The organism is Paraglaciecola sp. QJM3NY_14, from assembly GCF_056173245.1.
Genome location: NZ_CM149664.1, coordinates 4,267,688 through 4,325,358 on the forward strand (window position 1 = coordinate 4,267,688; position 57,671 = coordinate 4,325,358).

A 57,671-nucleotide genomic window follows, 5' to 3' on the forward strand; every position below is an offset into this window, starting at 1 on the left:
ATAAAACCCCGTGTCACTCATTTTGAGCGGTTTGAAGATATGCTGTTCGAAGTATTCTCCCAAGGTTTGCCCCGACAAGCGTTCCACTAATGCACCTATAATGTCGGTACCTATGCTGTAATTCCACTTCGTTCCGGGTTGATGATTAAGCGGTAACTTTGCGACCTCTTTCAGCAGGTCTTCACGCTTTGTTTCACCGGAAAAAAGTGCCGACTGTTGGTATAACTTATCCACTGGGCTTTGACTAAAGCCATAGCTGAAACCAGCAGAATGGGTGAACAGCTGCTTGATGGTCATCACCTTGTTGGTATCTTCAAGGATCATATTCTCACCATCCATTCCAGCGAACACCTTCAGGTTTGCCAACTCTGGTAAGTACTTACTGACCGGATCGTTCATCTGAAATTTACCTTGCTCCCACAAGGTCAATGCGGCAACAGCGGTAATAGGTTTTGTCATGGAGTAGATACGAAAAATCGTGTCTTCTGTCATAGGCGTTTTAGCCTCACGATCCCTAAAACCCACACCTTCAAGGTGAACCACTTTGCCTTTTCGCGCGACCAAGGTGAGTGTGCCAGCAAGCTTTTGCTCGTCCACAAACGCTTGCATCACGGGCTCGATACGTTCTAAACGCGCTTCTGACATACCGACTTTCTCAGGGTTAGTAGTGCGGATGTCGGCAAATGCATTGGTTGCCAGTAAAGTACTGGCAACGCAGGCGAGTAAAAATTGTTTGGTTTTTTTCATGTATGACCTGTTTTTATATAGTGCGTCGATTGAGAACTATAGGATATATCATACTAATGTGACAAATCATCAGAGATACCAATGAAACACCATCACCACGACAAATGTATTACGCTGACATAAGTTTATCAGCAACGAGCGTATTTCTTGGTTATGTATGGCCTAGCTGCTTTTGACCCACATGCCATCATCATTTTTGTGAAAAGACTGCTTCACAGCTGACCAAGCCACCTTATGGGAGACTTCTTCACGACCTTGCTTGCCACGTCTATCATCTGGGTCTTTGTATTCGTCCCAGGCATTATTGAAAGCAGCGAGATAAATATCTTGGGCATGAGGGGGCAACACATTTTGTACACTTTCGGGGAGGTCTCTATGTGAATCGTATGGCATGGGATGATCCTTCTTTTCGTCACAATTGAAAACGTGAATAAAGCAAAAAGGATTCCGATAATTTGGTCATTTACAATGGTGAGTCGCAACGCCTGCCAATAGTGATTATGCAAGATGTGACGTTAAGATATCACAAGAAACCCTGCTAACATTCTCTCCTAAAACTTAAGTAAATAGCACAACAGAGTAGCAAAATTTACAAAGGATTATTTACCACGAACAGCATTGATGACCTTGCTTGCTAGCGTGACCACAAGTAACACTAAACCACCAGCAATAATGCCCACGACGCCGTCTGCTACTACAGGTAAAATACCTGCCAGCGCACCGCCGTTCTCAGTAACTGGATACAACACATCCCCAACAATGTGATGAATGAAAGGCACGCTATGTACCACAATGCCCCCTCCTACAAGAAACATGGCTGCAGTACCAATAATAGCTAAGCTTTTCATCAACATAGGTGCAATAATTAGCAAGCTTCGGCCGATGAAACGCTGAATTGTATTAAACGAGCCGGACACCGATTTTCTCAGCATGTATAAACCCGCATCGTCAAGTTTTACGATCCCTGCAACCAAACCGTAAACCCCAATCGTTATAGCAATCGCAAGTGCCGAGACCACTGCGATTTGCGTTGTGAGCGGTTGGTCTTGTACCGTACCTAAGACAATCACTACAATTTCTGCAGATAGGATAAAATCCGTTCGGATGGCCCCTTTAATCTTGTCTTTTTCAAGAGCGACCAAATCGACTTTAGGATCGGCAATCGCATTCAATTGGGCCTGATGCTCTGCTTCCCGTTCTTCTTCACTGTGCAGCCATTTGTGAGCAACTTTTTCGAACCCTTCAAAACATAAATACAAACCACCAATCACCAGCAACACAACAATAAGCCAAGGAAGAAACGCGCTTATCAGTAAGGCTGAGGGTACCAAAATTAACTTATTTAAGAACGAGCCCTTCGCCACAGCCCATACAACCGGAAGCTCACGTTCAGCTTTAACTCCGGATACTTGCTCGGCATTTAAGGCTAAGTCGTCGCCTAACACACCGGCTGTTTTCTTGGCAGCCACTTTTGATAACACGGCTACATCATCAAGAATGGTAGCAATGTCATCAATCAATGCGAGTAGGTTTGCAGCGGCCATGCTTGGCTCCTAAATATAAATCGAAAAAAAGTTCAGTGTAAATTTACTGCGCTAATCACCTATATGCAGCGGTTTAGCGTTATCCACTTGGGGCGTCAACATAGCACTGAGGGGAATTAACTGTACATCGTCTTGGGCTAACGTTGGTAGCCTTTTTTTCAGGTAGGCAATCGTCTGCATATGAGGGTGACCAATCGCCAGAGAGCGCCCGTATTTACGCGCTCTTTTGACCAATATATTAAACTGGCGCTCTATTTTTGCTTCGGATAAGTCGTTATCCAAGAATACATGTCGCCGCAGTGCTGGCACCTTCGTTTGCTTGGCAATAGCTTCTGCTTGGGTCAATGCCGTTGTGCGACTGTCGACAAAAATGAGCCCGTGACGATGTAAGTAGCTCATGGTGGTGCGCATCGGGGTTTCTAACTGTGTTAAACGACTCCCCATATGATTATTCAATCCCAGTGCATTGGGCACACTGGCAAACGCATCATTTAAGGTTTGCACAATCCGCTTATCACTCATACTGGCCAACAACACGTTTGACTCTTGCTTGATACCCGCCATCGACTCCATCGGCATGTGCAGTAGGAATTCTCGGTGCTGCTCGTGCGCCATCAGGGCGTATTTTTGGCTTAGATGCTTGTGAGGCAAAATCGAAATAGCAACGTTAATGGGTAACCCCAAGGCTGCTGCATCTCGATGACTGTTGTTGCCAACGTCATCAATGATAATAGCGATCTGCGCGCTTAGCGCCGCCGAAGTCGGGAGCAAAGTCAGCAAGAGCGATATGCACCAGAGGTGGAATGAAAAGTTCAACATATGACCAGAGCGCCCATTAAAGCTTAATCCATTGCGTGGGGTTAACAGGGTCGCCCTTGTAGCGAATTTCAAAATATAAATTAGGGGAGGTTTGCCCGCCACTTTGACCAACAAGCGCAATGGGCTCACCAGCGGCCACGGTATCACCGGCCTGATGCAGTAAAGCTTGATTGTGGCCATACAAGCTCATGTAGCCATTACCGTGATCGAGTACAGTGACCAAACCAAAGCCCCGCAACCAATCAGCGTACAGAACTTTACCATGGTGGATCGCGATAACATTACTGCCTGCATTTCCCTCAACAATAATGCCTTTCCAGCGTATCTGCCCCTCACGTTTTGTACCAAATAATTTGCGCACTCGGCCATCTGCTGGTTTCAACAATTTGCCTTTTAGTTTGGCTAAACCGTCGAAGCTGGTCGGTTTTTGGGCTGCCAAGCGCTCCGCTTCAGCGATGGCTTTTCGTAGATTTTGCTCATTTGCTTGCAGTTCTTCAATTTTGGCCGCATCGCTTTCAATGGCAGACTGTAATTTGCTTAACGTCTGCTTACGGCTCTTTTGCCCTTGATTTAGCGTGGCTTGTTGCGCTTGCTGGCGATCGAGCAGATTTTGTAGGCTGTCTTGCTTTTCAATCAAGGTTAGATTGACCTGTGTCAGCTCTTTACCCAGTAGCAAAAACTCGTCAATTAATTCACGACGCGCCTCATTCAGGTATTGATAATAGGTGATGGTGCGCTCGAACTTGCCTGGGTTTTCTTGATTAAGTAGCATCTTGGCGTAGTCATGGTTGCCTGTCATAAACGCGCTACGAATTTGTCTGGCTAGCACATCTTGTTGCTGGGCTAATTTTTGCTGAATATCACTTTGGCGTTTTTTAAGCCTTTTTTGCTCTTGCTGATTGTCCTTAAGCTCTTGCTCAGTGGCATTGAGTGCCGTCGCCGCTTTGGCGATCTTCAGTTCAATTTGCTTTAAATCAGATTGTAAACTTTTCGCTTTTGCTAACTGCTGGGCAACGTGTTGCTGCTTTTGCTTTATCTGTTTTTGCAGTGCTTGTAGTTCATCTTTGGACTGACCGTTGGCATAAATGGGTAACAAGCAAACAAACAAAAAGCACCATAAGCATGGTGCTTTTGTCTGTTTCAACCATAACAACAATGGTAGCAAAGGAATTACTTAACCAGAGTAACTATAGGCTTGCCGGTCATTTCTGCGGGTTGTTCCATCCCCATCAAATGCAACATGGTGGGTGCAACATCACTTAAGGTGCCGCCTGAACGGGCTGTGGTTTCCTGCCCTACATGCCAAAACGGTACGAGCTCACTGGTATGCGCCGTGTGCGCTTGGCCAGTGGTTTCATCTGCCATTTTCTCGGCATTACCATGGTCAGCTGTGATTAAGCAGTCACCACCGACTTTTTTGATGGCTTCAACTACTCGCCCAATGCAGGTATCAACGGCTTCACATGCTTTAACCGCAGCGTCGAAGTTACCTGTGTGCCCCACCATATCACCGTTAGGGTAATTACAAATGATTGCATCAAACTTGCCAGATTCAACAGCTTCAACCAGTTTGTCAGTCAGTTCAGTTGAGTTCATTTCAGGTTGTAAGTCATATGTCGCGACTTTTGGTGACGGGATCAATATACGCTCTTCACCTTCGTATAAATCCTCTTTGCCCCCACTGTAGAAAAACGTTACATGGGCAAACTTTTCAGTTTCAGAAATACGTAACTGGGTCTTGCCGTGATTAGCCAACCATTCACCCATTACATTTACCAAAGCAACCGGCGGATATGCTGCTGGTGCGTCAATACTTTCGGCATACTGAGTGAGCATCACAAATGCACTTAAATCGATGTGCTCGCCTTTCTCGAAATCGCTGAAATCTTTTTCCACAAATGGACGGCTAATTTCACGGGCGCGATCCGCTCTGAAGTTCATGAAGACTAACGCATCACCATCTTCAATTGGCGCAGCATCACCAATAACAGTAGGTTGCATAAACTCATCGTTTTCATCGCGGCTGTAAGAATTTTCTAACCCTTCAATAGCGCTGGCTACGTTGAACGCGCCTTCACCTTTAGCGATAACCTTGTATGCTTTTTCGACGCGATCCCAACGTGAATCACGATCCATAGCGTAGTAACGGCCAACCAGAGTGGCGGTTTTACCCACGCCCAATTCTTCGAATACTTTGTCGGCAGCTTCAAGTGGTGCTTTGGCGCTGCGCGGAGGGGTGTCGCGGCCATCTAAGAAGGCATGCAAGAAAATTTTCTTCGCGCCGCGCTTGGCAGCCAGTTTAATCATGGCGAAAATATGGTCTTGGTGACTGTGAACGCCACCCGGCGAAAGAAGCCCCATGATGTGCACGGCTTTGTCTTGCTTGATGGCTTTGTCGACGTTACTCACCAAAACCTCGTTTTCGAAAAAATCCCCGTCTTCAATGGCTTTCGTTACGCGCGTAAAATCTTGATATACCACGCGACCTGCGCCTAAATTAACGTGACCCACTTCCGAGTTCCCCATTTGCCCACCTGGCAAACCTACATCCATACCGGAGGCGGATATCAAGGTATTGGTAGTTTCTTTGGTAAAGCGGTCAAGCACGGGAGTCTTGGCATGGGCGATAGCGTTATTGGTGGTGTCTTCTCTGTGACCCCAGCCATCCATAATAATAAGGGCTACCGTTTTTTTGCTTTGGCTCATGTTTGTCTCCGCTAAATAAGATTGTAAAAGTTAACTTGGGGGCAGATAGATAGAATACAAAGTGCAAGTAAGCACTTTACCACCGCAGGCGCCATATTATCCTGTGTGTGGTGGCGCGTCACGGCCAATTAATGGAAAAATCGTAGGTTTACAAAAGCTTATTTTATAAGTTATGCCAAGGATGCGCCCTGCCACTGGTTTTAGGCGATAATTTCTATATACTTTGCTCTCATTTTTTTACCCTGACTGCATCTATGAGGCGCAATAATTATGGAACAAGTGATTGAATTTGCTACAAATCACTACATTTTAGCGGGTTTATTCGTCGCTTTGTTAGTAGCTTTACTTTACTCCACAGTGGCGAGTTCATTTTCAAAACTAAAAGAGCTAAGCACCCATGAAGCCACTCTTCTAATGAATAAAGATGATGCTATGGTGCTGGATATTCGCCCTGTCGCTGAATTTAAAAAGGGCCACATCTTAGGCGCGAAACAGATCAAACCTGAGCAGGTAACCAAAGGCGATTTTACCGGCCTTGAAAAACAAAAAGACAAACCCATTATTGTTGTGTGTGCAATGGGAATGACATGTAAACGTACCGCAAACCAAATGCTGAAGGAAGGTTTTGAGCAGGTATCCGTTCTTAAAGGTGGGATGAACGCCTGGCAAGGCGCGAGTCTTCCAATTAGCAAATAAACAAAAGGTATTTTTAACATGAGTAAAGTCGAAATTTACACCAAAGGACATTGTCCTTACTGTCACCGCGCTAAAGCCCTGTTGGAGCAAAAAGGCGTGACGTATACCGAATTTAAAGTGGATGTTCAACCTGAGCTTCGCCCAGAGATGATCACCCGCGCTAATGGTGGTTCAACCGTGCCACAGATATTTATCGGTGAGCATCATGTAGGTGGTTGTGACGAAATGTTCGCACTAGAATCACAAAATAAATTAGATACATTACTTTCTGCATAAGCAGAAAATTTAAGGAAGCATAATGGCTGAAGAAAACCAAACAACCCCAGCTGACGCAGCACAAGCCGCTCAGGGACCTCAATTCGCAATTCAACGCATTTACACTAAGGACATTTCTTTTGAAACGCCTAATTCACCGGCGATTTTTCAAAAAGAATGGAAACCTGAAGTTCAACTAGATTTGGACACCCGTAGTGCGCTGATCGAAGAAAATGTCTACGAGATCGTTTTGGCTGTCACTGTAACGGCTATGTTAGGTGAAGAAACAGCCTTTTTGTGTGAAGTACAGCAGGCGGGTATCTTCGCGATTGGCGAAATGCCTGAGCAAAATAAAGCGCACATGTTGGGCTCTTTCTGCCCGAACACGCTTTTCCCTTATGCACGCGAAACGATTTCTAATTTAGTCAATCGTGGTACTTTCCCTCCTCTTAACCTTGCGCCGGTAAACTTTGACGCTATTTTTGCAGCATACATGCAAAAACGTGCGGCTCAGCAGGCACAAGAACAAGCACCTACGCAGCTAGACGCGTAAGTACTTAGCCAATGAAACAAACAGTTTCAGTGTTAGGGGCGGGGTCGTATGGCACCGCCCTTGCTTTTTGTCTGGCCAGAAATGGCGTTGCCACTACATTGTGGGGGCGAGACCCAAAGCAAATGCAAGATATGGCTACAGCCAGATGCAATCAAAAATACCTGCCCGGTGCTACATTTCCCGATCCATTAGTGATTGAAGCTGACTTGCTCAAAGCGGTTAACCTTAACAATGATTTGCTTATCGTGACGCCAAGTCATGGTTTTTCGGCATTGCTGCGCCAAATTAAACCCATGCTCACACCAGCACATAGAATCATTTGGGCTACCAAAGGGCTCGACCCAGAAAACGGTCGATTGTTGCAAGATGTGGCCCGAGAAATACTCGGCGACGCTATTCCCCTTGCGGTTGTCTCAGGCCCTACATTTGCCAAAGAAATGGTCGCAGGTCTACCCACTGCCATTTCTGTGTCTTCTACCGATGAACAGTTGGCTACTGATTTTGCCAACATGCTACACTGCTCTCGTTCTTTCCGCGTTTACAAAAACAATGATTTTGTGGGTGTTCAACTCGGCGGTGCAGTGAAAAACGTGATTGCCATCGGCGCTGGATTAGCTGATGGATTAGGCTTTGGCTCCAATGCCAGAACCGCGTTGATTACCCGAGGTTTGGCAGAGTTAACCCGCTTAGGCATCACCTTAGGCGCACAACCAGAAACTTTCATGGGTATGGCTGGTTTAGGCGATCTGGTATTGACTTGCACGGATAATCAATCACGTAATCGACGCTTCGGGCTGGCCTTAGGCGCAGGCAAAAGCATAGACGATGCGATTGCAGAAATTGGCCAAGTGGTTGAAGGTTACCGCAACACCAAGGAGGTGCACCAGTTGGCTGCAAGGCACCAGGTTGAAATGCCCATTTGCGAGCAAATATACCAAGTGCTGTACCAAGGTAAACCCGCAAAAGAAGCGGCTCTCGCCTTGTTAGGCCGGGAGCAAACTTCCGAGTAAGTTGTAGGCTTGAGTTGCTTGCAATTGCGTTAATCACATAACGTTAAGCGACTGAATTAGAAATACCAAAAAAGCCGAGGGAAGCATATGCTTCCCTCGGCTTTTTAACTCAGCGCTATTTTCTAGTTTCTATATTCTTTTTTCTATATTAGCTCATTTGCTCTGTAGCAAACTCAGTTTGCTGCACTTCCTCTTGTTTGCCCGCCAGTGCATCTTTATCACGTACATTCTTTTGTACTGTCACAGCAGCAAACAAACTCAGCACATACGCCATGGCGTAAAAACCTTTTTCACTTAATGCTAATTCTGCGTTGTATAAGCCGATTGCTAATAACGCGATAGCAAAACCAGATGATGCCCATGATAACGTTTGATACATGCTTGAGGTTTTAATGCCTTCGGCTTTATCACGGATTGTTTTTTGCAGGGATACCATTGAGAACAAACCGTAGAGCATGATGATCAAATAGTAACCTTTTTCATTCAGCGCCATTTGTGCATTGAACAAGCCGATGCCGTAGGCAACCGTGCCAATCAGTAATGCTGCTAATGATGCCAATGTATATGATTTCGTCGGTGCTTGAATTGTCATGTGTTTGTCCTTCTTTGATTAGTTGTTTGCACCCCTGCGTCTTGCTGGGGTGAGACGAATATGCCTTTTAGTTCAGACTAAATAAACCCTATTGATGCTTGTTGAGCATAGCTACACCGAAAGTTTATTATTACGATACTTTAGTGCTTTTATTTTTCATTTCTCTTAACTTCATTTGCCGAACAGTCTGAACCCAGCTTTGTCTTATATTGATGAATTCGCTGCACTGGCCACAAATTTCGAACCAGACATAATTTCTACTGCTTGTCCGTCACTGCCTAAAATAACGCTCTGACTGGCCAAATCGTATTTAGCTAAATACTGGGCAATGGATGTAAAGGTCGTGGTGGACACTTTGCCAGTATGATCTTTCGTGGTCACATCATCTTGCAGCATTGCACCAAACATCAACTTAAAACGGCTGGTATGCACACGCTGGGGCGTAAAATATGCTTGGGTATTGGCTTTTAATTTATCTATATCTGTCGTTTGATAAATCGCGGCATTGAGCATGTCTAGCGTATGCTCGGTGCAATTTTGCAGTTGCCTGTTCATGGGGTTAGCAATCACCGAGTAGTTTTCGTTATGCAACTGCGCATTTTTACCTGTGCTAATGATGTCAATTAAACGCGTTTGCATATCAGGCGTGGGTATAATCACTCCTGCGCTTAGCTGAGCAGCGCCCCAAAAAAAATCAACTGGGTAATCGGTGACTAACTGGCTTTTGTCTAACTCGCCGCTTTTTTGATACAGATTATAAATCGCGTAACCCTTGACCAGTTCACCGTCATCTAGGGTGATATCTGAATATACAGCCACCGCCGTATGAGTGAAGCGTATCCCTTTGGGCAGATCTTTTTGCGGGCGGCCCACTCTAGCAATAATAAATGCTCTTGCTCCTTGGCTGGCCGCGTACTTCTCCACATTTTTAGCAAAGCGAACGATCTGCTCTGGCTCATGCGTTGCCACTTTATTCGCTTGGCTGCCCGCTGTCGCAGTGAAAGAAAAGGTGAATGTAAGGATTAACGCTGTTAGCCATTGTTTAGAAGACATAGTCATCATTATTGACCTTGCGTGTTGTTGTTTTGAATAACGATGACCTGGTTTGGCGCAGGGTCAGCGGTGACAGTTGCATCACTTATGACTAATGGCTCAAGCTGCGTATTTTTATCAGCATGGCTGTGGCTGCTATGACTACTTTTGATGCTATCAGCGGCTTCGACAATAACGCTGCCGGTAATCAAACTCACCCCACCAGCAACGATCAGTGGTGCTGCCACGGCAACACTGGCCACTTTGGCAGTGGATGCGACGCCTTCTGTTACCGCTAATGCTGAATGCTTGCTCGCTTGAGCACTATGCTGTACTGAGCCCGCAGCGTTGGCCTTGCCAGCGCCAATAACAGTGGTGCCAAATATAAATGTCGCGGTAAGTAGCGTATTGATAAGTTTCATCGGTCATCCTTTTTCATTGTTATCAGTAGATATTGTTTGTTGCCTATTGGCGCTGCCAAGAGACGAGACACAGATTAAGCACCAGTATTACCTGTGTAAACAATGACCGTTTATGTATACTCAGTCGCAACCAAAAGTATATTAATACGCTACTTAAAGGGATTTATGAGTCAGATTAGCCAAATCAGCAACACCTTAAAGCAGTTGCTACGTCAGCATCAGATAACGTACAAATACATTGCCGAAAAACTCGACATGAGCGAAGCAAACGTAAAACGCATCTTCTCAACGAACAGCTTTGCATTGGACCGCTTAGAGCAAATTTGTGAGATTTTGCAGATGAGCCTTTCTGACTTATTCATCATCGCCCAAAAGCAAACCCAGCAACTGACTCAGCTCACCGAAGAACAAGAAAATGAATTATTGGCTGACACTAAATTGTTACTGGTTGCCGTGTGCGTGCGCGATGCCTGGACTTTTGATGAAATCGTTGGGCATTACGCTATCGACACTCATGAATGTGTGCAGTTACTGGCTAAGCTAGATCGCATTAAAATTATCGATTTACTGCCTAACAATCACTATAAGTCTCTGATTGCACAAGATTTTAGATGGATACCCGGCGGGCCATTAGAGCGATTTATGGAGCGTGAGGTCATGGTGAAATTTATGGCGCCTAAGAAAGAAGAGCCATGGACTTTTCGATTTTACCTGCGTGGGCGTTACTCACAGACATCAGTGGATATTATCCAGCGAAAACTTAATCAACTAACCAAAGAGGCTGCGGTACTAAACCAAGAAGATGCCAGTTTGCCATTGAGTAAACGCCAGCACTTTGGCTTACTAATGGCCATGCGCCCGTGGGAGCCTTCGTTGTTTGAAAACCTGCGTCGAGAAAACCTACCTCGTGAAAGCCCACTTAATAAAAGCTAAGGTTCAAAGACACCTATGTAACTCCCACACGACAAAAATGAAATCACTAGCAGTATTGGTCATCCAGCTACAGCTGCTAGCGATTTACCTCAAATGACTATTTCGGCGGGGGTTATTGTTCGTCGCGCAAGAACACCAGCTTATTGCCTGCGCTTTGCTCTTCGCTAAAGCGATACCCTGCCGTGTCAAAATCTCTAAGCTTGGCAACGTCACTGACTTTATTTTGAATGATATAACGTGCCATCAGGCCCCGGGCTTTTTTAGCGTAGAAGCTGATAATTTTATATTGGCCGTTCTTAAAATCTTTAAATACCGGCTCGATAATTTCGCCGTCTAATGCTTTTGGTTTAACCGCAGTGAAATACTCGCTAGAGGCCAAATTGACCAACACGTTATCACCCTGCTCTGCCAATGCCTGATTGAGCTTTTCGGTGATGATGTTCCCCCAAAATTGATACAAGTTAGTGCCTCGCTCAGTGTCTAGCTTGGTGCCCATCTCTAAGCGATAAGCTTGCATCAAATCCAGTGGTTTCAATAAACCATACAACCCCGACAAGATACGCATATGTTTTTGTGCATATGAAAAGTCTTGCTCACTAAAACTGGCGGCATCTAAACCACCGTACACGTCGCCATTGAAGGCTAATACCGCTTGCTTGGCATTCTCATCGGTGAAAGGCGTGTGCCAAGCTGCGAAGCGGTCTGCATTTAGGCCGGCGAGTTTATCGCTTATTTTCATCAGTGAGCCAATTTGCGCTGGGCTCAACTTACGGCTGCGATCAATCAGCTGCTGACTGTGCTCTAGCAACTCAGGCTGGCTCGACGAAGGTGCATTGCTGTGCTTCTCAAAATCGAGATTTTTGGCTGGTGATACAACAAGTAGCATGTAAATTCCTTACTCTTAATCAGATGGCATTATGATACCAACAGCTACGCTAGGCACAACCGATTAAAATAGATGAGTTTGATTATTAATTTCTATTAACAGTGAAGCTCTTGCCCGCAAGGATCAACCCATCTTAATAATGAGTTTGTAAATGGTGGATTTATTCACAGCAGCAGGGGCAATTCAATTTAAGTCGCAAAGCCGGTTCCGCCTAAGAATATACTAATGCAGTTGCAAGGTTTGTAATGCACTGACTAAGTATCGATATTCTTGCTCATTGCGCGCGCACACTATAATTTTTCTAAGGTTGCTGCAGGTAATCGATGCTTCACTGACACGTTTTACGGCCAGCTCGCATAACTGCGCTAGGGTCGCGTCATCAATTTCACTCTCAGCGCCTAATACATTGAATGCCACACTTCGAATGTTTGAGGTATCCGCAAACTCAAGTACCTGGTGATACGCAGTATCAATAAGCGATGCTTTTTTCTGGGGAGCGGCTGAATCCCAGTTGGCTTTTAGCAACAACATATCATCGGCTACCCACTGCGCATCAGCGGGTCGAGTGATCTTGATGACAGCTCTTTGTCCGAGCTCAGGTTGTCCAAGCTCAGGTTGCCCAAGCTCACCTTGCTCAAGCTCACCTTGCTTAAGCTCATCTTGGTCGTGATGAGATTGGTAGAGAAAATCTCCCTGTGAATGTTGGCATCGCACTAAGGCATCTACAGGCAGTTGGTTTATGTCTTCTTGTAATAGGGTTATTTTTGCTGACATTGAAGGTGTTTTACTCGCGTATGCAGGCCAAGGGTTATATTCTATGCTACCTGTTTGTTTTCACCTGATCTTGGTTATTCTTCACATACCGTCATAAAGATTTAATTCGCCGGCAGTATTGATAGTGACGCGATCACGCCCCACTATTAACTTAGGAAATTTGAGAACATATACATTTGTTGATTAAAATGTTGTAATTTTACAACATAATGAATTCGAGGTTAGCATGTCCAATCAATTACAAGCACTACGCGATATCACCACTGTTGTTGCCGATACTGGCGACATAGAAGCGATCAAAAAGTATCAACCCGTTGATGCGACGACCAACCCTTCATTGTTGCTTAAAGCGGCTGAGATGGAGCAATATCGCTCGCATCTTGAAAATGCGGTTGCTTGGGCAAAAGAGCAATCTGATGACGCTGACCAACAGATCATTGATGCTGGTGACAAGCTAGCGGTGACCATAGGGACTGATATTGTGAATATCGTTCCTGGTCGTATTTCTACAGAAGTAGATGCCCGTTTGTCGTTTGACACGCAAGCCAGCATCGAAAAAGCGCACAAGCTTATCGCTTTGTATAAAGAAGCAGGCATAGATAAAAGCCGCATCTTAATCAAATTAGCGTCAACATGGGAAGGTATTAAAGCCGCAGAACACCTTGAAAAAGAAGGTATCAATTGTAACTTAACCTTGTTGTTTAGTTTCGCTCAAGCCCAAGCCTGTGCTGAAGCCGGTGCTTACCTAATTTCACCCTTCGTTGGCCGTATACTTGATTGGTATAAAGCCAAAACCGGTAAAACAGAATATGCAGCCAGTGAAGATCCTGGTGTGCAATCAGTGACTAAGATCTACAATTACTACAAAGAGCACGGCTATAAAACCGTCGTTATGGGCGCAAGCTTCCGTAATATCGGTGAAATTACCGAACTTGCTGGCTGTGACCGCTTGACCATCAGCCCGGGTTTGTTGGAAGAGTTATCTAACAGCGATGCCCCGCTTGAAGTGAAGCTGAAAGACACGGGAGCAACAACGGCCCCTGGTACGCCACTTGATGAAGCTGCATTTCGCTGGGAAATGAACCAAGATGCCATGGCAACTGAGAAGTTGTCTGAAGGTATTCGTAACTTTGCGGCAGACCAAGTGAAACTTGAAACGCTACTTAAAAGCTACGTGTAATAGAAACAGCATCAAAAGAGCGTCTGTTTAGGCGCTTTTTTTTACTTTATAAAATCAAATTAACACCCAAAGGAGTCCTGCATGACTGCGCTGACTGACACCCCTACTTGGCAAACGCTTGCCTCATTAGCTGAAGATGTTAAACAGCAACACATGCGCGACTGGTTCGCCAGCGATACCTCTCGTGCCAGTAAATACCAGCAAACGGCTTGCGGGATTGAACTAGACTTTTCTAAAAACCTGATCACTGATGATGTACTAAAAGCCTTGTTCGCTTTAGCCGATGAAAGCCAAGTCTCGCAGAAACGCGACGCGATGTTTAAAGGCGACATCATTAACCACACTGAAAAACGTGCGGTTTTACATACGGCATTACGTAACTTCTCAGGTGAGCCCGTTTATGTTGATGGTCAAGACGTCATGCCTGAAGTACTTGCTTGCCAAGACAAAATCAAAGATTTTGTTGCCAGTATTCACAGCGGCGAGCGTAAAGGTTACACAGGCAAAGCCCTAAAACAGATCGTAAGCATAGGGATTGGTGGTTCATTCTTAGGTCCTAAAATTATGTCTGAAGCGCTTAAACCTTATTGGTTTGATGGCGTTAAAGTGCATTTTGTGGCTAACGTAGATGGCTGCCATATTCAAGATGTACTCGCGAACCTAGATCACGAAGAAACCTTGGTCGTGATGTCGTCTAAGTCTTTCACCACCCAAGAAACCTTGCAAAATACCCTAACGGCTAAAGACTGGTTCTTAAACGCTGGGGGCACCCAGCAAGATATCGCCAAACACTTTATCGCTGTGTCTTCTAATATCAAGGCTGCCACAGACTTTGGTATGGCTGAAGACAACATATTCCCTATGTGGGACTGGGTTGGCGGGCGCTACTCTTTATGGTCTGCTATCGGTTTACCGATTGCCCTAACATTAGGTTATGACAATTACCGTCAATTGCTTCAAGGCGCCTTTGAAATGGATGAGCATTTCAAAACGGCTCCTGCAGAGCAAAACTTACCCATGCTGACTGCATTGTTAGGTGTGTGGTATATCAATTTCTTTGGTGCCCAAAGTCACGTTCTTTTACCTTATTACCACTATTTACGTGGTTTCCCTGCGTACGTTCAACAGTTAGACATGGAAAGTAATGGTAAGAATATCAGCGGCGACACCACAGCCGTAGATTACGCCACTGGTCCAATTATTTGGGGCAGCGAAGGGACGAATGGCCAACACTCATTCCACCAGCTTATTCATCAAGGTACCTTGTTGATCCCCGCGGACTTTATGTTGCCATTGAATGTGCCGAACCAAGACAACACCCATCACGCTATGCTGGCGTCAAACTGCTTTGGTCAAACCCAAGCATTGATGCAGGGTAAAACGTTTGATGAGTGTTATGCAGACCTTGAAGGTAAGGGCCTTGATGAGGCCGAGCGAGTTAAATTAGCCACTCATAAAACTATGCCAGGCAACAAACCAAGCAATACTTTGTTGTTTGAACAGATGGATCCGAAAACCTTGGGTTCTCTTGTGGCCATGTACGAGCACAAGGTATTTGTGCAAGGGGCAATATGGGGTGTTAACTCGTTCGACCAATGGGGCGTTGAATTAGGCAAAGAACTTGGCAACCAAGTGTTAGATAAAATTGTTAACACGGATGCAGCCCTCAGTTTTGATAGCTCAACGAACGCCTTGATTGCACGCTTTAGGCAAGCCAATAGCTAATGCGTATTTGCAAATACCACTAAAAAAGAGACCCTAGGGTCTCTTTTTTTTGCTGTTTTTTTTACTACCGATGTTAGGTGCTTATGTAGACCCGCTATCTAGAATAAAGCGCGTATTAGCGAATTTATTCAGTAACCTATGCATGCCATACACAGCTAGAAGCGTTAATACCACCGACACGGTGACAGAGGTAAAACGATAAAGGGCATTGTATACCAGGTCTTGTTGAGGCGATAAATACTGGCCGAACAATATTCCCATGGTCGTCATCGCGCCAAAGCCTGCACCCGAGCCGCCGCCTTCTAACATATGATAGCGAGCAAACAGCATCACACTGATCCACAGGGCGATACTCACAAACCACAAGATCCCACTATGGTCGAGCAAAATAAACTGCCAAGCCAAACCAATGTTACAGCCCACCAATGTGCCTATCGCGCGATTTACCGCTGCGCGTCCTGCCCCATGCCAATTTAACGGAAACAGAATCAACACAGATGACACCTGAGCCGATAGCGAGCCTTGTAAATCCAGCACTTGAAACACGATGTAGGATAACGTCGCCACGGTAGTGGCTAAAATAACCTCATGTCGGCGGTTGCTGTCAGGTTTGTTTATCACTGGGGGCTTTGGTCTGGCCTCTACATCAGGGATCAGTAAATGCATTAACATGGCGACGAATACAGTGAGCACTGTGGCGGCCACATTCGACATCACCAAATCGCTTACCGATGCACTGCTGTAACTGGCGAAGTGTAGCTGCATTGATAAGCCCACCATGCCCACGGCGCCAAACAAAAAATTTGCCCCGTTAGACATACAGCGAAACATAAAAGCGAAGATCATCACCACCGTAATCGTCATGGGAATAGGTTGATCGCCAAACATACCTTGCACCACAAATACAAAGGTAGTGACCAAGACGGCATTTGCCAGAAACTGGCGAATAATGTGACTGTTTAAAATCGGTACTAAACCCAGAAGCAGCATGGGATACACCGTAAAAAACGTACCGTAATTCCAGCCCATTATTTTGCTGATGGTAAAGCCAAGTGTCGCGCCAAAAGCCACGCGCAAACATTGGCGCACCTCGTTGGCCGTCAACGCTCGGTGCGCAGGCCTACTGACGCTCCCTTTACGAATAAACGGTAATCTCAGTAACGATTTGGACATCAGTTCAACCTAGTATATGTAGTGAATGATGCTGATCACGTGGGCTTGCACTGCTCCTAACCAACTGGCTAAGCCACCCACAGGATGAAGCTGTACGGTCGCCCGAGCCCCAGAGGGCAATGACTTCAGCAGCTCAGGCGCTTCAAGTAACGTAATATGCGTGCGCATGTATTGGGCGTCACGTACCCAACGATCTGAGTTTTCAGGATTAGCCAATGAGCCATCAGCGCTTATCTGACCGTCTTTTACCCCGGCATCAATAGCTGATACTTGGCCGTCAAAAACACGCCCAGGGTGAGCATCAAATACAATGGAGGCGAGATCGCCAATTTGCACATGGCTTAACGATTTTTCTCTAAAATCAGCGACAATGTCACCTTTCTCGACCACGACTGCGGCAACACTTGAGCCGGCTTGAGCGTAATTTCCAGGTTGCAATTGTAGGTTTGTCACCCGCCCTGTTACTTGTGAGCGCACATCGGCGTAATTTAGCTGCAATTGCGCATTTTGCAGCGTATTTTCGGCTTGGCGAAGCAATAAGTTGTCATGGCCATCTTTACCCCGTTGAGCGCGATACTTGACGACGTCTGCCTGCGCAGCCTCAACTTGGGCTTGTGCAACCCGGTAGTTGGCCTTGGTTTGGTCGTATAGCTGACGTGAAACCGTGTTGGATTTAATCAAGCTTTCCACACGCTCTACTTCCTGCTTCAGCTCTTCCACGTCGGCCTTTGACGCTAAAGCCTGTGCCTCAGCTGCAGCAATAGATGCGTCAAGTTGTAGATTAGTTTGGCTGGCGCTTTCAACCGCCAATTTAGCCTTGTCCACCGCAATTTCGTAAGGACGTTTATCTAGACTAAATAACACCTGATCGGCTTCGACTAGCTGATTATTTTCAACCAACACATCACTAACCTGCCCGCTAACCTTGGAAGAAATATTCACCACAGGGTGTAGCACCCTAGCCTGAGTGCTAACGGGCATCCATAAATCTGCCGCTAAAAAGTAGGCAAACGACAAAGCAAACACAGCAAGAGCAATGTGTACCCAACGCTTAAACATTTGATCAGGTGCCATGGTTATTGTCCTCCCTCTGTTGGCTTATCCAGCAAAGCACAGGCATTACTTTCAATTTTTTTCAATACATTAAACATGCTATCAAGCTCTTCCTCGGTGATCCCGTCGGTTAACTGACTGCGCACTTTCCCTACGCAACTTTCCAGTGTTTGCAGTTGTTCATTACCCGCGTCAGTAAACCACAAACATTTGCAGCGCTTATCACTCGGATGCGCACGTCGCTCAACCAGATTGCGTTCCACTAGCTGGTTCACTGTGCGATTTAGAGACGGCAGTTCGATTCCAAGCTCACTCGCCAGCGTATGTTGAGATACGCCCTCGCCTAGGTTTCTTAAAGTCATCATCACCGACCAGCGCGCTTCGGTCATTCCCATTGGCCTAACCGAATGGGATATAGCACTTCGCCACAGGCGAAATACACGCCCTAACAACCAACCCAAAGCTGGATTACTAAGCTTTCTGTATTCACTCTTTTCACCCGCCATTTCGACCTCACATTTCTTCTGCCTTCTTTATCAAGGGAATGCAGACTATTTACTTAGCATGCTAAGCATTATAGAGGCTAAAAATTACTTAGCAAGCTAACTAATAATTTGAAACATTTAACACATAGTGCTTTACATCATCCTGCTAAATAACGGCTCTGAGAATGAGCAGTGACGGACGCCATCACTAAATCAACGATAGTCGTTGTGCCCACGCTCGAAATGCGTAGGCGCCTAGCGCACACTTTGGATGAGGAAGAATAGCGGGAGTAAAGAAAATAAACGGCTTGGATGGAATAGAACCCAGTGTCAATGCTACTGCGTAGGCAGCAGGGAATATCTGAATGCAAAACGAGTCATTAATTTAGGATTTTCGGGTCTAAAAACACCCAGAAACTCACACCTATTATTGCCAAGCGTAAAAAACTGAATAAATAATTGACGGAAACCGCCTTTTCTGGTGTTATATTATAACATCACCAGTTAATTATAAGATGCAGTAAGGTCCTCAAATGTCAGTGTTAAAACTATCCGCGTTATGCAGCGCGCTTATCAGTGCAGGCGTTTATGCCGCAGAAAAACCAATCCAAAAAGATGAACAAAGTATTGAGACCTTAGTTATCACTGCCAACCCCATTGGCCGTTCAGTGCTTGAATCCGCTACCCCTGTAACGATTTTAGGCGGCGAAGCATTAGATAATTCTCAAGCGGCTACGTTAGGTGAAACCCTCAAAGGTCTGCCCGGCGTGAACAGTACCTACTTTGGTCCTGTCGCCAGTAGCCCAATTATTCGCGGTTTAGATGGTCCACGAGTTAAAGTATTGCAAAATGGATTAGACGCTTCTGATGCGTCTCGCGTCGGTCCTGATCATGTCACCACGGTTGAGGCCTCAACGGCCACTCAAATTGAAGTATTGCGTGGCCCTGCCACCTTACTTTATGGCAGTGGTGCAATTGGCGGCGTGGTCAACGTGGTAGATAATCGTTTACCTCGCGAGCGTCAAGAAGACATTAACGGTGAAGTGGCCACATCTTACGATACCGTGTCGAACGAAAAGATGTTGTCAGGTGATATCAACGGTGGCATGGGCAATTTTGCTTTTCATGCTGACGGTTTTACCCGTGACAGCGATGACTACGACATCCCTAATGAAGCCAGTGATGCAGATTCTGACAGCATAGGTAAATTAGAAAACTCAGCCATTGATGCCACTGGTGGCACCTTGGGTATTGGCTGGATAGGTGACGACGTCAATGTAGCCTTTTCATATGCCCGTTTGGATAACGAATATGGCATACCGGGTCATGAGCATGCACATGAGGAAGACGAGCACGACGAAGAAGACCATGATGAGGACGATCATGACGACGAGCATGCTGATGAGCATGAAGAAGAAAGCGTATTTGCACGCTTAAAGCAAAACCGGTATCAATCTAGAGTCGATTGGCAAAACATTGACGGGCCATTTACTCAGGTACATTGGCTCAATGCATATACAGATTATGAGCACAGTGAAATTGAAGATGGCGCAGTGGGTACCACGTTCAGCAATGAAGCAAAAGAGTCTCGTTTATGGGCAAAGCATGCACCACTAAGTGGATGGGAAGGCGTGGTAGGTATTCATTACACCTCATCTGACTTTTCTGCTCTGGGGGATGAGGCATTCACACCCAGTACCAAAACCACCTCTACTGCGCTATTTATATTAGAAGAGAAGCAAACAGGCGCGTTCTTATGGCAACTCGGGGCACGCTTCGAGCATACCAAACATCAGCCAGATAATACCTTTTTCGCTGAAGAAGAACATCACGAAGAGGAAGAGGAACACGAAGAAGAGCACGGCGAGATCAACTTCTCTGATGGGTCTTTTAACGCTAATAGTTTCTCAGCGGGTGTCGTGTACACCTTGAATGATAGAAGCTCATTGGCCTTCAACTATGCCCGCTCTGAGCGTGCACCTTCAGCGTCCGAAATATTTTCTAACGGCCTTCATATCAGCACGGGTACCTTTGAAGTCGGTGCGGGGTTTGATATTGAATTGGACGAAGACGGCTATGAATTAGTCCAATCCACCAGAAGTGTTGAGAACGAAGTATCAAACAACGTCGACTTAAGTTACCGCTATCACGGGGATACGATCACGGCTGATGTAAGCTTTTTCTACAACGACATCGCTAATTACCTGTATGAGCAAGACACGGGGCTAGACAGTGAACAACTGCACGGACACGACGAAGAAGAAGAATTAGAAGATGAGCACGATCATGAAGAAGAGGTTACGCCAGTGTTTATCTTCCGTCAGCAAGACGCGGTTTTATATGGTTTTGAAGCCCAGCTAGACTGGCACTTAAATGATAACCTGCGAATCGAGAGCTTTGCCGATTACACTCGCGCCAAGTTAGATGAAGCCGCCAGCGAAGAAGGTAACCGTAACGTACCGCGCATACCTGCAATGCGCCTAGGGATGGAGTTTCATTGGGAAACCGACGATTGGCATGCGGAGCTAGGAGCGACTCATTATGCCAAACAGAGTCATTTTGCATCGTATGAAACCCAAACTGAGGGTTACACCTTGGTGTCAGCCTCGATGAATTACTACACCACAGTGGCTGATTCAGATGTGACCTTGTTTGTTAAAGGCAATAACCTGACTGACAGGGTTGCACGGGTGCATTCTTCTTTCTTAAAAGATGTAGCACCACTACCAGGCCGCTCTTTCGTGCTAGGGGCACGAGTTAACTTCTAAGCGGGTCTTATACCAACGCCATTAAATAATTAGCCACTCAGCGAAAATTTATTGGAATGGGTATTAATCCAATAAAAAAGGCGCTAAACCTGCACGGGTTTAGCGCCTTTTTCGTATTTCTTTTAAGAGAAGGTTAGGCTTTAAGACAGTTAATCGCTTGCTCTAGTTGTGAACGGGGGCAACCGAAATTTATGCGCACAAACTGTTTATCTCCAAAATCGATACCGGGTGATGGCCCGACACCTTTTTCTTCAAAATATGTTTGAGGATTTTCCACGCCTAAGCCGCTAGCGTCGATCCAAGCGAGAAAAGTCGCTTGTGGGGCAATAACGCGTAAGCCGTCGATTTGGTTAATTTGCTCCACTAAGTAGTCACGATTAGCGCGTAAGTAATCTAACTGGGCAGCCAACCAATCATCACATTGAGTAAACGCCGCTTCTGTCGCCGCTAGGCCCATTACGTTCACCCAAGGCACTAAACCTTGCCCCGCTTGAGTAAAACGCTGACGCACTTTAGCATCAGGAATAATCGCAAATGACGTACCCAAACCTGCAACGTTAAAGGTTTTACTGGCTGCCATTAGGGTGACTGAGTTATTTTCTGCGCTGGCGAGCTTACCTACAGGAATATGCTTCGTGTCTTTATCAAGAATCAGATCGCAGTGAATTTCATCAGAACATAGCATTACATTGTTAGCCGAGCATATCTCTGCCACGCGGGTAAGTTGAGCCTCGTCTAACACACTGCCTACTGGATTCATTGGGTTGCACAAAATAAATAAGGTGCATTTTGGATCTTTAGCGTGCTGCTCTAGCACGTCAAAATCAAGCATCCACTTACCGTCCACTTCCACCGTGGGTACATCAGCACGCGCTAATCCATTCAGTTTTGGGGCCGCTAACATAGGTGGGTAATTTGGAGTTTGCACAATAACCTTGTCGCCGGGTTGGCAGAAAGCTTGGCACGCCATGTTAAAGCCAGGCACGACCCCTGGAGTCCATACCAGCCACTGAGGCTCAATTTTCCAATCATATTGCTTGGCCATCCAATCAACCACAGCTTGAATTGCGCCAGCCGCGTGATTAGGCAAGGTGTAGCCAAGTAATCCATGTTCAGCACGGGCTTTTAATGCATCAAGAATAGGCTCTGCACAGCGAAATTCTGTGTCGGCAATCCACATAGGGAGAATATCTCGACCTTTGTAGCGTTCCCATTTGTAGGCATTTGAGGGGGTTCTATCAATAATTTTGTCAAACTGCATAATTCAATACATCTCTTCTTTAAGCTGGACTAATTTTCTCAAGTAGTGTTGAAAGCTTCTGAGTAAGCTCATCAGAACTGAAGGGCTTAGCGATGAAATCTGTCACACCAAGGCGTTTGGCGCTCATTACTAAATCTCGGGTAGGCATTGCCGTTACCATCAAAAATGGGCAATTTTCCAACTTCACACGCAAGGTTTCTAGTATTTTAATACCGCTGACACTGGGCATTTGCCAGTCACAAATCACTAAGTTGATACGTTGTGCATCTTCGGTCAATAAAAAAGCATGGGCTTTAATACTGCTTGAAAAAGCGAGTATTTCACCACTGACCAATTCCTCCACAATGTGCTCAAGCAATGTTAGCGTAATATCATCATCATCAATTATCATTACATTTACATCGTGCACATTTTCTCCTTAAAATTGACTACAACTGAAACCAAGGTGAGTCGCTTAGCTTACTAAAATAAACCCAATTGAGCACTGGTTATCTCAGTAAAAGATAGCCCGATAAAGGGCAAAATACTCTCAGCAATAGGTCGTATTTGTTTATCAATATAATGCTCGTAATCTAACGCACTGTTTTGATACTCAACAGGCTGCGCGCCGTTTAAGGTAATCACATAAGCAATTTGCCCTTTATGTTGATAGCGCAGAGGTTTGCCCAGATGTTGATTCTGTTCGTCTGCTAGGCGCGCGGCCTTGACGTGAGGCGGGACATTTTTAATATACTGCACCAAGGGACGCCTGATCCTCTTGCGATATACCAGTTGTTCATCCAATTCACCATTTCGTGTTTGCTCTACGACGCGCAGCACATAGTCTTTCACGTCTTGATCGGCAAATACCCGCTCGTACAGAGCCAATTGGAACGACTTCGCCATAGGCGTCCAGTCAGAACGTACCGACTCTAACCCTTTGAAGACAAGTTCAGCTTGCCCTCCTATTTGCCGCTTCAGGCCAGCATAACGCTTCTTACTACCCAGCTCAGAGCCACGTATCGTTGGCATAAGAAAGCGCTCAAACTGGGTTTCAAATTCAATTTCCAAATAACTCTGTAATTGATGTTGTTCGGTGATGGATTGAGTCCAGCGCTGATTAATTTCACCCTGCAATTGCTGCCCGATGTCATGCCCTTCATCAGCGGTAATATCATCACCCAACCAAACGAAAATGGAATCGGTATCGCCATAAATTACCTTATAGCCCATGCTTTCAACCCAAGTGGCTGTAGTTTGCATGATTTCATGACCGCGCAAGGTGATTGAACTGGCCAAACGCGTGTCGTAAAAGGGGCAGCCGCCTGAGCCAAGCACCCCATAAAACGAGTTCATTAGTATTTTAATCGCTTGAGAGCGCGCCGCATCTTGATCGCGTTTGGCCGTATCCCTTTGTTGCCATAAAGAGGTGATGATGTCAGGTAAGAAGTGCTGCTCTCGAGAGAAAACAGCGTTTTTAAACCCTTGTATGCCGGCCTCCGGATGCCGCAGGCCTTCTACCAAACCAAGGGGGTCTATCTTAAATGTGCGAATAATTGACGGGTACAAGCTCTTAAAATCGAGCACCAGTACATTTCGATACAGACCCGGCTGTGAGGTCATGACATATCCACCTGGGCTGGCTAAGCCGCCGTCAATAGGGCGGTTCGGCGATATATACCCAGCGCGATGCAGTTTTGGTAAGTACAGATTAACAAAAGCGGCTACAGAGCCACCCACGCGATTTAATTCAAGGCCCGTTAATTGACTGCGCAATGTCAGAAAGTCCAACATTTTTGTATGCTCAAAAATCTCTAGTACGAGTTGGCAGTCTTGCAGATTATATTCAGCTAGTTTGACTTTGTTATATAAAAAGTCGTGCTTAATTTTGGCTAGCCTGTCATCAACGTCATCCGTGAGTTTGCCTTTACCCAACAGCGTTTGGGCAACAAACTCCAAGCTGAAACTGCTAAATTGATACGTTGCGGTTTTAAGCGCATCTATACCGTCTACCACCACCCGGCCAGGCATGCTGATATAGCCTTGATTCACTTCATTTGGGGCGTCGCGCCAATAAACGGCTTCGCCACCTCGGCCTAATGTAAGCTTTAGCCTATACAACTGGGCCCGCTCAATAAGCAGCCTAAAATCAAAATTAACCACATTCCAGCCAATGATAATGTCTGGGTCAATACGATTAACCTCAGCAATAAAAGAGCGAATGAGCGCCACTTCATTATCAACCCATTGCAACCACTTTGGGCCTTCTTCGGCTTCGCCAATCATAAATACTGTTTGGTAGTGACTCTGCGCTAGGCCAATTGAATACAGCTCCCCTTTCTCGCTGCACTCAATATCAATTGAGAGCACTGAAAAAGAGGGGGTGTACTGGGCCGGTTTTAAGTGGCTTTGAGTATACGTGACATAAGGCGATGTTCCTTGTTGAACACCACTGATATCGGCGCTTGCATAGATAAAGCGCTCCATTAAATATCTGTCAGCTAAGCGTATATCGGCTTCGTAAAACGCCACCTCGTGCACTCTTAAACGCTCTTTAGCGGCATAAGCTTGCTTCGTTCTAGCAAAGTAAATTGCACTGACCAACTGTTGGTCAAAACGCTTTAAGGGCAAGGCTTTAAGGGTAAAGCAGATTTCACTTGAGGCCAGAATATCGGATACTTTCTGTGTATCTTGCTGACTGATAAAGAAAACCGACTGCTGAGCCTCAGTAGTGACTTTGATTGGCCCCTTGTCGCTCAACAACCAAAATTCAAGACAGGTCTTTGCGCCAATATCGCGCTGATCCGAGGTAAGAATAAATCCTCGATTAGTGTTTCCCATCATTGATTGGTGAACCTGCTTACGAATTAACTGGCGTGCTCTGTGGATGGATCACGACCTGATCGCGTCCTTGGGTTTTGGCTTGATAAAGTGCGGTATCGGCATCGGCCATTAATTGCATGCTCTCTCGGCTATCGGTATTGAAGGTCAAACCAATTGAAGCACTGATGGATAAATCTTTGATATCAACCACATTATTCACCATAGATATTTTATGGCGTAAACCGTCTAGTGCATTATACCCGTCTTGCAAATTGGTGTGCGGTAAAATGACCAAAAATTCTTCGCCGCCAATACGCCCGATAATATCGGACTGCCGTAGGTTTTTACTGCATATATCACTGAATTCAATTAACACACGATCGCCCACTGCGTGGCCATAGCTGTCGTTGATCTTCTTGAAGAAATCTAAATCGATAATCGCGACACACAAATCATACTTGTAGCGGTTCGCTGCATGTACTTGTCGCTCAAGCTGCTCGATAATGTGACGCCTGTTGTACAAGCCGGTTAGATCATCTGTGATCGCAAGTTTTGTAAGTGCCCTACTTTGCGCCTTGACCCGATAAACCATCACAGCTAATAAACAACACACTACCAACACAATACCCAGAAACGCCCACAAATAAATATTGCGCTGCTCTTGAGCACTAAGCGCAAAACGCTGCAAACGATTTTGATGCTCTAGTATCTTGTTCTCCTGTTCTGAGGCGCGCACGCGATAAATGGCTCGCAAACGATGAAGTTGTTCAGAGTTTCTGGTCGCATGATATTCACTACTCAAGGTTAGGGCGTGCTGCATGTGTGCATAAGCCGCGGCTAGATCCCCCTGGGCAGCTGCTAACTCAGCTTCGAGTTGCTCTATCTCTATGGTGTCGCTAGGCATGGTGGCAGGATTTAAATATTCTTTTGCGCTATCACGATGTTGCTCGGCTTTTTCGAGTTCCCCTGTCGCTAAAGCCACTTCAAACAAACTTTTTGAAATCTGAAAATCTATCGGTCTATTTTCGCTCTCAGCAAAAATGTCTGCCGCTCTTTTCAAACGCTTTTCGGCCAATGCGTAGTCTTGTTTCTTTATACTGATTTTTGCTAACTGCTTGAGCGCATACCCAACCCCTTGGGAGTCATCCAATGAGCGTGCAATATCCGCGGATTCAATAAGTTGCGTTTCGCCTAAATCAATATTACCTGCGCGAAAATTAGCTGAGCCGAGACCAAACAATACGATGCTTAAATTCAGGGGTTCGTTATTTTTACGCGCGTGGGCAACAGCTTCGGCGTAATAAGGGATCGCCAGTTTATAATCACCGCGATTTTCGTACATAACCCCAATCATGCCGGCAATATTAGCCTTGGAAATTTTACCGGTATATTGGGTAGACAAACTGTAGGCTTCTAAGAAGTTCTCTGCAGCCCCGCTATACTCATTTAACGAGGTAAATAACAAGCCTCTAACATATAAACCGAGTATATATGTTGCTTCGCTGTGGTTATCTTTTGCCCACGCCACCGCTTTATTGACAGCCAACAACGCATCAATGGGCTCACCCGCCATCTCTATCGCTGTCGCTTCGATCAATTTCAAATTATGGTACAACCAAGGTTCTGATTCTTCGGTGATAAAACTCAGGCCTTGTTGCGCGCTCTCGATTGCTTTTTGCGGATACGTTAGCGCATAGTAAGTGTCACTTAAAATGGCATAGTACTCAGCTTTAACCACGTTACTTGCGTCATGTTGCGGCGCTGAGTTTATTAACTGTGTTAAGACTTGTTGAGGCTCGGTGGTTAATCTTGACGTGAGGGATTGGTATTCATCTGAAAAGCTATACACCACAGCTTGGGCCGCAAACGCTTTCACCGGCACCCAAAAAATCAATACAGTACAAATCCATATAACCTTGATCAATCGCTATCCTCTATAAGCTGAGCCCCAAAAATATCACCTCAAAATAGCATATAAATTATCTGAAAGACTAGGTACAAATATAATTAAGCAGACCCTATTTTTTCGAATAAGTTCGTGAAATTGTGAGTGATTACTTTCCCTTGAGTTAGCTGGTGCTAAATGCTCTGTGCAAATCATATTTGATAAGTGTGAGTGTATATTTACCAAGAACGAGTTAATTTCATCCGGCCGTTGAATAAAGATCACACTGAGTAACTCAACGTCACTTGAATAGCTGATATCGGATATCCCCCCCCTTTTAGACTCTTGCTAAGTCATGATTTATTAACGTGGAAGGAGATAAAGACAGATAAAAAAATAGCCCCAAAAGGGGCTATTTCTTAAGGAGCAAGTAGCGCTACTTGCTTACCATGTTGAAATCGATACCGCTGTTCGCCTAAGTGTGACGATAACAGTGATAAAAATTAGATGCGGTCGTTAAGCACACTCATAATAGGTGAAGCATTCAAACCATTTTCAGATGCCCAGGCGATAACGGTTTTGCCGTCTTGCTCAGGGGTAGATAATTCACTTTTAGGCATTTTCTTTACTAATAAGGTGCCAGCTTCAACCGCATCACTTAACATGGCGGTGCGAATTAAGCTGTTGCCACCACAAGAAATACCTGAGTAATAATCTTGCAATTTCAAACGATAGTCAGACTGTACACGCTTCATTTTCTTACGAAGCTCACCTTTGTCGTCTGCTTTTACTATGGTACAAATATTCTGTAATGCTTCTGCTACGTCAGCTTGTGCTGCACCCGACATAAATAATGAAGTGGCGGCGATAGCGATAGAAGTTTTAACTATTTTCAACATGGTCAATTCCTCGGTTGGTTCAATGGGTTATTTCGTTTCGTTGAGGCAATTAAAACCCAATCTCGCCAATGGTAAAATCTATAAGGCGATACTTAGGTATGCCAACTAATACCTTATAACGGGTCAAATTTCGTTTTCTGTCTATTTAGATTTGGGTAATTTAAAAAATCGCAAATGCAAAGCGTTCTCTTAGGGAGTAAATTTACGGCTTATTGAAGATGAAGATGAAGATGAGTTTGCAATGAGAGAGCAAAAACTGACAGAGAAAGGCCCAAGTATACAAGCGCTACGAAAAAACAAAAAAATCCGCTGGGGCGTTTTAGGCGCAGGACGTATTGCCCAAACATTTTGTAAAGACATTCAGCATACACAATTGGCTGCGTTAACCGCTGTCGCTTCTCGTAACCTTAAAGATGCCCAGCACTTTGCAAAAAACTATGATATTCCTAATGCGTTGCAGGGCTATCAAGCCTTGTACCAACACTCAGACATAGATGCTATCTATATTGCCACACCGCATAATTTCCATTTTGAGCAAGCAAGCGCAGCGCTTAGTGCCGGCAAACATGTGCTGTGTGAAAAACCAATTACCGTTACACCTGAGCAATGCCAACAGTTAATCGATATTGCACGGCACAACGACTGCTTTCTTATGGAAGGCATGTGGAGCTATTTTTTGCCCGCTATTATCAAGGCAAAAGAATGGGTAGATATGGGACGCATTGGAAAAATCGTTCACATCAAAGCCGATTTTGGTTACCCGGTAAAGTATGTTGAAGGGGATCGCATGTATAACCCAGCGCTTGCTGGGGGCTGCCTATTGGATATGGGAATTTATACCTTAGCCATAGCGCAGATGTTTACTCGTCAGCACTCTATTAGCCCGCACTCTATTAGCCAGCACTTGATTAGCCAGCAGTCCGAATGCAGCATTTATAGCCACAGGCGGGCTCAAACCGGGGTAGAGGATGATGTAACGATTGTCACGCAATATCCTGACGTTACCACTACATTAGCCTGCTCCTTTAGAGCAAGATTACAAAATTCAGCGCACATCATAGGTGAAAATGGTTACATCGAAATCCCTGACTTTTGGCGTGCTGACCGTTGTAGCTTATTTCAACTGGATGAAAAAATAGATGATTTTCAGCACAAAAGAGCTGGTTTTGGTTTCGAGTTTGAAATAGACGCTGCCAGTAAAAGTATTTTAGCGGGTGAAAAAGAAGCCAAGTTAATCCCTTTATCCACCAGCTTAGCTTTGCAGCATCAAATGCACAGTATTCTGCAAGGGATCGCCGTACGATAAGCCGTTATTTTTTGCGCGCTTGCTTCTCTTTGCTGCGCCGTTGCACGCGCTCAATACGGTGCTCTTTCTGGGCTTTTTTATCACGCGTCAGCGAGCCGGTTTTAAAACGCTCTTTACGCAGGGCTTTTTCTTCTGCTTTCTTTGCTTCAGCAGCGGCCATTTCAGCCTCTTCCTTCACAATCATTTCAGGGGTTTCAAGACTAATGCGACCTAACTTGCCTGAGCGAAATTCGTTAACCAAGACCTCGCATATCTTATGCAAGTTAACTCGCCCACCCGCACGCAATGCGCCGCGCTGAGCTGCGGCCATTTCTAGAAATTCTATTTCCGTATCAGGAATATGTTCAAGTTTGTAGCGCTCTTTAAGTAAATCTGGGTAAGCTTTGATTAAGTAATCTGCTGCAAAAAAGCCCACGTCGTCATATTCCATCGCAGTATCTTTAATTGCACCGGTTGTGGCTAAACGATAACTGCTTTGCGGGTTTTCCACCTTAGGCCATAAAATACCTGGCGTATCAAAAAGAATAATCCCACTGCCTAGGTTGATCCTTTGTTGAGCTTTTGTCACCGCCGGTTCATTCCCTGTTTTGGCTATGATGCGCTCTGCCAATATATTGATAAGGGTAGACTTGCCCACGTTCGGAATACCGCAAATCATGGTATTAATGGTCTTAATGCTGGCGTCTTTTTCAGGCAACATTTTGCGGCACAAATCGATGATCTGCTTCATTTTTTGCGGTTGTTCTGTAGTGGTAGTGAATGTTTTCACTCCGCGCTCTTGTTCAAGATGCGCTTGCCACATTGCGGTTACATCAGGGTCAGCTAAATCAGATTTACTCAACACCTTAATGCAAGGCGTATCACCACGAATAGCGGCAATGGCTGGATTTTCACTGGAATAAGGAATTCGCGCATCAAGCACTTCTATCAGTAAATCTACTTGCGGCAATAATTCTTTTATTTCCTTCTGGGCTTTGTGCATGTGCCCAGGATACCAATGAATCGACATATAACCCTGCTCTCTCGCGTGTTCAAAGAATGCATTGTACGTTAACCGAGCCAGCAAAGGTATGCAGTAGCGCCCGTGTTAAAAAATAAACCTTTATGCCAGCCCCCAGAAGGATAAATCACCAAACTGTGTCATTTAAAAAGTGTAATAAAACGTAAACTTAAATAGCACATTAGTTTATACTATTCGCCTAAGAGACCCTTCTCGATATCCTTTTTTTACTCATGTGATTTGCTGGTAATGATAGCCACGATACTGAGTAACAAAGAAGCATAATTCTAATGACGTAATCATCCCAAGCAGTTAATCCTTTAGCTTCTTGCTTTGCTGCGCGTCAGAACAACTTGGAGAGCACCCTTGGGCCCACAACAGAACACACACACACGTTCACGCAACATTAGCTTACTTGGCGCAGCTATTTCGTTAGCATTAGCCGGTCATGTTAGCGCACAGACTACAGAAACCGAGCAAGCATCGAACGACGACTTCGAGAACATCACAGTCACTGCCCGTAAACGTACAGAAAGCTTGTTTGAATCCCCTACTGCGATCACATCTTTAAGTGACAGCTTCATGGAAGATGCCAACATCAGTAACTTAGATGACGTGGGCAAATACGTGCCCAATTTAAACGTCAGTCGTTATGGTGGTGGTAACTCTGCCCACGCATCTATCTTTATTCGTGGTATTGGCTTGCAGGATCACATCATCACTACCGATCCCGGCGTGGGCGTGTATGTTGATGGCGTATATTTAGGTCGTCAAATGGGCGCTAACCTAAGCCTGCCTAACATCGCAAGCGTTGAAGTATTACGTGGCCCACAAGGCACATTATATGGTCGAAACACCCTAGGTGGCGCGGTTAACATTATTACTAAAAAACCAGGCGATGAGTCCATGGCCAGTGTGGCTGCCAAGGTCGGCACCCTAGGTCGTGTAGCCGCTGATTTATACATCAATGGTGACATTAACGACGATGTCAGCATTGCTGCCAGTGGCTCATTTAAAAAACGCGACGGTGTAGGCAAGGCTGTTAACTTAGCCAACCCTGAAAAAGAAATCGGCGAAGAGCAAGAGTTCAGTGGCCGTTTGTCAGCTAACTGGAACGTCAGCAATAATTTCTCGCTTTTGTTCGCAGTAGATGGCTACGACAACGAAAGTGGTCAATCGCCGTATACCATCGAATTTACTGACCCAAGCCCTGATCCGACAGATGTCTTCAACGGTGACTTCCCCCTATTAACGCCTGATTTAATCCCTTCAGATCCCGATGATTTAGGCACCACAGTACCTGGCCTTGAGTCTACCGCGTCTGCTGGTTGGGGCGCGTCAATCACCGCCAATTGGGATATCAACGAAAACTACGCAACAAAACTGATCACGAGCTTCCGCAGTTCTGATTACGAAGGCGGCCTTGATGATGATGCCTCACCGCTTAACCTGTCTGAATTCCCAGAAACAGGTGAAGCTGATCAGTACTCGGTAGAGCTGCAAGTGAATGGTACCTTTGATAACTACGACTTTGTATCAGGTGTGTACTTCTTCAACGAAGAAGGCTCAACTTCATCAGGCCCTTGGGTATTTAGCCCGTTCAATACGCCAGGCGCATTGAATAATGATGGCACGCCAACTGGGTTCGGTGGCGATTATGGTTTCTTCGATTTACATCAAGAAACAGACGCTTTCGCGATTTACGCTAACGCTTCATATGATGTGTCAGAAAAGCTGACCGTGGGCGGTGGTTTACGTTACTCGAAAGATAAAAAGGACGCAGACGCATTGTTCCCGTCGTTTGCTGAGCGCGCCTATCGTAGTGCCGAATTCAGCGAAGTCACTTGGGATGTAAACGCGGCATACCAGTTTGATAACGGTTTGAACGTATACGCTCAAGTACAAAAAGGCTATCAAACAGGTGGTTTCCCGCCGCGTCCATTTGGTGGTTCTGACCAGTTCGTTCAGTTTGATGAAACCACATCTGTCAATTACGAAACCGGTTTAAAAGGTAAGGTTGCTGAAAATGTCTCTTTGCTTGCCGCTATATTTATCACTAAATACGACGACTTAGCATTGCCTTTCTCTGACCCTACAGCGGGTGGTGGTTTTGTGACCATCACAGAAAATGCGGGTAAATCTGAAGCCAAAGGTATCGAGCTTGAAGCCACGGTTGACGTAACTGATAACTTCTCTGTTCGCGCTGCGGTTGGTTTCTTAGATGCTGAAATCACTCAAGTAGACGAAAATGTAAACGGCGTTGGCGTAGGTGATTCACCCGCCCTAACACCAGAATGGACGCTCATGATAGCGCCTTATTACTACATGGACTTAGACAGCGGCGCTACACTAGCATTTAAAGCGGATTACTCGTTCCGTGATGAGATGCAAGGCCAGTCAGTATTTAACCCGAACGAAACGATCGATTCTCGCAGTATTCTTGGTTTTGATATCAACTACACCTCGGTCAATGGGGACTGGTCATTAAGCCTTTACGGCGAAAACGTCACGGATGAAATTTACGACCAAGGCCGCTTACAGCAAAATGGTTTTGTAGGTATTGTACGCAGTAACGACAGACGTGAGTTTGGTTTACGTTTCAAGAAAGAATTTGAAATGTAATCAAACACTCACTATGTGAATAATGACGTAAACAACAATTTTAGGGGCCGAAAGGCCCCTTTTTTATTGCTGTTATTTCAATCATCACAGCTAGAAGTTCCCTTTTTAAAACAGTAGACTAACGCTAAGTTAACGGACATAACGTGGCAATTTTATTCGCATAATAAAGTACAACAAGAGGCTGGGTTGGCTGAAGCATTTCGCGCAGATGTTCCTATTGTGCGCTTTGTTGTGCGCTTTGTTGTTCAATGCCACAGGTGCTTTATTTGCGTCAAATAGCATCGTTAATCAAGCCCAAACGTTTGCCAACGACGATGCAGTGCTGATTTGTACTGGTCATCAATTTAAATGGATTTCACTCAGCACGTTTGAGCAAACGGGCACATTAGAATTTATCCAGCCTCCAGAAGACGCCCCCGACAATGCCCACGGAATTAAGTGTACTTTTGCCTACCTAGCCGATTGCCACAATGATAAAGCGCTTGTCGCAACAAACGTTGTTAGTGCTGCCCCACTGATTCAAACTAGTCTTTTTTTACCTAATCTTTCTTTTGTAAAAACCCATCCATATTCTTTAGCCAGTACCCGCGCTCCCCCTGTTTTTTCTTAAACGCAACGATCGATACTAAAAATAAGATATCAAAAATAAAATGTGCCCAAATGGCATACGTTAACTATTGCGAATAAGAGTAAACACATGAACAAAATAACTATTCTAAGTGCGTGTTTTGCAGCACTTTCTTGCCCTATAGCTTACGCCGACTCAGGCAGCAACCATAACCCATTGCGCCCAGATGATCATGCGCCCATCGGCGTCATGGGGGATCACATGCATGCTGCAGGTGAATTCATGTTTTCCTATCGGTTTATGCGCATGAATATGTCAGACATGGTACAAGGCAACAACAGTATTTCAGCCAGTGATATTGCCACCAGCGTGGCTAATCCTTTTGCCCCACCAGCCACAGTGCGCGTAGTGCCAAAAAACATGACCACCAATATGCATATGTTGGGCTTTATGTATGCGCCCAACGATGACATTACCTTGATGGCCATGCTCAATTACATAGAGCGTGACATGGATTTAACTACGTTTCAGGGCATGATGGGAGACACAGCACTAGGGCAGTTTTCCACTGAGGTGTCCGGTTTGGCTGACAGTAAACTAGGCCTGCTCTACCGCCTATATGATGAAGGTAATCACCACCTGCATTTTAACTTAGCTTGGGTTATCGCAAACGGCTCGACGGATGAAACCGATGATGTTCTTACCCCTATGAACATGCGAATGACCATGCGCTTACCCTATTCTATGCAACTGGGTGCGGGCAGCGATCAAGCCGAGTTCGGCCTGACATACACGGGTAAAAACGAGCAATTAAGCTGGGGGGCGCAAGTGCTCACCACCACGCCCCTTGAGCGTAATGATGAAGGCTACACAGTGGGTGACAAATACCACATGTCCAGCTGGCTAGCATATCAACTGCCCCAATCAACAAGTGTGTCACTACGATTGATTTACAATCACAGCGAAGACATCAAGGGCCAAGACAACCAAATTATGGCCCCAGTCACCACAGCAAATCCAGCTAATTACGGCGGTCACAATTTACAAGCCGCCATTGGGGTTAATACCGTGTTGATGAACAAGCATAGAATTGGTTTGGAATATCAGGTACCCATTAATTATCACGCCAATGGCGTACAAATGGACATGGATAACATGCTTACACTCGGTTATCAGTTAGCGTTTTAGCCTTTACCAGCAACGTTTAAGCAACCCAGCAGCTCGCTTACTCGTAGGAGAGCTACTGGGCGGTTTCCGTTATTTCAAACTAATCCGTTTACTTCCCTTCACTCCTGCTCTCCTGCTCTCCTGCACGGAATTATATTAAATACCCTTCTCCCTAAGCGTGAACAGCATGCTCAGGAACCTATTAACCAAATAAATACAATTGTATTACCAATGACATAAGTAGAAGTGTTGAAAGCATCTTAATTTCGTTGATAGTGTCATCCTTCGTACCGCCGCAAAATGTAAATATTTAACGCAGCAGGTATCTACTCGATTTCCCTTAACCACCTCACCAGTAAAGAGAATCACAACCCTCTGAATCACAAAACACTAAACGAAAATAACATATTACTCTTTTAAATTCATAGACTTAAAAGGGTACACACGAATCAAAAATTGAATAAAAAATAAAATGAAATTTCAGCCAAAAGACACTCTGATTATCTCCCTTGGCATGCCACAAAAATAAATATTCAATATAACTAACAACTTAGCTACATATATTACAAAATTTAGACTAATTGGTAATACATAATTGTAAACCTACGGTTAATGAGATATAAATGCGCTTACCGTTTTGAATACCAATTACGTAACCAAGCTTTACTGAAAACACAGTTTTGGTCATACCAATCAGGACAAGGACACCACAATGCAACGCTCAACCATGAAACTCAATCAAGTCAGTGCCATATTCAACAAAGCCAGAATAACCGCCAGTAATATTGCGATTTTCGGCACAGCATTATCGGCTATGCTTATCGCGCCTTCTCTAGCAGCGCAAACGCAAGGCGAAGACGTCTCAGCCAATGAAGATTTAGAAGTGATTCAAGTAAAAGGTATCGCCGGCAGTTTAGCGGAGTCAGCACGACAAAAGCGCTTTGATTCTCGCATCGTCGACGCCATCGTTGCTGAAGATATTGGTAAATTACCTGACAACAACATTGCAGAGGCACTACAAAGAATCACTGGTGTGTCGATAAGTACCGATTTTGGTGTGGGTGAATCTGTCACTATTCGTGGTATTTCTCAAAACCGCGTTGAATTAAACGGCCGCTCCACCTCAGGTAGTGGACGTGGCGGTATTAGCTTAGACGACTTTCCTTCTAGCTTCTTAAAAACCGTCGAAGTGATTAAGTCCCCTACGCCTGAAATGATTGAAGGCGCGCTAGGCGGCACAATCAACATGACAACAGTGCGTCCTTTAGAGTTGGAAGAGCCGCTTATCGCTCTCACTTTAGATGGCGAGTATGCTGACAAAACTGAGAATTGGGCTCCTATGGTCAATGCCGCAGCAGGCATGAACTGGGACTTAGGCGATGCAGGTACATTCGGTGCTTCGTTTGTGGTGGCATATCAGGATCGCGAGTTACGCCGAGACGAATTCATCAACCTCGTCACACCCACCGAGCTTGATTTAGATGGTGACGGCACGAGCGACCAAGCCAACACAGCTAGTGGCAATTACCTTGTCAGAAGCCAAAACACGGTTGAGCAGAAAACTGAGAAGCGTGAACGTACGGCATTAGGATTGTCCTTACAATGGGCACCTAAAGACACTGATGGTTTTATTTATTTAGACATTAACACCACAGAACTCGACGGCGGCCAAGAAGCTTACTCAGTACTGAACGACAGTAAAGACTATGGTGATTTAGTGCTTGATAACGCATACGGCGACAGTCAAGGGCAACTGCATAACTTCGGTTCAGGCAGTGTGTTTGTACAGCCTAAAACCTGGTCTGACTTTACCACTAATGAATCAATCTCCAATGCATTGGGCGGTGAATTTCAGCTAACGGATCAAATAAAAGTATCTGGCGAAATTTCGTACGCAAAGTCTGAGGCAAAACGTAGAAACTCTGAATTTAACTTGCGCCCTATTTCTCGCGAACAATATGATGCCGACGGCACCATCACTGAGCAATTATTCACCATCACCATGACCCAAGACGGTGACCAAGTACCGGGGCTTGCATTTTCAGACCAAGATGCCCTGCTTGACCCAGATAACTTAGCTATTCGTCAGTTCACACATCAACGCTACTCAGAGGACAACGAAGAAACCGCTATTCGTTTCGACGTGGAATACATTGAACCGTTTGCCGGTTTGGACTTCCTTCGCTCTATCAAGGCCGGTGTGCGCACCACTGATAGCGAGTATGAACTAGACAGATACGACTTACGCAACAACGGCAGTGAGCTTAAAAACTTACAAACCAGCGTATCGTATGACGGTGTTGTTACCCCAACTTGGATAGGTGATTTCAATGATGCCTTCGGTGGGTTTAAAGCCATTAACCACTCAAACTCATTCGATCAAGCCGGTATTTCAGGCAATAACGCATTAACCAATTACTTTGTGTATGACGGTGCAGCGTTAGCGTATGACATTAATGGTACCTATGACCGAGTGAAGCAAATGCTCGCCGGCAGTAACCTAGAGTTGACTGGCACGTTAGACGAGAACATGGCTCGCAACACAGGTTCTTACGCGAAAATTGAAGAAGAAACCAAAGCCGTATATACCCAGTTCAATTTGGACTTTGATCGTTTAACCGCAATCATTGGGGCGCGTTATGTGACCACAGATTTAACCTCGAGCACATTTAATGAGACCGCTGAACACGACTATTCAGACTTCTTACCCAGCATCAATGCGACGTACAATCTTACTGAAGAAACGATTCTACGCTTTGCTGCAGCTAAAGTGATGCGCCGTGCTGAATTTGGTGAGCTGAGTCCTGCATTAAACGTGGATAATTCGATTGTAACGGGCACACAAGGCTCCTATAAATTGGACCCTTACCGCGTTACACAATACGATTTATCTGCGGAGCATTACTTTGGTCAAGGCGGCTTAATGTCGGCGGCTATTTTCTATAAAGACGTAGAATCATTTACGGTTAGCAGCAGTTCGTGCCAAGCAAGCGCAGACACTATTGAAGGACAAAACGTGACTGAATACGTCAACGTGTGTCTGCTCGATACTGCGGGCGTGAGCCAAGCCAATGTTAACTACGCTTCAAGTGATCAAGACCTTGCTTATGTCGAAGGCCAACGCGATGCAGGCCTAACCGGTGTTGTTATCAACACTGACGTAAATGGCGGTAGCGGTAAAATCGTTGGTATTGAATTAGCCTACCAACAACAATTTAGCTCGTTACCAGGGGCATGGTCTGGCCTAGGCATTAGCACCAACTACACTTACGCCGATAGTGAGCAACCAGATGGTAACCCACTATTAGATATTTCTAACAACACGGTCAATGCTCAAGTGTATTGGGAATACGAAGGATGGCAGGTGCGCTTAGCTTACAACTGGCGTGACGAGTACCTCGATACTCAAGACGAAAAACGTGTTCGCCCAGTAGGCGCCCTGGCAACGGGTATCTATAACCGAACGGATCCTAATGCTGAATTCTACGACCCAACACTGGGCAATAATTACCGGGATGCGCGTGGCCAATTCGACTTCTCAGCGAGTTACGATGTAAACGAAAACATAACGCTAGTAGCAAACGCTGTAAACCTGACAGGCGAGCCTATTCGTCAGGTCACTGAGCTGGGTAGCATTTGGCAATACAGCGAAGCAGATCGTCGAATGACTGTGGGTGTAAGAGCCAAGTTCTAATTAGGCTCAATGCGTTAGTTAATCGCGCGTAACTGAGTACCCATTACTCACAAAGAACATAGAGCCTATTCATGCAATAGGCTCTTCTTTTTATTCGAGTACAGTTGATTCAAATACAGTCTTATGTAAGCGCGGCTTGACCCAAAGGCCATTAAAGCGAGTCGATAAATACGGGATAATATATGACCAATAAAAGCGTTGTACTTGCTACATCACTGACGTGTATGTCGCTAATCGGTTGTGGTGGTACGCACACAACCTCTTCTACTCAAGCTCAACTAACCAGTTCGATAGAATCACAAAAAGCCCCTGGCAGTTCGTTTGATTTAAGCCATTGGTATCTCACCGTTCCGCTTGATGAGGACGGCGACCAAGTGTCTGACATATATGATGTGGCGGAGTTGCAGAGATTCTCTCATCCAGATTTTTTCTACCTTGATGAGCAAAATAATATGGTGTTCGCTACACCAAATCGAGCGGCCACAGAGCGCACATCAACCAATACGCGCAGCGAATTACGCTACATGCTTCGGGGTGAAGACACATCCATTCCTGAGGGCGCTCCTGGCAACAACTTCGCTTTAGCGGCACATAAAAATGCTCAGCAGTTTGCCGCTATTGGCGGGAAGTTAGAGGCAACCTTACACGTTGACCACGTAGCCACAAATGCGCAATACCCAAATAAGCCGCCCGCTTATTCCGTTGTCATCGGCCAAGTGCATGCCTTCCAATTGGATGATGAGCAGCAAAAAGCAGGATTTGGTTGGGGTAATGAACCTCTAAAAATTTCTTATAAAAAATGGCCAAACCACTCAACAGGGTCGGTATTTTGGACCTATGAGAGAAACTTAGCCACCAACGATCCTAACCGCATTGATATTGCTTACCCTGTTTGGGGCAGTAATTGGGATGACCCTAGCGACCCGGGTGACAAGGGCATCGCACTGGGTGAAGAGTTCAGCTATGAAGTAAACATCGTTGAAAATGTCATGCACTTGGTTTTCACCAGTACCGAACACGGCACAGTTCATCAACACATTAACTTAGCGGATAACATCGACGCCAATGGCAATATCGACGAAGCGGATTATCCTTTGGCTTACCAAGACGAAACGCTGTATTTCAAAGCGGGAGCGTATAACCAGTGCAGTACCAAGCAAAACGACCCTAGCTTTCGCTACCCAGGTTGTTCCGGTACTGGCGATTGGAAAACAGACCTAGCCAACGGTGACTATACCCAAGTCACATTTTCTTCATTAAAGGTTAGCCCTGCAACGCCTGTTCAAGGCACTACTGGAGCACTTAAGTGACCATAAAAACAGAACTGAACTCATTACTTGCCATGCCTTTTCGTTTGCAAGGGGTACAAAAGAAAATCAGGAGTATAAGCAACATGTCCAAAGTGCCTAAAAGCCGTTTATCATCCATTTTAATACGATCTGTGAGACTACCAGCACTCGCGCTGGCGTTGCCACTGCTGACGTTTTCTCAATTGAGTCACGCTGCATTAGTTGAAAACATCAAACAGTTCAATGACGCTGTATCGTCCGTTAAGCCAGGGGACGAAATCGTCCTCGCAAATGGCTCATGGAATGATGTAGAGCTCGTGCTAAAAGGTAAAGGTTTGCCAGACAAACCCATTACGTTAAAAGCGCAAACGCCGGGCAAAGTCATTATCACAGGGCAATCTAATTTGGCGTTCTCTGGCGAGTATATTGTGATCTCTGGCTTAGTGTTTAAAGACGGTGCAACACCAACAGGCGAAGTCATCTCGTTTCGCACATCAAACGAAGACGTCGCAAATCACTCACGTGTGACCAATACCGTGATTGACAACTTCAGCACCGATTTACGTCAAATGTCTGATTTATGGGTGGCCATGTACGGCAAGCATAATCGCCTTGACCACAACTCCTTAGTGAACAAACGTAACCGCGGCGTAACAGTTGCCGTACGAATGAACTCTGAAGCCAGTCGCAAAAATCATCACATCATTGAGTACAATTACTTTGGCCCTAGACAAATACTCGGCGCCAACGGCGGTGAAACCCTCCGTATCGGCACCAGTCATTTTTCTCGCGAGTACTCGAACACCACAGCCCAGTACAATTACTTTGACCGCACAAACGGCGAGCACGAAATCATCTCCAATAAGTCCAGCGGCAATTCACTTATCAAAAATGTCTTTTTTGAAACCCAAGGCACGTTAACCATGCGCCACGGCCATTTCACTAAGGTGGAAGGCAATTACTTTTTAGGTAACCGTAAACCCAATACCGGCGGCATTCGCATTATTAACGAAAGCCAAACCGTAAGTAACAACTATATGTACGGGTTAACCGGTAAACGCTTGCGCGGTGCGTTAGTGATCATGAACGGCGTACCTAACTCACCACCCAACCGCTACGATCCCGTTATTGATTCGGCTATGAACAACAACATTGTTATCGACAGCGACCACATTGAACTCGGCGCAGGTGCCGATGCCGAGCGCTCTGCTGCGCCTAGTACTTCTGAATTTAAAGGCAACATCATACTGGGTAAGTCCAATCTTGAACCTTTTACGTTGTACGACGATATGTCAGGGATTAATTTCGAGGGTAATTACCTAAACGACGAAGCCAGTACCCCCATCAAAACAGGTTTTGCTAGCACGCCTTATTCAGTTACGACCAACCAATATGGCTTAAAATCTCCCGATAAAGCATTACTCGAAGAAATTGGTTTTGGCGAAGTGAAGCTGCCAGTAACAAAAGAAGAAGTAGGCGCTGATTTTTATCCTAAAAATGAAGCTTTGGTGGCATTTCAAAGCGGTAAAACCATCCACGTAAAAGCAGGTACAGATACTCTGACCAGCGCTCTGGCAACGAGCCAAGGTGGAGACGTGCTGGTGCTCGAAAACGGCGCTGATTACCTGCTCACCAAGTTTGCCGAAGTACACCACCCAGTGACAATCATGGCTAAAGAAGGCAAAAAACCGATTATTCGCTCACAAAAGCCTAACTTCATCAATATCGAAAATGGCGGTGCCTTAGAAGTTGAGAATCTGTGGTTTGATGGCGCTGAATCTCCTGATTACAAAGGGAACACCATCATAGGCACCAGTGGCTACTCGATGAATATTAACTACAACTTGTCAGTGCGTAACGTGAAAGTGACCGACTTGGATGTGAATGGTTATTTTTACTTCTTTAAAGCCAACGCAGGCACCTTTGCTGACTCTATTGAAATCATCGATTCAGAATTTAGCAACATTACAGGTGCCATCCTGCAATTAAACCGTGAAGTCGACGATTTAGGTGTGTACAGCGTTGAAAACCTTGTGATTTCGGGCAACACCTTCACCAATGTAAAAGAAGAAGTGGTCACCGTATATCGCGGTGGTACCGATGAAAGTACCTTTGGCCCGATGGTAACCGTCACCAACAACACTCTGAACAATGTAGGCAAAGGCTCTACACACAGATCAGGCGCGTCTATGTATTTTCACGGTGTGCAAAAACTCAATATCTCTGACACAAAATGGGATAACAGCGCACCATTAGAGCTGTTCTTAACCAATGGCGGCCCCATCACAGTGATTGACAATGTTGAGATGAAGAACACCGATAAAATCCGTGCAAATAATGACGAATATGAAAGCTCAAATGTGACTTACGACTAGCGTGTCCGGTTAAGTAGAGAATGGCAGGAGTCAGCATCAGGTTGAATGCATTTTCGCCTAATGCCCCTGCCCACGCCGCGAGCAGAAGCAAGGTCAATAGCAGCAAAAAATTATAGATTCAGGAAGACTAGACATGACAAAACTTGTTGGAAAAAACGTACTTATTACTGCAGGTGCACAAGGTATCGGCGAAGCGATCAGCAAGCACCTGATTGATAACGGTGCAAACGTGGCTATTCATTATTTTTCTAGCAGTGATACGGCTAATGAATTACTTGAATATGCAACGAGTAAAGGGGTAAAAGCCGTTGCGATCAAGGGAGATCTAACCGATGAAGCCGAAGCCAATAGCCTTATCGAAAAAACAGTAGAGGCCCTCGGGGGCATCAATATACTGATTAATAATGCGGGCTCTTTGGTGGCAAGGCGCTCGCTCAACGATATGGATGCCGAGTTTTGGCACAAAGTTATGGATATAAACCTAACCTCCATGATGTTTGTGACCCGCGCTGCTGCGCCTTACTTAGCAAAAAATGAAAATAGCAGTATCGTCAATTTAGCGTCTCTTGCAGGTCGTAAAGGTGGCCACGCCGGCTCTTTAGTTTATTCCACCAGCAAAGGGGCTATTTTAACTCTGACCCGCGCACTAAGCGCGGAATTAGGACCACAAGGAACGCGCGTTAATGCGGTCGCACCTGGGCTGATTTTAGGTACCTCATTTCACAATACCCACACCACTAAAGAATCGGCAGATCAAACCATCGCCGGCATTCCTATCCAACGAGCAGGCAACGCCGATGACGTAGCGCGAGCTGTGGTCTATTTAGCCTCAGAATATGATGGCTTCATCACAGGGGCGACGCTGGATATTAACGGTGGCGTTTACAACATGTAAGCGCCTCATAGGCATTTTTAAACGAGTAAACACATGCTTAAAACAGCAGTAATACATCCTACTATTTTAGAGGCGCTTGGGCGCTCGGGTCACTTCGCGCAAGTTGTTATCGCTGATGGTAATTTGCCTGTGGGTGCCATGACCGGACCAAACTCAACCTTAGTGCACTTAAACTTTCGCCCAGGAATGTTAGATGCATTAAGCGTACTGGAGGGCATTCTTGAAGTATGCCCGATTCAAGGGGCTATCGTGATGGAAAAGCCTCCTGAGGCAAATGCCGAAATTCACACAGCATACCAAGCTCTATTAGGTGATGTGACTTGGGAAGCCATGGAGCGCTGGGCGTTCTACGACAAAATCCGTGACCCAGCCACCACCTTGATTATTCAAACCGGTGAACAACGCCGATTTGCCAACCTGATATTGACGGTTGGTGTCGTAAAAATGGCAGAAGAGAGTCGTTTTTAATCGTTTACGCTAAAGAATAACAAAGCACAATAGAAGCACCTAAAGCAGGTTATGAAAGCCTAAAAATAATAATATTTACGTTCATTTTTGAGGAATAATAGTGTCAGCATTCATTAGAGCTATTCTGAGTTTTGGTCCAGCGTTTTTAGCCATTGGCTACACCATTGGCACTGGCAGTGTGACGGCAATGATTGTCGCAGGCAGTACCTTTGGCATGCAGCTGTTATGGGTTTTATTGTTAAGCTGCTTATTTTCAGGGGTGCTTATTTACGCCTACGGTAATTTTGCCTTAGTTACAGGAGAAACCGCGCTTTATAGTTTTAAGAAACACCTTAAATTCGGTAAGGTGATTGCGATCCTCATCATCATAGGCGTGTCCTTTGGTCAGTGGAATTCCCTGACCGGTATATTAGGGATTTCCTCCAATATTTTATTTGAAATGATCGCCTTGTACTTCCCCGCTGTGGTTCCGCACAAGTATGCTGTAGTAGTAACAATTGCTGTGCTCGTTATCAGCATTATGTATGCAATATTGCTCATAGGTAAGTACTCATTATTTGAAAAGATACTGGTGATTTTTGTGTCTTGCATGGGGCTATCTTTCATATTGTCGCTGTTTGTTGTGCACCCCATGCCCGCAGAAGTCGTACGCGGACTTATCCCCGTTATACCTGATGTCGTCGGCGGAAAAATGATGGTGGCTGCATTTGTAGGAACCACCATGGCCTCGGCGACGTTTTTGTCTAGACCTTTATTTATTCAAGGCAAGGGCTGGGGTATTGCTGACAGAGCACAACAAAAGAAAGATGCGATTGTTGCCGCAGTACTGGTGTTTATTATTAGCGGCTCAGTTATGGCCGTCGCCGCAGGGGCCTTGTTTCATGAAGGAAAACCAGTGACCGACGTGCTGGATATGGTGAATGCCCTTGAACCCATAGCAGGTAAATTTGCCTTGACGGTATTCTTTTTCGGTACGCTCGCAGCGGGTTTGTCGTCAGTGTTCCCTTGTATGTTGATTGCCCCGCTGTTAATTGAAGATTACCGCTCGGGTAAATTAGACACACAATCTACGCAGTTTCGTGTTATCACAGGTCTCGCTGCGTTATTTGCCCTCACGATCCCGGTATTCGGTTTTAACCCTGTTAAAGGACAGTTATTAACCCAAGTCTTTAATGTATTTGTTCTGCCATTGGTTATTCTAGGGATCATTTTAATGATCAATAAGAAGAAGATGATGGGTGAGCATGCCGCGGGATACTTACTCAACATCGTATTAGGCTTAGCGTTTATGTTTTCAATTTTGATTTCATTTAACGGTATTCTTGGCTTATTAGAGTAATGAAGAATAATAAGGGTACATCATGATTGTAATTGTTTGCGGCGTTTCAGGAACAGGGAAGTCAACCATAGGAAAGATGCTAGCTGACGCCCTAGCACTCCCCTTTTATGACGCCGATGACTTTCACCCTGAGGCTAATGTACAAAAAATGCAAAGTGGCAGGCCGTTAAATGACGAGGATCGGCAACCATGGCTTGAGGACCTTGCCACTCAGTTAGCTAATTGGGAGCATAAAAATGGGGCCGTACTTGCTTGCTCTGCATTAAAAGCGGCATACCGAGAAACACTGGCGGCAAAATGCGCCGGCCCTATCGAGTGGATTATCCTACATGGCTCAAAAGCCCTACTTACTGAGCGCTTAGGCGCGCGTAAAGGGCATTTTTTCGAGCCTAAATTACTCGAATCGCAGCTCACTACATTAGAGCTACCCAATGATGTGTCTGTAGTGGACATACAAGCCCCACCAGAAAATATAGTGCAATCAATCGTGGCACGCTTAGCTGACTCTTAAGTCCTGTTTTGAGGACGCAGCAAATAGGCTGTAAACGCTAAGTTGAATCAGAAATTAAAGGAGTACCCATTATGAAGACTAAAACGATAGGCGTGATAGCCTTGAGCCTGCTAACACTGGCGGGGTGTAATACGACCAATAACGAAAGTGCAAAAACGCCAGTAGTGCCCGCTGACAAATTTGATCTAACCCATTGGAAAATTACCATCCCCACGGATAACAACCATGACGGGAAAGTCGACGGGATAAGCGCAGCGAAAATACAAACCTTCCAGCATCCTGACTTCTTTTACCTTAATGGTGACGGCAATATGGTTTTCGCCGTGCCGAACAAAGCTTTTACTACACCCAACTCCAGCAACACTCGCAGTGAGTTACATCAAGTCGTTGCTGACATGGATGCCAAGAGTGATAAATTCGCGGATAACTTTGCTTTGCAAAATAACAAAGACGCACAGCTGTACGGTCAAATAGGCGGTAACTTACAAGCTAGCCTTGCAGTCAACCATGTGGCGAAACGCGCTAAGTACCCGAATAAGCCACCTGCGTTCTCCGTTGTTGTGGGCCAGATTCATGCCACCAAGGACAAAGAAAGAGTCGCTGAAGGGGAAGGCTATGGTTATGGCAACGAGCCGTTGAAAATCTACTATAAGAAATGGCCAGAACATAAGTACGGTTCGGTTTTTTGGAATTACGAGCGTAATCTCGCCAAAGAAAACCCAGACCGCCAAGATATAAGCTATTCGGTATGGGGCACCCCGTGGGATGAACCAACAGACCCAGGTAAGCAAGGTATCGCCCTTGATGAATCCTTTAGTTATGAAGTGAACGTATATCACAATACCATGTATTTAACGTTCACTAGTGAGCGCCTTGGTACAAAGGAATTTGAGATAAACCTAGCCAATAACATCGATGCCAATGGGCAAGTAGATAAGCTTGACCATCCGAACGGTTACTCTGGTGATGCGAATTTCTTCAAGGCCGGAGCATACGATCAGTGCAGTATTAAAGACGACCCAGGGATGTGGTACCCAGCATGTTTAGGCACAGGTGATTGGCAAACAGATAAGAAAAATGGCGACTATGCTCAAGTGACATTCTCCCGTTTAATAGTTGGACCTGCTAAAGAACCGCAAAAATAAAAGAGCACAGAGAAATCAAACAGCAAAAAAGCCATCAAATCAGCCGTTATTAAGTACGCTAGTTTGACGGCTTTTTGCGTTGTGATAACACTATAACTATAAGCGAGCTAAACAAGCAGCGCTTGCTAGCTATTTTCTAGTGAAATGCGACGAATCTAAGCGTTAGCAGGCTATGTGTTACCGGGATAGCACTCTAAAATCGACAAACCTGATGTCGATTCGTACTCAAACTCCGTCACTCCCGCAGGGCAGAAAAAGCGCTCCCACTGTTTTAACTTTGTTACGTCATCACCGATACGCAACGTACCCGCGCCTTGTGTTACCACGCCATAGAAAAAAGCCTCTTCATTGCGCTTGAACGTACTTTTCACGGTGGCACGCCTAACGGTAAAACAAGAGGTATCCTTAGCACCGATCAGCTCTTCTAACGTATTACCTTGCTCATCAGAGCTAAGCACCTTGGGGTGACAACGAAATTCAGCATCAACTTGCTCAGCTGGTACTGGGCTAAAATTAAACACATCTAATGCGGTCTCAATTCCCCGATCCATGAACCTCGCTTGCTCGGGGATAACATATCCGCAGCGCTCAAACTCAAATCTGACCGCCAGGTCAGAAGGCTCCATTATCTCCAACATCAGAATGCCCTCGCCCAGCGCATGGGGGCGGCCTCCGGGAAGCAAAAACACATCCCCCGGCTTGACGGGAATGGGATCGAAACAGCTTTCAATCGATTTAATATCTTGGTTTTCTATCCACTCTTTTAACTGAGCGCGACTAGGGGGCCGCTGAAAGCCCGCGTAAATATAAGGCTCACTGACATCTTCGCGGGTTTGTAGAATAACGTAAGCCTCTGTTTTACCTCTTGGTAAACCCAAACGCTCTTGGGCAAATTGCCGTGTGGGGTGCGCCTGAAAATGCAATCGCGTGGCGCTATCGAGGTACTTAACCAGCGGAATATCCTCGAGCGTACGCTCAGTGTCACCCGTTTTACCCAAAAAATAGTCCTTGTTTTGGATCAGTAAATCTCGAAAAGGCACCGTCTGCCCGTCGTCACCAGTGACCATGGCTAGCCCTTCAGAAATGTGCTCGCGGCCGACGTTTCGCGCTTCAACCGTGGAGCCAATCCAGTCTTCTGGAAAGCTAGAATCGTCGGGGGTCTCTTTTCCTTCGATAGTATCTAGCAGCTTACCGCCTTGATAGGTACGCCACACACGATTGGCATTGAATTTAAAAATCTGACTCATAAGATTATTTCCATGACTAATATCGGAAATGAGAGTTGACCTCATCAGCCGAAAATTCGAAAAATACAGCTCTGATAACTACAGAATAAAAGCCTTTAAGTGAGTGCTGTTACTCAATTAACACAGTCAAGAGGCGTCCAGAGCGTTGTGAATTTACATCGCTTGCAGGGTAGAAAGAATACCGTTGTAGCTCATGTAACTCATGACCAACGCAAAGACAAAGATCAGCGATAAGAAAACATTGGTTATAGTGGAAAACTGATGTTTGCCCATTAACGCTTTCTTATTGCCGATGTAAAAAATACAGCCCACTGTCGCCGGTAACACTAAGGCGCCAAATGCTTGAGAGCTGACCATTACCGCAATGGGCTTAGCATTAAAAATCGGCACAATTAATCCCAAGCAAGAGATCACAAGCGCCATAATGCGATAGCTTGGTCTTTTTAAGTCCGGCTTACGCTCATGAAAATCATCTAACAACCAAGGCAGTAAAGCCACATTAGGAAACTGCGACGATACGCCAGCGGCAATCAGCCCGATAGTGAATATGGCCACCGCTGCAGAGCCCGCCAAAGGCTCTAGCAGATTTATCATTTGGGTAACATGAACCAAGGTAATCCCTTGTACATACAAAGAGCCTGCTGCCGCTGCCATTATTGATGTGCTTACAATAAACATTAAAAAAGCTGAGAACAGCGCATCGCGATTTTGAGTTTTCAGATCTGCGAAAGTCCAACCCGCCTCTTTTACCAGTATGGTACGCAGAATGAACAGCCCTGAGAAAACCGTAGTACCCACCATAGATGCTATAACCAGAAATGAGCTTTTGCCGGGCGCAGTATCCGGTACGTTTGGTACCATCCCTTGGAGTATTTCGATTGCGGGGGGCATTAGGATAGCGAAGTTAATTAAAAAGCATAACGCCATGATGCCTACGAACAGAGCCAGTACCTTTTCGAATACTTCCGTTTTACCAATTAGAAAAATCACATACACAAAGGCGATAAAAAACAGTGCAAAGTACAGCTGAGAAATCCCCCCTTCAACGAAGTTCTTTGACCATTCGTAACACACGTCAGCAAGAATACCCATTACGCCTATTACGCTTCCGCAAATTTGAGTGGTAAGGGCCACAATAAAGAAAATACTGACCGCTGGATGTATATGTCTTTTGAAGGACTGCAACGCGGTTAAACCGGTGACGAGGGTAAACTTGCCAAACAGTTGAATAAGAAAGTAGGTAATGGCGCAGGAGATAAAGATGGTCCATAAAAGTGACATGCCATAATCAGCACCTGCTTTTGCCATGGCAGTAACGCTGCCCGTGCCCACAGTGAACCCAAACAAAAATATGCCGGGCAGTAGCGATTTAAAAAACGTCTTCATGTTGCTCATATTAGTTCGTACCATTTCGTATTATTGTTAGGGGACGATAAAAAGAGACGAATTTAATCTTTACCACGACCGACATGATTCGTCTTTTTTGACGGGACGCCAGTTAATTTACAGCCCGCCAATTATACAAAACCGCTATTGCAGCACTGATAAAGCACGAATAACGCCGCGCACTTCAGCTAAGCCTTTCATGCGGCCTATGCCTGAATATCCAGGGTTAACGGTTTTGCCAATATCTCCCATCATTTGATGGCCGTGATCTGGGCGAATGAAAATGCCTAAGCTGTCAGCACTTTCTTTTGAACGACGCGTTTCTTCATTCAGCAACTCTTTAACGACCTGCACCATGTCGATGTCGCTATCAAGGTGACTGGCTTCATAAAACGAACGCTGTTCATCTGGGTCACGACTCACCCCACGCAAATGTGAAAAATGGATACGCGGGCCAAACTGTTTAGCCATTGCAGGTAAATCGTTATCAGGCCTACTGCTGTAAGTGCCCACGCACAAGGTAATGCCATTTGATTCACTAGGCAGCGCCGCAAACAGCAGCTCTAAATCATCAGCGGTACAGATGATCCGTGGCAGGCCTAGCATGTCTCGAGGGGGATCGTCTGGATGGATGGCAAGCTTGACGCCCATGGCTTCAGCCCGAGGCAGTACTTTAGATAGAAATGCAAACAAGTGACTGCGCAGCACATCACTGCTAACGTCTTTGTAATTGGCAAGCATGGCGCGAAAATCGTCTATTCCATAACTGTCTGTCATTCGCCCAGGTAAACCCGCAATGATGTTATTGGTCAGTTTGTTTTTTTCTTGCTCTGACATTTCATCAAAAACGTGCTTGGCTTCTTTGAGTTCTTCTGCACTGTATTCAGCTTCTGCGTTTTCGCGCTGTAAAATAAACAAATCAAAAGCGGCAAACTTTTTCTGATCAAAACGCAAAGCATAAGCACCTGTTGGCAGCTTAAAATTAAGGTCTGTGCGCGTCCAATCAATGACAGGCATAAAGTTGTAGCAGATCGTTTTAATGCCACACTTTGCCAGATTCTCCATAGAGAGGATCCAGTTTTCTATGTATTTTTCATGGCCTGGTCGCGCCAATTTGATGTCTTCGTGAACAGGAATACTTTCAACCACACTCCACGTTAACGGCGCTAGACCTTGCTCGCACTCTTCAATCAACGCTTGATGTTGGCGTATAGCCTCAATGCTCCATACCTCACCGGTAGGAATAGTATGCAGCGCACTCACCACATCTGTGGCGCCAGTTTGTCTTATTTCGTTTATGGTGACGGGGTCACTCGGCCCAAACCATCTCCAGGATTCACGCATAATTATTCTCAGTTCAGTAATGTAAATTGGTTTTCAAGTTTGTTATGCAAAACAATGCACGATTGCTTCTTCGACTCCCATGCCATTGATATAATCATGGTATCCGTGTACTGACGCCATAAAGCCCGTGTCACTGAAAAAGCTAAACTTGTTTGCCCCCGCCAAGGTAAGAAATGCCAGCACATCAGACGCAGCACCGGTTGATGAAGAATTTGTGAACTCATCGATTAACGGGTCGTTAAGGTCGCCTCTTACCAACGCCTTATGAATAAAACATACCCATGCAGCAACAGCGAAAGCTAAATAGCGGGTATCAACACTTTGCTTGAGTGCATCATCGATACTGGGGAACCAGCGTTGTTGGATTTTTTGTGAGCTATCTGTTCCCACTTGCAAGGCTGCGTAAGGAAGGTTGCCATTTCGAAAACGAGCAAATACCTGGGCTATATAGTGCTCAGCTTGAAGGCCATCAGGCACGCTGGTCACAGGCATTACATTTAGTTTGAGTGCTTGCTCGGTAAATTGGGCAAGTGTTGGACGTTTTAGCGCTTCATGAATAAAGCGGTCCCCAACTAAATACCCAAGCGCTGCAAGCATGGAATGCCCCGCATTGAGAAAGCGTAATTTAACCCGTTCAAAAGGCGCTATATCGTCAACAAAAAGCGCACCCACCTTATCAAATGGCGGGCGGTCGCCTGCAAAATTATCTTCGATAATCCACTGGGTGAAGGGTTCTGCGGCGACGGGCGCGGCATCTTGAACGCCTAGCTCTTGGGCGACTTCAGTTTTTAATAGCTCGTCGGTCGCTGGGGTGACTCTATCTACCATCGACGCGCTAAAAGCGACATTTTCATTTACCCAACTCACCGTTTCTGGGCTGTGCTTCGCCAGTAACATATGCACCCCATCCCGTAGGCGCTCACCACCAGCATTCATGTTGTCGCAACACAGTAGCGTTATTGGGCTATCCCCCTTGGAGGCCCTTTTAATTAGGCCTGCGGCCAGATAACCATAGGTAGTTTTGGGTGCTGTAAGCGATGCTAAATCGTTGGCTATATCGGTACTTTCAAGATCAATAACACCGTTTTTAAGGTAATAGCCTTTTTCGGTGATAGTCGTCGTAACTAAGTGGGTTGGTTCACTCGCCAGTAAATCAATTACCGCTTGCGGATTTTCAGGCCCCACCAACATATTTTGAATCGCGCCAACGACACGAAAACGAGTCTCTTTTTCACCTAAAATCGCCAGCGTATACAAACAGTTCTGGGGGGCAAGGTTGTCACGCATTTTTGCTGAGCGAAGAGATACACCTGTTATTCCCCAACGCGTTTCACCTTGATTGAGCAGTGCGTCGCAATATGCGGCTTGATGAGCTCGATGAAAATTACCTGCACCAAAATGGACAATACTAGGCAAAACAGCACCTAGGGCATAGTTAGGCTTCTGAACGGTGTCGGCCACATTTAGCATGGAAGAAATGCTTAGTCGTTCTATGTTCATCAATTCTCATTCTCAGATTACATAATATAGTCTTGGCGTAAAAAGCACTTAACTAGAACGTTTGAGTGCCCGCTCTTTCATAGACTCATTTCAGTTAGAGTTCTGTATCACTTTCGTAACATTCGTCCTATTTACATGGCTTAACGAATCGATAGTTAAAAAAGCGGTAAAAAAGTCGCCCCAACACCACCCTGCGACTATAATTTACTGGAACTTTACATTATTACCAATAAGACGAGCGAAAACTTAAATGTTAACAAAACCATTATGACCATTTCAAAACTAAAGTCTAGTGCATAGGATATAACCAAAAATTAAATAGCCTAGTTTTATACTAGGCTCTGAGCAAATCAAGAACTGACACTCACTACAAAAAATATTGTAAACCACTGATTTAAATAGCATTAGAACCCTACCCTTAGCTAGCCATGATGACAGGTAATATATAGCCGATCATATTGGCCTTACCAAAATAAACCTACTTTAGTCTTAGCACCCTGATTAAGGGTTGACCAATTTGTTTTTATGGAATACTTTTGTAACAACCTTGTTAGCGTTTTGCAGGCCTTATGTAATCTTGATGTTGCAAGGTGCAAAAACTAAAAATTAACAATGTGGTGTGAAAGGGTCCACTCAATCCTTTATTCGCTGCACTAGGAGACACAAATGGGACACAAACTATCTAAAATTACCTTAGCGGTGTTATCAGCTACTTCGTTAAATTTCGCTTCATCCGCACTTGCTCAAGAAGCTCAGACTGACGCCGAGGAAACTGAAGTTATTCAGGTATCAGGCATTCGCAGCTCACTTACTAACGCTCTTGCAGAAAAGCGCGACGCAAGCAACTTGGTAGAAATTATTCAGTCTGAAGATATTGGTAAACTGCCTGACCAAAACTTGGCCGAGGTATTAGAAAACGTTACCGGTGTCCAAATTACAAGAACCGCTGGGGTTGGTACTGGCGTGCAAATTCGAGGTACTAATGCGAACCGTACGGAAATCAATGGTGTATCCACTGTAGGTTCTGGCTCAGGCCGTAGCGGTATCAATTTTGAAGATGTATCGGCAGCCATTATTTCAGCTGTTGAGGTCACCAAAGCTCCTTCTGCGAAGACTATTGAAGGCTCTGTTGGTGGTACTGTTAACCTGCGCACTATTCGTCCTCTTCAGTTGAACGAAACCTTAGCATCGGTAAGGGTGCAAGGCGAAAATAGTAGTTTAACCACTGACAGCACATTTACGCCAAGATTATCAGGCACCTTTGGTGACAATTGGGAGCTAGACGCAGGTCGATTTGGTGCAGTGTTCAGTGTTAGTTATGCCGAGCAAGATGTGACTGCCTTCCGTCCTCGTACTGACCGCGATAACTCAGTCGCCGCTGCAAGCGGCGTTGATAGCGCACAATCATTTGATTACTTACCTATTCAATTCTTTGTTCAAGATTATGATAACTATGAGTATGAAACTAAGAACTTTGCCGGTACGTTAGAATTCGCGCCTAACGACAACACTAAGTTTTTCTTTGATGTGGTCATTAACGACCAAGAACGCCGGCAAGAAAGCTCAAGAATTCAAGCTTCAGGCATCAGCGGCCTTAGAAATACTGCCGTACCCACTGCCTTTGAAACCGTTGATTTCGGTTCACTTGACGGGGTAGACCTAGGTAGCATTCAAGCGGCTACACAAGGTGTTATTCCTCTTGATGCTGACGGCTCAGATGGTAACTTACGCTTCTCAGGTGATACCAACTCGCGGATCACGAAAAGTGAAATATACCGCTTAGGCGGCGAGTGGACGGGTGAAAACATGAAAGTGAGCGTTGAGGTAGCTTCAACCAGCTCTGACACCACGACCCCTAGCTTTAATACTACTCTAAACTTTATTAACCCTAATTCGCCATTAGATGCAGCGGCACTAGCAGCTAATAACGCCGCAAACGAAGCCAATGGTAACGATGATCTTTACGATTCGAATGAAAATGGTACGCCTTTTATTTATGACCTAACAGGCGGTGCATTGGCATTCGGCATCCCTACTGGCGATGTAACAGCACCGACAGCTGAGCAATTGCTTGACCCGGCAAACGTGGTACTACGTGACGTAAATATTGGTCGCAACCGTTCTGAAAACGGAGAAGATGCGTTCCGTACTGATTTTACTTACTACATAGACAGCATGATTACTTCGGTAGACTTCGGTTACCGTTACAGTAAAACTACTAGCATGTTAGACGAGGTCAGTTCAAACGTTGGTTTACGCGATATCGGCGACAGCCCATCAGGAGACCTTTTCTCTGAGTTGCTCGTTGCAGGTCCAGATAATTTTAATGACGCTGATGGTCGTGAGTTGTATGTACGTGACTTCTTACTTATTGATGCAGAACGCGTTGCCTCTGACCCAGATGGCGCTCTAGCTATATTACAGAATGCAATCGACCAACATGGTGGTTCTATATCAATTGATGCCCCCACATCAAGTTCTGCCGGCTTCTTTGATATCGAAGAAAAAACTCATGCCTTGTATGCCCAAGCAAACTTTGAGCATGGTATGTTCCGCGGTAACTTCGGTGTGCGTTACCTTCAAACGGATGTTACCTCTACTGGTAACTCAATCACTGAAGATGGCGATGGAAACCAATTAGTCACACAAGTTACCACCGAAGGCGACTATAACTTCGTACTACCACGTATCAACTTAGTGGCCGATGTACATGACGATGTTGTGGTGCGTGCAGGTTGGGGTAAAGATATTCGTCGCCCTGATTTTGATGACCTTTCAACATCTGTAACCTTCTCTACCAGCCCGAATCCAGCTGTATCGATTGGTAACCCAGGCTTAAACCCTGAAGAAGTTACATCATTCGATTTATCTGCAGAATGGTATTTTGCTGAAGCCAGTGTATTTAGTGTGGGTATCTTCCATAAGAAGCGTTCTGATTTGTTCGTACAGCAGCAATCAAACCCATTCGAAGATTCAGTTACAGGCTATCGTGACTTAACCGATCCATGTGAAGGCGGCGGAATTTTCAACCCTATTGCTGATGTGAACGTATTTGGACCAGAAGTAGGTGTAGGTGTTTGTGTACCGACTACAACTAAAATCAATGACTCTGGTGAAACTACCCAAAAAGGCATTGAATTTGCGGTGCAATACGACTTAGCTGGCTTTGAAGATGAATTAGGTTGGGCTTCAGGTTTTGGTGTGATTGCTAACTATACTAAGCAAGAATTCTCTGGTGGCGACGCAGTAAACGGTGCAACGAGTCGTGCAAATACTGTTTTTGCATTATCAACAGGTATCGAGGATATAGACGTAACTGCTGTACAGGGTTTGCTTGACCTGTCTGAAAACGCATATAACTTCACTCTTTACTACGAGAAGTATGGTATTTCAGCGCGTATGCGTTACACATGGCGTGAAGCTTATCGCTCAACTGACTTCGGTAGTACTTCAAGTCTTCCTTGGGGCTTCCCAGTGGTACAAGAAGACAGAGGGCAGCTTAATGCTAGCATCAATTACGATGTCAATGATCAGTTAAACATTGGTCTTGAAGCAGTCAACATCACTGAATCGGAAGTTGAGCAATCGTGTATCAACGAAGGTGCTTTGTTGTGTTACCAAGGTCTAACTGACCGCCGTATTACAGCAGGTGCGACTTACCGCTTCTAGTATGCGAGAACGACAGTTCATGCATATTAGTGTAGTGAAATAGAAACCAATAACCCCAGCCAAGTGCTGGGGTTATTTTTGCACCACTAAAAGCACTTCACTCTTAATACCCCCCTGGGAAATGATCAATACCAATCCGCATTAATAGGTGCCCGCTTCAGAATGCGTCCAGCGGTTTTGATTAAGACGTCGCTATGTCGTAATGATTGTTCCCTTTCAAATAGTGAGAACGCAGAGCAAAAGACGCTGAGGAATTCCTTGCAGGCAAGTTTTAATAAGGCCTAAACTGCGTTGCATGACTTCGAAAGAGAGCTAGTTGTCTTTAAATAAAGAGCTGTCAGGCGTGCGCCTTGTTTACGCCCTTTTAAGCTTTCGCTGAGTGATCACTTATTAACGTAGAATGGTATAACTACTCAGCGGTGATGACGCTCAATGCACCAAGAGAATATAAACTTGTTGTTTATATTAAATAACCTGAATACTGAATAAGCCAAGCCTCTCGATAACACTCTCTTTGTGCCTAGCTTCGTGGAATTGTCTAGCAATAAGACGTTATTACGTACGCCCATGTGCTAGGCGTGCAGTCGATTAATATAGCGTTGTTTGAAGCGATAAAACGGCAGTGTTTTTAACACTTCTTCGATGGGTATCATGGCGAATGCCCAGAAAATAGATACTTCAAAATACAAAATTAGCAGTGCGCAAATTGGCAATGCAACAAGCCATTGAGTCACAAAGTGGATTTTAAGCACCAGATTACTGTTACCGAGCGCTCGTAATATATTTCCCGCCACGGTGTTATATGCACGAATAATCGGCAGTGCAATGTAAAGCGGGGCGATGACCATTAAAGCAACTTGCGTTTCGGGCTCGATGCTCGGATACACTAACAACACAAACTGACTGAGCAGCAGTAAAAGGCCTGCGATAACGAAAGACACTGCCATTCCCACTTTTGTGCAATTCGTTATAAATAATTTAAGCTCGCCAGTGTCTTTCTGACCTAACGCTTGGCTAATACTGATTGCCGATGCCTGTGCCCATGCATTAGGAAACTGTGTACCAGCACGCAGCCATGGAAAAATTAAGGTGATAGCGACGAATGAGAACAAATCCAGTTGAGCAAATAACAATTGATAAACGGTGGCGCCTACAGAAAGGATAAAAAAGTTAGCCGCAATAGGGTATATCTGTAAATACTGAGGTCGTAACTCCGCCCAAAAGTATCGCTCTTTAGGGTAAGTTAGAACAATGTTGTCATCTGTTTTCAGTGCAACATACAAAAATATCGTTCGTAAAAGTACTGCAATTAAACTGCCCCAAGCAGCACCTTCTAAACCTAAACCTGAATAGTCGCCAAAACCGTTTATCAACACGTAACTAAACAATGCATTGACTGGTAATTCGATCATAAAGCCTTTCAGCGGGACTTGGGTTTTCCCGCTACCATTGCAAAAAGCAGTGCAAACCTGAGTATACGCAGTGAGCAAGACAATATATTGAGTGATCGATAAATAGCTTTCAGTTAACCTGGCAAGTTCAGCGTTTTCGGTGATGCTGGCCACTATTTCAGTGCCGAAGAGATGTAAAATAAAAAGAAAGACCAATGAAGTGAGACCATTTATAAATAAGCCTGACCAATATGCCACAGCAAGGTCTTCTCGGCTGTTTGAACCAAATGCCCTACCGACTAGCAATTGAATACCATTGCCGATAGCGATTTCGATCCCTAATACAAAAGCAACTATGGTCGCGGCGATACCCATGGCAGCAACGGGTAATTCCCCCAGCGGCGCCACTAAATAGGTGTCGATAAGTAACATCGATTGTACGAGCAACGCATTAAACGCGAGCGGCCACGCCAACGCCCAGTTTCTGTGCATATAAGTAACGGATTTTAGCAACATTAAACCCTTTAAGTGACAGTGCTAACGCAGTGTGAACCT

Annotated in this window: 46 protein-coding genes (1 of these 46 cut by a window edge); 21 read left to right on the forward strand and 25 right to left on the reverse strand. The window is 45.3% G+C overall.

Annotated features, from left to right (window positions below; all coding sequences use genetic code 11):
* From AC0VYA_RS18210 to gpmI, 6 genes are all read right to left on the reverse strand, one after another.
* Nucleotides 1-747 carry the 5' portion of a serine hydrolase domain-containing protein gene (locus tag AC0VYA_RS18210; RefSeq protein ID WP_475489209.1) on the reverse strand. It extends 513 nt beyond the left edge of the window, so only the first 747 of its 1,260 coding nucleotides appear in the window; the start codon lies at nt 745-747; its stop codon lies beyond the left edge, outside the window.
* Nucleotides 748-909: 162 nt separating this feature from the next.
* Nucleotides 910-1,140 carry a ChaB family protein gene (locus AC0VYA_RS18215; RefSeq protein ID WP_475489210.1) on the reverse strand — a complete coding sequence of 77 codons (231 nt, stop codon included), beginning with the start codon at nt 1,138-1,140 and terminating at the stop codon, nt 910-912.
* A 206-nt stretch (nt 1,141-1,346) separates the two neighbouring features.
* A complete protein-coding gene (locus AC0VYA_RS18220; RefSeq protein ID WP_475489211.1) occupies nt 1,347-2,291 on the reverse strand; it encodes a DUF808 domain-containing protein in 945 nt (314 codons plus the stop codon).
* A 51-nt stretch (nt 2,292-2,342) separates the two neighbouring features.
* Complete coding sequence (locus tag AC0VYA_RS18225; RefSeq protein ID WP_475489212.1) at nt 2,343-3,110, reverse strand: divergent polysaccharide deacetylase family protein; 768 nt, start codon at nt 3,108-3,110, stop codon at nt 2,343-2,345.
* Nucleotides 3,111-3,126: 16 nt separating this feature from the next.
* Entirely contained in the window at nt 3,127-4,218 is a 1,092-nt protein-coding gene (locus tag AC0VYA_RS18230) for a murein hydrolase activator EnvC family protein (RefSeq protein ID WP_475489213.1), read from the reverse strand.
* A 62-nt stretch (nt 4,219-4,280) separates the two neighbouring features.
* Entirely contained in the window at nt 4,281-5,816 is a 1,536-nt protein-coding gene (gpmI, locus tag AC0VYA_RS18235; protein ID WP_475489214.1) for a 2,3-bisphosphoglycerate-independent phosphoglycerate mutase, read from the reverse strand.
* 270 nt (nt 5,817-6,086) lie between these two features.
* Between gpmI and AC0VYA_RS18240 the strand changes: the two genes are divergently transcribed.
* Genes AC0VYA_RS18240 through gpsA form a run of 4 tightly spaced genes read left to right on the forward strand, consistent with a single transcriptional unit; the run spans nt 6,087 to nt 8,330 of the window.
* The gene (locus AC0VYA_RS18240) at nt 6,087-6,512 is read left to right on the forward strand and encodes a rhodanese-like domain-containing protein (RefSeq protein ID WP_006991801.1); all 426 of its coding nucleotides are present in this window, start codon (nt 6,087-6,089) and stop codon (nt 6,510-6,512) included.
* Between the two features lie 18 nt (nt 6,513-6,530).
* Nucleotides 6,531-6,788 carry a glutaredoxin 3 gene (gene grxC / locus AC0VYA_RS18245; RefSeq protein WP_011576339.1) on the forward strand — a complete coding sequence of 86 codons (258 nt, stop codon included), beginning with the start codon at nt 6,531-6,533 and terminating at the stop codon, nt 6,786-6,788.
* Between the two features lie 22 nt (nt 6,789-6,810).
* The gene (gene secB / locus AC0VYA_RS18250) at nt 6,811-7,320 is read left to right on the forward strand and encodes a protein-export chaperone SecB (RefSeq protein ID WP_011576340.1); all 510 of its coding nucleotides are present in this window, start codon (nt 6,811-6,813) and stop codon (nt 7,318-7,320) included.
* An 11-nt stretch (nt 7,321-7,331) separates the two neighbouring features.
* A complete protein-coding gene (gene gpsA, locus AC0VYA_RS18255; protein ID WP_473476043.1) occupies nt 7,332-8,330 on the forward strand; it encodes an NAD(P)H-dependent glycerol-3-phosphate dehydrogenase in 999 nt (332 codons plus the stop codon).
* Between the two features lie 148 nt (nt 8,331-8,478).
* Here the strand turns inward: gpsA and yiaA are convergent, their stop codons facing one another.
* From yiaA to AC0VYA_RS18270, 3 genes are all read right to left on the reverse strand, one after another.
* Nucleotides 8,479-8,922 carry an inner membrane protein YiaA gene (gene yiaA, locus AC0VYA_RS18260; protein ID WP_475489215.1) on the reverse strand — a complete coding sequence of 148 codons (444 nt, stop codon included), beginning with the start codon at nt 8,920-8,922 and terminating at the stop codon, nt 8,479-8,481.
* Between the two features lie 204 nt (nt 8,923-9,126).
* Nucleotides 9,127-9,984: a DUF2145 domain-containing protein gene (locus AC0VYA_RS18265; protein ID WP_475489216.1), complete on the reverse strand. Its 858-nt coding sequence runs from the start codon at nt 9,982-9,984 to the stop codon at nt 9,127-9,129.
* Nucleotides 9,984-10,376, reverse strand: coding sequence for a hypothetical protein (locus tag AC0VYA_RS18270; RefSeq protein WP_475489217.1), 393 nt, complete (start codon nt 10,374-10,376; stop codon nt 9,984-9,986). Before AC0VYA_RS18270 ends, AC0VYA_RS18265 begins: the two co-directional genes overlap by 1 nt.
* 165 nt (nt 10,377-10,541) lie before the next feature.
* On the opposite strand from AC0VYA_RS18270, the gene AC0VYA_RS18275 reads away from it, so the two are divergent.
* On the forward strand, nt 10,542-11,309 hold the full coding sequence (locus tag AC0VYA_RS18275) for a helix-turn-helix domain-containing protein (protein WP_475489218.1): 768 nt from the start codon (nt 10,542-10,544) through the stop codon (nt 11,307-11,309).
* Between the two features lie 112 nt (nt 11,310-11,421).
* Here the strand turns inward: AC0VYA_RS18275 and yaaA are convergent, their stop codons facing one another.
* Together yaaA and AC0VYA_RS18285 are read right to left on the reverse strand one after the other, a co-directional pair.
* A complete protein-coding gene (gene yaaA / locus AC0VYA_RS18280; RefSeq protein ID WP_011576346.1) occupies nt 11,422-12,195 on the reverse strand; it encodes a peroxide stress protein YaaA in 774 nt (257 codons plus the stop codon).
* A 222-nt stretch (nt 12,196-12,417) separates the two neighbouring features.
* Nucleotides 12,418-12,969 carry a macro domain-containing protein gene (locus AC0VYA_RS18285; RefSeq protein ID WP_475489219.1) on the reverse strand — a complete coding sequence of 184 codons (552 nt, stop codon included), beginning with the start codon at nt 12,967-12,969 and terminating at the stop codon, nt 12,418-12,420.
* A gap of 226 nt (nt 12,970-13,195) precedes the next feature.
* Between AC0VYA_RS18285 and tal the strand changes: the two genes are divergently transcribed.
* Entirely contained in the window at nt 13,196-14,149 is a 954-nt protein-coding gene (gene tal / locus AC0VYA_RS18290; RefSeq protein WP_475489220.1) for a transaldolase, read from the forward strand.
* A gap of 81 nt (nt 14,150-14,230) precedes the next feature.
* The gene (pgi, locus tag AC0VYA_RS18295) at nt 14,231-15,874 is read left to right on the forward strand and encodes a glucose-6-phosphate isomerase (protein WP_473476061.1); all 1,644 of its coding nucleotides are present in this window, start codon (nt 14,231-14,233) and stop codon (nt 15,872-15,874) included.
* 81 nt (nt 15,875-15,955) lie between these two features.
* Here the strand turns inward: pgi and AC0VYA_RS18300 are convergent, their stop codons facing one another.
* Genes AC0VYA_RS18300 through AC0VYA_RS18310 form a run of 3 tightly spaced genes read right to left on the reverse strand, consistent with a single transcriptional unit; the run spans nt 15,956 to nt 18,606 of the window.
* Entirely contained in the window at nt 15,956-17,047 is a 1,092-nt protein-coding gene (locus AC0VYA_RS18300) for a DUF2955 domain-containing protein (protein ID WP_011576350.1), read from the reverse strand.
* 9 nt (nt 17,048-17,056) lie between these two features.
* A complete protein-coding gene (locus AC0VYA_RS18305) occupies nt 17,057-18,121 on the reverse strand; it encodes an HlyD family secretion protein (RefSeq protein ID WP_475489221.1) in 1,065 nt (354 codons plus the stop codon).
* Between the two features lie 2 nt (nt 18,122-18,123).
* The gene (locus AC0VYA_RS18310; protein WP_475489222.1) at nt 18,124-18,606 is read right to left on the reverse strand and encodes a MarR family winged helix-turn-helix transcriptional regulator; all 483 of its coding nucleotides are present in this window, start codon (nt 18,604-18,606) and stop codon (nt 18,124-18,126) included.
* A 512-nt stretch (nt 18,607-19,118) separates the two neighbouring features.
* Between AC0VYA_RS18310 and AC0VYA_RS18315 the strand changes: the two genes are divergently transcribed.
* A complete protein-coding gene (locus AC0VYA_RS18315; RefSeq protein WP_475489223.1) occupies nt 19,119-21,353 on the forward strand; it encodes a TonB-dependent receptor in 2,235 nt (744 codons plus the stop codon).
* Between the two features lie 133 nt (nt 21,354-21,486).
* On the opposite strand, the gene AC0VYA_RS18320 is transcribed toward AC0VYA_RS18315, so the two are convergent.
* The 5 genes from AC0VYA_RS18320 to AC0VYA_RS18340 form a co-directional block, all read right to left on the reverse strand.
* Entirely contained in the window at nt 21,487-22,614 is a 1,128-nt protein-coding gene (locus AC0VYA_RS18320) for a MalY/PatB family protein (protein WP_475489224.1), read from the reverse strand.
* 19 nt (nt 22,615-22,633) lie between these two features.
* On the reverse strand, nt 22,634-23,023 hold the full coding sequence (locus AC0VYA_RS18325; protein ID WP_011576355.1) for a response regulator: 390 nt from the start codon (nt 23,021-23,023) through the stop codon (nt 22,634-22,636).
* Between the two features lie 53 nt (nt 23,024-23,076).
* A complete protein-coding gene (locus AC0VYA_RS18330) occupies nt 23,077-25,434 on the reverse strand; it encodes a DNA polymerase II (protein WP_475491094.1) in 2,358 nt (785 codons plus the stop codon).
* A 19-nt stretch (nt 25,435-25,453) separates the two neighbouring features.
* Nucleotides 25,454-27,340 (reverse strand): tetratricopeptide repeat-containing diguanylate cyclase, encoded by a 1,887-nt coding sequence (locus tag AC0VYA_RS18335; RefSeq protein WP_475489225.1) that lies wholly within the window; start codon nt 27,338-27,340, stop codon nt 25,454-25,456.
* Nucleotides 27,341-27,804: 464 nt separating this feature from the next.
* Nucleotides 27,805-28,200, reverse strand: coding sequence for a DUF3718 domain-containing protein (locus AC0VYA_RS18340; RefSeq protein WP_011576358.1), 396 nt, complete (start codon nt 28,198-28,200; stop codon nt 27,805-27,807).
* Between the two features lie 241 nt (nt 28,201-28,441).
* Between AC0VYA_RS18340 and AC0VYA_RS18345 the strand changes: the two genes are divergently transcribed.
* Nucleotides 28,442-29,506 carry a Gfo/Idh/MocA family protein gene (locus tag AC0VYA_RS18345; protein ID WP_475489226.1) on the forward strand — a complete coding sequence of 355 codons (1,065 nt, stop codon included), beginning with the start codon at nt 28,442-28,444 and terminating at the stop codon, nt 29,504-29,506.
* 4 nt (nt 29,507-29,510) lie between these two features.
* Here AC0VYA_RS18345 and ylqF read toward each other — a convergent pair whose 3' ends face one another.
* Nucleotides 29,511-30,515 (reverse strand): ribosome biogenesis GTPase YlqF, encoded by a 1,005-nt coding sequence (gene ylqF, locus AC0VYA_RS18350; RefSeq protein ID WP_342881982.1) that lies wholly within the window; start codon nt 30,513-30,515, stop codon nt 29,511-29,513.
* Nucleotides 30,516-30,872: 357 nt separating this feature from the next.
* On the opposite strand from ylqF, the gene AC0VYA_RS18355 reads away from it, so the two are divergent.
* The 11 genes from AC0VYA_RS18355 to AC0VYA_RS18405 all read left to right on the forward strand — a co-directional run bounded on the left by AC0VYA_RS18355 (nt 30,873) and on the right by AC0VYA_RS18405 (nt 46,579).
* On the forward strand, nt 30,873-33,128 hold the full coding sequence (locus AC0VYA_RS18355; protein ID WP_475489227.1) for a TonB-dependent receptor: 2,256 nt from the start codon (nt 30,873-30,875) through the stop codon (nt 33,126-33,128).
* 208 nt (nt 33,129-33,336) lie between these two features.
* Nucleotides 33,337-33,738, forward strand: coding sequence for a hypothetical protein (locus AC0VYA_RS18360; RefSeq protein ID WP_475489228.1), 402 nt, complete (start codon nt 33,337-33,339; stop codon nt 33,736-33,738).
* A gap of 87 nt (nt 33,739-33,825) precedes the next feature.
* Nucleotides 33,826-34,884: a transporter family protein gene (locus AC0VYA_RS18365; RefSeq protein ID WP_475489229.1), complete on the forward strand. Its 1,059-nt coding sequence runs from the start codon at nt 33,826-33,828 to the stop codon at nt 34,882-34,884.
* Between the two features lie 691 nt (nt 34,885-35,575).
* Nucleotides 35,576-38,557 (forward strand): TonB-dependent receptor, encoded by a 2,982-nt coding sequence (locus tag AC0VYA_RS18370; protein WP_475489230.1) that lies wholly within the window; start codon nt 35,576-35,578, stop codon nt 38,555-38,557.
* 182 nt (nt 38,558-38,739) lie between these two features.
* Entirely contained in the window at nt 38,740-39,867 is a 1,128-nt protein-coding gene (locus tag AC0VYA_RS18375) for a polysaccharide lyase family 7 protein (protein WP_475489231.1), read from the forward strand.
* 83 nt (nt 39,868-39,950) lie between these two features.
* A complete protein-coding gene (locus tag AC0VYA_RS18380; RefSeq protein ID WP_475489232.1) occupies nt 39,951-42,221 on the forward strand; it encodes a polysaccharide lyase 6 family protein in 2,271 nt (756 codons plus the stop codon).
* A 133-nt stretch (nt 42,222-42,354) separates the two neighbouring features.
* Nucleotides 42,355-43,116 (forward strand): 3-oxoacyl-ACP reductase FabG, encoded by a 762-nt coding sequence (locus tag AC0VYA_RS18385; RefSeq protein WP_473476093.1) that lies wholly within the window; start codon nt 42,355-42,357, stop codon nt 43,114-43,116.
* Nucleotides 43,117-43,149: 33 nt separating this feature from the next.
* Complete coding sequence (locus tag AC0VYA_RS18390) at nt 43,150-43,584, forward strand: RbsD/FucU domain-containing protein (RefSeq protein ID WP_475489233.1); 435 nt, start codon at nt 43,150-43,152, stop codon at nt 43,582-43,584.
* Nucleotides 43,585-43,684: 100 nt separating this feature from the next.
* Nucleotides 43,685-44,923 (forward strand): Nramp family divalent metal transporter, encoded by a 1,239-nt coding sequence (locus AC0VYA_RS18395; protein WP_475489234.1) that lies wholly within the window; start codon nt 43,685-43,687, stop codon nt 44,921-44,923.
* 22 nt (nt 44,924-44,945) lie between these two features.
* Nucleotides 44,946-45,434 (forward strand): gluconokinase, encoded by a 489-nt coding sequence (locus tag AC0VYA_RS18400; RefSeq protein ID WP_475489235.1) that lies wholly within the window; start codon nt 44,946-44,948, stop codon nt 45,432-45,434.
* Nucleotides 45,435-45,505: 71 nt separating this feature from the next.
* Nucleotides 45,506-46,579: a polysaccharide lyase family 7 protein gene (locus AC0VYA_RS18405; protein WP_475489236.1), complete on the forward strand. Its 1,074-nt coding sequence runs from the start codon at nt 45,506-45,508 to the stop codon at nt 46,577-46,579.
* Nucleotides 46,580-46,749: 170 nt separating this feature from the next.
* On the opposite strand, the gene AC0VYA_RS18410 is transcribed toward AC0VYA_RS18405, so the two are convergent.
* The 4 genes from AC0VYA_RS18410 to AC0VYA_RS18425 form a co-directional block, all read right to left on the reverse strand.
* Nucleotides 46,750-47,826, reverse strand: a complete 1,077-nt coding sequence (locus AC0VYA_RS18410; protein ID WP_475489237.1) for a class I mannose-6-phosphate isomerase — start codon at nt 47,824-47,826, stop codon at nt 46,750-46,752.
* Between the two features lie 153 nt (nt 47,827-47,979).
* Nucleotides 47,980-49,221 carry an Nramp family divalent metal transporter gene (locus AC0VYA_RS18415; protein ID WP_475489238.1) on the reverse strand — a complete coding sequence of 414 codons (1,242 nt, stop codon included), beginning with the start codon at nt 49,219-49,221 and terminating at the stop codon, nt 47,980-47,982.
* Between the two features lie 135 nt (nt 49,222-49,356).
* On the reverse strand, nt 49,357-50,556 hold the full coding sequence (uxuA, locus tag AC0VYA_RS18420) for a mannonate dehydratase (RefSeq protein WP_475489239.1): 1,200 nt from the start codon (nt 50,554-50,556) through the stop codon (nt 49,357-49,359).
* 42 nt (nt 50,557-50,598) lie between these two features.
* A complete protein-coding gene (locus AC0VYA_RS18425) occupies nt 50,599-52,056 on the reverse strand; it encodes a mannitol dehydrogenase family protein (protein WP_475489240.1) in 1,458 nt (485 codons plus the stop codon).
* 666 nt (nt 52,057-52,722) lie between these two features.
* On the opposite strand from AC0VYA_RS18425, the gene AC0VYA_RS18430 reads away from it, so the two are divergent.
* Entirely contained in the window at nt 52,723-55,725 is a 3,003-nt protein-coding gene (locus AC0VYA_RS18430) for a TonB-dependent receptor (protein ID WP_475489241.1), read from the forward strand.
* 572 nt (nt 55,726-56,297) lie between these two features.
* Here the strand turns inward: AC0VYA_RS18430 and AC0VYA_RS18435 are convergent.
* Complete coding sequence (locus AC0VYA_RS18435; protein ID WP_475489242.1) at nt 56,298-57,632, reverse strand: MATE family efflux transporter; 1,335 nt, start codon at nt 57,630-57,632, stop codon at nt 56,298-56,300.
* Nucleotides 57,633-57,671: the final 39 nt, after the last annotated feature.

What these genes read in the sequence shown, in the direction of transcription:
- grxC (WP_011576339.1), top strand. Translation starts at nt 6,531, where the DNA reads ATGAGTAAAGTCGAAATTTACACCAAAGGACATTGTCCTTACTGTCAC.
- AC0VYA_RS18275 (WP_475489218.1), top strand. Translation starts at nt 10,542, where the DNA reads ATGAGTCAGATTAGCCAAATCAGCAACACCTTAAAGCAGTTGCTACGT.
- tal (WP_475489220.1), top strand. Translation starts at nt 13,196, where the DNA reads ATGTCCAATCAATTACAAGCACTACGCGATATCACCACTGTTGTTGCC.
- AC0VYA_RS18240 (WP_006991801.1), top strand. Translation starts at nt 6,087, where the DNA reads ATGGAACAAGTGATTGAATTTGCTACAAATCACTACATTTTAGCGGGT.
- AC0VYA_RS18385 (WP_473476093.1), top strand. Translation starts at nt 42,355, where the DNA reads ATGACAAAACTTGTTGGAAAAAACGTACTTATTACTGCAGGTGCACAA.
- AC0VYA_RS18285 (WP_475489219.1), bottom strand. Translation starts at nt 12,969, where the DNA reads ATGTCAGCAAAAATAACCCTATTACAAGAAGACATAAACCAACTGCCT.
- AC0VYA_RS18435 (WP_475489242.1), bottom strand. Translation starts at nt 57,632, where the DNA reads ATGTTGCTAAAATCCGTTACTTATATGCACAGAAACTGGGCGTTGGCG.
- AC0VYA_RS18310 (WP_475489222.1), bottom strand. Translation starts at nt 18,606, where the DNA reads ATGGCGGGTGAAAAGAGTGAATACAGAAAGCTTAGTAATCCAGCTTTG.
- AC0VYA_RS18410 (WP_475489237.1), bottom strand. Translation starts at nt 47,826, where the DNA reads ATGAGTCAGATTTTTAAATTCAATGCCAATCGTGTGTGGCGTACCTAT.
- gpmI (WP_475489214.1), bottom strand. Translation starts at nt 5,816, where the DNA reads ATGAGCCAAAGCAAAAAAACGGTAGCCCTTATTATTATGGATGGCTGG.
- AC0VYA_RS18425 (WP_475489240.1), bottom strand. Translation starts at nt 52,056, where the DNA reads ATGAACATAGAACGACTAAGCATTTCTTCCATGCTAAATGTGGCCGAC.
- uxuA (WP_475489239.1), bottom strand. Translation starts at nt 50,556, where the DNA reads ATGCGTGAATCCTGGAGATGGTTTGGGCCGAGTGACCCCGTCACCATA.
- AC0VYA_RS18315 (WP_475489223.1), top strand. Translation starts at nt 19,119, where the DNA reads ATGTCAGTGTTAAAACTATCCGCGTTATGCAGCGCGCTTATCAGTGCA.
- yiaA (WP_475489215.1), bottom strand. Translation starts at nt 8,922, where the DNA reads ATGACAATTCAAGCACCGACGAAATCATATACATTGGCATCATTAGCA.
- AC0VYA_RS18330 (WP_475491094.1), bottom strand. Translation starts at nt 25,434, where the DNA reads ATGGGAAACACTAATCGAGGATTTATTCTTACCTCGGATCAGCGCGAT.
- AC0VYA_RS18400 (WP_475489235.1), top strand. Translation starts at nt 44,946, where the DNA reads ATGATTGTAATTGTTTGCGGCGTTTCAGGAACAGGGAAGTCAACCATA.
- secB (WP_011576340.1), top strand. Translation starts at nt 6,811, where the DNA reads ATGGCTGAAGAAAACCAAACAACCCCAGCTGACGCAGCACAAGCCGCT.
- AC0VYA_RS18390 (WP_475489233.1), top strand. Translation starts at nt 43,150, where the DNA reads ATGCTTAAAACAGCAGTAATACATCCTACTATTTTAGAGGCGCTTGGG.
- gpsA (WP_473476043.1), top strand. Translation starts at nt 7,332, where the DNA reads ATGAAACAAACAGTTTCAGTGTTAGGGGCGGGGTCGTATGGCACCGCC.
- AC0VYA_RS18380 (WP_475489232.1), top strand. Translation starts at nt 39,951, where the DNA reads ATGTCCAAAGTGCCTAAAAGCCGTTTATCATCCATTTTAATACGATCT.
- AC0VYA_RS18265 (WP_475489216.1), bottom strand. Translation starts at nt 9,984, where the DNA reads ATGATGACTATGTCTTCTAAACAATGGCTAACAGCGTTAATCCTTACA.
- AC0VYA_RS18345 (WP_475489226.1), top strand. Translation starts at nt 28,442, where the DNA reads ATGAGAGAGCAAAAACTGACAGAGAAAGGCCCAAGTATACAAGCGCTA.
- pgi (WP_473476061.1), top strand. Translation starts at nt 14,231, where the DNA reads ATGACTGCGCTGACTGACACCCCTACTTGGCAAACGCTTGCCTCATTA.
- AC0VYA_RS18415 (WP_475489238.1), bottom strand. Translation starts at nt 49,221, where the DNA reads ATGAGCAACATGAAGACGTTTTTTAAATCGCTACTGCCCGGCATATTT.
- AC0VYA_RS18405 (WP_475489236.1), top strand. Translation starts at nt 45,506, where the DNA reads ATGAAGACTAAAACGATAGGCGTGATAGCCTTGAGCCTGCTAACACTG.
- AC0VYA_RS18305 (WP_475489221.1), bottom strand. Translation starts at nt 18,121, where the DNA reads ATGGCACCTGATCAAATGTTTAAGCGTTGGGTACACATTGCTCTTGCT.
- AC0VYA_RS18360 (WP_475489228.1), top strand. Translation starts at nt 33,337, where the DNA reads ATGTTCCTATTGTGCGCTTTGTTGTGCGCTTTGTTGTTCAATGCCACA.
- AC0VYA_RS18430 (WP_475489241.1), top strand. Translation starts at nt 52,723, where the DNA reads ATGGGACACAAACTATCTAAAATTACCTTAGCGGTGTTATCAGCTACT.
- AC0VYA_RS18300 (WP_011576350.1), bottom strand. Translation starts at nt 17,047, where the DNA reads ATGTCCAAATCGTTACTGAGATTACCGTTTATTCGTAAAGGGAGCGTC.
- AC0VYA_RS18225 (WP_475489212.1), bottom strand. Translation starts at nt 3,110, where the DNA reads ATGTTGAACTTTTCATTCCACCTCTGGTGCATATCGCTCTTGCTGACT.
- AC0VYA_RS18340 (WP_011576358.1), bottom strand. Translation starts at nt 28,200, where the DNA reads ATGTTGAAAATAGTTAAAACTTCTATCGCTATCGCCGCCACTTCATTA.
- yaaA (WP_011576346.1), bottom strand. Translation starts at nt 12,195, where the DNA reads ATGCTACTTGTTGTATCACCAGCCAAAAATCTCGATTTTGAGAAGCAC.
- AC0VYA_RS18365 (WP_475489229.1), top strand. Translation starts at nt 33,826, where the DNA reads ATGAACAAAATAACTATTCTAAGTGCGTGTTTTGCAGCACTTTCTTGC.
- AC0VYA_RS18220 (WP_475489211.1), bottom strand. Translation starts at nt 2,291, where the DNA reads ATGGCCGCTGCAAACCTACTCGCATTGATTGATGACATTGCTACCATT.
- ylqF (WP_342881982.1), bottom strand. Translation starts at nt 30,515, where the DNA reads ATGTCGATTCATTGGTATCCTGGGCACATGCACAAAGCCCAGAAGGAA.
- AC0VYA_RS18375 (WP_475489231.1), top strand. Translation starts at nt 38,740, where the DNA reads ATGACCAATAAAAGCGTTGTACTTGCTACATCACTGACGTGTATGTCG.
- AC0VYA_RS18370 (WP_475489230.1), top strand. Translation starts at nt 35,576, where the DNA reads ATGCAACGCTCAACCATGAAACTCAATCAAGTCAGTGCCATATTCAAC.
- AC0VYA_RS18215 (WP_475489210.1), bottom strand. Translation starts at nt 1,140, where the DNA reads ATGCCATACGATTCACATAGAGACCTCCCCGAAAGTGTACAAAATGTG.
- AC0VYA_RS18320 (WP_475489224.1), bottom strand. Translation starts at nt 22,614, where the DNA reads ATGCAGTTTGACAAAATTATTGATAGAACCCCCTCAAATGCCTACAAA.
- AC0VYA_RS18270 (WP_475489217.1), bottom strand. Translation starts at nt 10,376, where the DNA reads ATGAAACTTATCAATACGCTACTTACCGCGACATTTATATTTGGCACC.